Source organism: Halorubrum gandharaense (assembly GCF_054654575.1).
The window spans coordinates 332,070-388,265 of the sequence record NZ_BAAIET010000001.1; the positions used below are offsets into that span (position 1 = coordinate 332,070).

General features: G+C 68.6%; 50 protein-coding genes (2 of these 50 running past the window's edge). 28 read left to right on the forward strand and 22 right to left on the reverse strand.

The features are described 5' to 3' along the window. The 3 genes in view from ACYQ07_RS01670 to ACYQ07_RS01680 are tightly spaced (at most 59 nt apart) and all read right to left on the reverse strand, a layout consistent with a single transcriptional unit that may run on beyond the window. A protein-coding gene (locus ACYQ07_RS01670) for a CbtA family protein (protein WP_459876472.1) crosses the window boundary here: on the reverse strand, positions 1 to 352 show its 5' portion. It extends 377 nt beyond the left edge of the window; the window shows 352 of its 729 coding nt (coding positions 1-352); it begins with the start codon at positions 350 to 352; its stop codon lies beyond the left edge, outside the window. Beyond that, entirely contained in the window at positions 352 to 540 is a 189-nt protein-coding gene (locus ACYQ07_RS01675; RefSeq protein WP_459876475.1) for a CbtB domain-containing protein, read from the reverse strand. The genes ACYQ07_RS01670 and ACYQ07_RS01675 overlap by 1 nt, the downstream gene beginning before the upstream one ends. Before the next feature lie 59 nt (positions 541 to 599). Beyond that, the gene (locus ACYQ07_RS01680; RefSeq protein WP_459876478.1) at positions 600 to 2,792 is read right to left on the reverse strand and encodes a VWA domain-containing protein; all 2,193 of its coding nucleotides are present in this window, start codon (positions 2,790 to 2,792) and stop codon (positions 600 to 602) included. Positions 2,793 to 2,825: 33 nt separating this feature from the next. Between ACYQ07_RS01680 and cobN the strand changes: the two genes are divergently transcribed. Genes cobN through ACYQ07_RS01695 form a run of 3 tightly spaced genes read left to right on the forward strand, consistent with a single transcriptional unit; the run spans position 2,826 to position 8,261 of the window. Then, on the forward strand, positions 2,826 to 6,758 hold the full coding sequence (gene cobN, locus ACYQ07_RS01685) for a cobaltochelatase subunit CobN (RefSeq protein ID WP_459876481.1): 3,933 nt from the start codon (positions 2,826 to 2,828) through the stop codon (positions 6,756 to 6,758). Next, on the forward strand, positions 6,748 to 7,461 hold the full coding sequence (locus ACYQ07_RS01690) for a precorrin-8X methylmutase (protein WP_459876484.1): 714 nt from the start codon (positions 6,748 to 6,750) through the stop codon (positions 7,459 to 7,461). Before cobN ends, ACYQ07_RS01690 begins: the two co-directional genes overlap by 11 nt. Then, positions 7,458 to 8,261 carry a cobalt-precorrin-7 (C(5))-methyltransferase gene (locus ACYQ07_RS01695; protein WP_459876486.1) on the forward strand — a complete coding sequence of 268 codons (804 nt, stop codon included), beginning with the start codon at positions 7,458 to 7,460 and terminating at the stop codon, positions 8,259 to 8,261. The genes ACYQ07_RS01690 and ACYQ07_RS01695 overlap by 4 nt, the downstream gene beginning before the upstream one ends. Positions 8,262 to 8,307: 46 nt before the next feature. Here ACYQ07_RS01695 and ACYQ07_RS01700 read toward each other — a convergent pair whose 3' ends face one another. After that, positions 8,308 to 9,060 carry a CbiX/SirB N-terminal domain-containing protein gene (locus tag ACYQ07_RS01700; RefSeq protein WP_459876489.1) on the reverse strand — a complete coding sequence of 251 codons (753 nt, stop codon included), beginning with the start codon at positions 9,058 to 9,060 and terminating at the stop codon, positions 8,308 to 8,310. A gap of 238 nt (positions 9,061 to 9,298) precedes the next feature. On the opposite strand from ACYQ07_RS01700, the gene ACYQ07_RS01705 reads away from it, so the two are divergent. Beyond that, positions 9,299 to 10,180 (forward strand): DUF8173 domain-containing protein, encoded by an 882-nt coding sequence (locus ACYQ07_RS01705; RefSeq protein WP_487247233.1) that lies wholly within the window; start codon positions 9,299 to 9,301, stop codon positions 10,178 to 10,180. Positions 10,181 to 10,231: 51 nt separating this feature from the next. Here ACYQ07_RS01705 and ACYQ07_RS01710 read toward each other — a convergent pair whose 3' ends face one another. After that, positions 10,232 to 10,657, reverse strand: coding sequence for a universal stress protein (locus tag ACYQ07_RS01710; RefSeq protein ID WP_459876495.1), 426 nt, complete (start codon positions 10,655 to 10,657; stop codon positions 10,232 to 10,234). 43 nt (positions 10,658 to 10,700) lie between these two features. Then, on the reverse strand, positions 10,701 to 11,186 hold the full coding sequence (locus ACYQ07_RS01715; protein WP_459876497.1) for a TIGR00725 family protein: 486 nt from the start codon (positions 11,184 to 11,186) through the stop codon (positions 10,701 to 10,703). 162 nt (positions 11,187 to 11,348) lie between these two features. Here ACYQ07_RS01715 and ACYQ07_RS01720 point away from each other — a divergent pair, with 162 nt between their 5' ends. Continuing rightward, entirely contained in the window at positions 11,349 to 12,593 is a 1,245-nt protein-coding gene (locus tag ACYQ07_RS01720) for a PQQ-dependent sugar dehydrogenase (RefSeq protein WP_459876500.1), read from the forward strand. Here the strand turns inward: ACYQ07_RS01720 and ACYQ07_RS01725 are convergent. Beyond that, positions 12,590 to 13,753 (reverse strand): transcription initiation factor IIB, encoded by a 1,164-nt coding sequence (locus ACYQ07_RS01725; RefSeq protein WP_459876502.1) that lies wholly within the window; start codon positions 13,751 to 13,753, stop codon positions 12,590 to 12,592. The two genes, ACYQ07_RS01720 and ACYQ07_RS01725, sit on opposite strands and share 4 nt — an antisense overlap. A gap of 257 nt (positions 13,754 to 14,010) precedes the next feature. On the opposite strand from ACYQ07_RS01725, the gene ACYQ07_RS01730 reads away from it, so the two are divergent. The 4 genes from ACYQ07_RS01730 (at position 14,011) to ACYQ07_RS01745 (ending at position 19,366) form a co-directional block, all read left to right on the forward strand. After that, positions 14,011 to 14,670, forward strand: a complete 660-nt coding sequence (locus tag ACYQ07_RS01730; protein WP_459876505.1) for an HAD family hydrolase — start codon at positions 14,011 to 14,013, stop codon at positions 14,668 to 14,670. A gap of 830 nt (positions 14,671 to 15,500) precedes the next feature. Further along, entirely contained in the window at positions 15,501 to 16,688 is a 1,188-nt protein-coding gene (locus ACYQ07_RS01735) for an MFS transporter (RefSeq protein ID WP_459876508.1), read from the forward strand. Positions 16,689 to 16,750: 62 nt separating this feature from the next. Next, positions 16,751 to 19,120, forward strand: coding sequence for an ATP-dependent DNA helicase (locus tag ACYQ07_RS01740; RefSeq protein WP_459876511.1), 2,370 nt, complete (start codon positions 16,751 to 16,753; stop codon positions 19,118 to 19,120). A gap of 75 nt (positions 19,121 to 19,195) precedes the next feature. Next, positions 19,196 to 19,366 (forward strand): hypothetical protein, encoded by a 171-nt coding sequence (locus ACYQ07_RS01745; RefSeq protein ID WP_459876514.1) that lies wholly within the window; start codon positions 19,196 to 19,198, stop codon positions 19,364 to 19,366. A 25-nt stretch (positions 19,367 to 19,391) separates the two neighbouring features. On the opposite strand, the gene ACYQ07_RS01750 is transcribed toward ACYQ07_RS01745, so the two are convergent. Beyond that, a complete protein-coding gene (locus tag ACYQ07_RS01750) occupies positions 19,392 to 20,063 on the reverse strand; it encodes a 2,5-diamino-6-(ribosylamino)-4(3H)-pyrimidinone 5'-phosphate reductase (RefSeq protein ID WP_459876517.1) in 672 nt (223 codons plus the stop codon). 180 nt (positions 20,064 to 20,243) lie between these two features. On the opposite strand from ACYQ07_RS01750, the gene ACYQ07_RS01755 reads away from it, so the two are divergent. Beyond that, positions 20,244 to 21,272, forward strand: coding sequence for a glycosyltransferase family 4 protein (locus tag ACYQ07_RS01755; protein ID WP_459880186.1), 1,029 nt, complete (start codon positions 20,244 to 20,246; stop codon positions 21,270 to 21,272). Between the two features lie 160 nt (positions 21,273 to 21,432). Here ACYQ07_RS01755 and ACYQ07_RS01760 read toward each other — a convergent pair whose 3' ends face one another. Next, positions 21,433 to 21,738, reverse strand: a complete 306-nt coding sequence (locus ACYQ07_RS01760) for a DUF7510 family protein (RefSeq protein ID WP_459876520.1) — start codon at positions 21,736 to 21,738, stop codon at positions 21,433 to 21,435. Positions 21,739 to 21,863: 125 nt separating this feature from the next. Between ACYQ07_RS01760 and ACYQ07_RS01765 the strand changes: the two genes are divergently transcribed. From ACYQ07_RS01765 to ACYQ07_RS01775, 3 genes are read left to right on the forward strand one after another with little or no spacing between them, the layout of a single operon-like run. After that, complete coding sequence (locus ACYQ07_RS01765; RefSeq protein WP_459876523.1) at positions 21,864 to 23,183, forward strand: Single-stranded DNA binding protein; 1,320 nt, start codon at positions 21,864 to 21,866, stop codon at positions 23,181 to 23,183. Then, positions 23,180 to 24,871: a hypothetical protein gene (locus tag ACYQ07_RS01770; RefSeq protein ID WP_459876526.1), complete on the forward strand. Its 1,692-nt coding sequence runs from the start codon at positions 23,180 to 23,182 to the stop codon at positions 24,869 to 24,871. The genes ACYQ07_RS01765 and ACYQ07_RS01770 overlap by 4 nt, the downstream gene beginning before the upstream one ends. Beyond that, entirely contained in the window at positions 24,871 to 25,641 is a 771-nt protein-coding gene (locus tag ACYQ07_RS01775; protein WP_459876528.1) for a metallophosphoesterase, read from the forward strand. The genes ACYQ07_RS01770 and ACYQ07_RS01775 overlap by 1 nt, the downstream gene beginning before the upstream one ends. Positions 25,642 to 25,668: 27 nt before the next feature. Here ACYQ07_RS01775 and ACYQ07_RS01780 read toward each other — a convergent pair whose 3' ends face one another. Beyond that, complete coding sequence (locus ACYQ07_RS01780) at positions 25,669 to 26,418, reverse strand: sugar phosphate isomerase/epimerase family protein (RefSeq protein ID WP_459876531.1); 750 nt, start codon at positions 26,416 to 26,418, stop codon at positions 25,669 to 25,671. A 345-nt stretch (positions 26,419 to 26,763) separates the two neighbouring features. Between ACYQ07_RS01780 and ACYQ07_RS01785 the strand changes: the two genes are divergently transcribed. The 8 genes from ACYQ07_RS01785 (at position 26,764) to ACYQ07_RS01820 (ending at position 35,255) form a co-directional block, all read left to right on the forward strand. Beyond that, positions 26,764 to 27,966 (forward strand): LeuA family protein, encoded by a 1,203-nt coding sequence (locus ACYQ07_RS01785; protein WP_459880189.1) that lies wholly within the window; start codon positions 26,764 to 26,766, stop codon positions 27,964 to 27,966. A 367-nt stretch (positions 27,967 to 28,333) separates the two neighbouring features. Next, on the forward strand, positions 28,334 to 30,142 hold the full coding sequence (gene ilvB / locus ACYQ07_RS01790; RefSeq protein ID WP_459876534.1) for a biosynthetic-type acetolactate synthase large subunit: 1,809 nt from the start codon (positions 28,334 to 28,336) through the stop codon (positions 30,140 to 30,142). Next, positions 30,139 to 30,861 carry an acetolactate synthase small subunit gene (gene ilvN / locus ACYQ07_RS01795; protein ID WP_459876537.1) on the forward strand — a complete coding sequence of 241 codons (723 nt, stop codon included), beginning with the start codon at positions 30,139 to 30,141 and terminating at the stop codon, positions 30,859 to 30,861. Before ilvB ends, ilvN begins: the two co-directional genes overlap by 4 nt. A 5-nt stretch (positions 30,862 to 30,866) precedes the next feature. Then, a complete protein-coding gene (gene ilvC / locus ACYQ07_RS01800) occupies positions 30,867 to 31,928 on the forward strand; it encodes a ketol-acid reductoisomerase (protein WP_459876540.1) in 1,062 nt (353 codons plus the stop codon). Then, positions 31,928 to 32,110 (forward strand): DUF7989 family protein, encoded by a 183-nt coding sequence (locus ACYQ07_RS01805; RefSeq protein WP_459876542.1) that lies wholly within the window; start codon positions 31,928 to 31,930, stop codon positions 32,108 to 32,110. The genes ilvC and ACYQ07_RS01805 overlap by 1 nt, the downstream gene beginning before the upstream one ends. Further along, entirely contained in the window at positions 32,107 to 33,528 is a 1,422-nt protein-coding gene (gene leuC, locus ACYQ07_RS01810) for a 3-isopropylmalate dehydratase large subunit (protein WP_459876545.1), read from the forward strand. The genes ACYQ07_RS01805 and leuC overlap by 4 nt, the downstream gene beginning before the upstream one ends. Beyond that, the gene (gene leuD, locus ACYQ07_RS01815) at positions 33,525 to 34,238 is read left to right on the forward strand and encodes a 3-isopropylmalate dehydratase small subunit (RefSeq protein ID WP_459876548.1); all 714 of its coding nucleotides are present in this window, start codon (positions 33,525 to 33,527) and stop codon (positions 34,236 to 34,238) included. Before leuC ends, leuD begins: the two co-directional genes overlap by 4 nt. Next, entirely contained in the window at positions 34,239 to 35,255 is a 1,017-nt protein-coding gene (locus ACYQ07_RS01820; protein WP_459876551.1) for an isocitrate/isopropylmalate dehydrogenase family protein, read from the forward strand. Between the two features lie 74 nt (positions 35,256 to 35,329). Here the strand turns inward: ACYQ07_RS01820 and ACYQ07_RS01825 are convergent, their stop codons facing one another. Further along, positions 35,330 to 35,530 (reverse strand): heavy-metal-associated domain-containing protein, encoded by a 201-nt coding sequence (locus tag ACYQ07_RS01825; RefSeq protein ID WP_459876553.1) that lies wholly within the window; start codon positions 35,528 to 35,530, stop codon positions 35,330 to 35,332. Positions 35,531 to 35,659: 129 nt separating this feature from the next. Here ACYQ07_RS01825 and ACYQ07_RS01830 point away from each other — a divergent pair, with 129 nt between their 5' ends. Beyond that, complete coding sequence (locus ACYQ07_RS01830; protein ID WP_459876556.1) at positions 35,660 to 36,250, forward strand: AsnC family transcriptional regulator; 591 nt, start codon at positions 35,660 to 35,662, stop codon at positions 36,248 to 36,250. 76 nt (positions 36,251 to 36,326) lie between these two features. Here ACYQ07_RS01830 and ACYQ07_RS01835 read toward each other — a convergent pair whose 3' ends face one another. Then, a complete protein-coding gene (locus ACYQ07_RS01835; RefSeq protein WP_459876558.1) occupies positions 36,327 to 37,571 on the reverse strand; it encodes an RNA-guided endonuclease InsQ/TnpB family protein in 1,245 nt (414 codons plus the stop codon). 254 nt (positions 37,572 to 37,825) lie between these two features. On the opposite strand from ACYQ07_RS01835, the gene ACYQ07_RS01840 reads away from it, so the two are divergent. After that, complete coding sequence (locus ACYQ07_RS01840; RefSeq protein ID WP_459876561.1) at positions 37,826 to 39,292, forward strand: PAS domain S-box protein; 1,467 nt, start codon at positions 37,826 to 37,828, stop codon at positions 39,290 to 39,292. Between the two features lie 26 nt (positions 39,293 to 39,318). On the opposite strand, the gene ACYQ07_RS01845 is transcribed toward ACYQ07_RS01840, so the two are convergent. Beyond that, positions 39,319 to 42,000, reverse strand: a complete 2,682-nt coding sequence (locus tag ACYQ07_RS01845; protein ID WP_459876564.1) for a heavy metal translocating P-type ATPase — start codon at positions 41,998 to 42,000, stop codon at positions 39,319 to 39,321. An 890-nt stretch (positions 42,001 to 42,890) separates the two neighbouring features. On the opposite strand from ACYQ07_RS01845, the gene ACYQ07_RS01850 reads away from it, so the two are divergent. Further along, positions 42,891 to 43,085 carry a cold-shock protein gene (locus ACYQ07_RS01850; RefSeq protein WP_459876567.1) on the forward strand — a complete coding sequence of 65 codons (195 nt, stop codon included), beginning with the start codon at positions 42,891 to 42,893 and terminating at the stop codon, positions 43,083 to 43,085. 162 nt (positions 43,086 to 43,247) lie between these two features. Here ACYQ07_RS01850 and ACYQ07_RS01855 read toward each other — a convergent pair whose 3' ends face one another. Beyond that, the gene (locus ACYQ07_RS01855) at positions 43,248 to 44,954 is read right to left on the reverse strand and encodes a cryptochrome/photolyase family protein (RefSeq protein ID WP_459876570.1); all 1,707 of its coding nucleotides are present in this window, start codon (positions 44,952 to 44,954) and stop codon (positions 43,248 to 43,250) included. An 88-nt stretch (positions 44,955 to 45,042) separates the two neighbouring features. Between ACYQ07_RS01855 and ACYQ07_RS01860 the strand changes: the two genes are divergently transcribed. Next, entirely contained in the window at positions 45,043 to 45,240 is a 198-nt protein-coding gene (locus ACYQ07_RS01860; RefSeq protein WP_459876572.1) for a hypothetical protein, read from the forward strand. A gap of 76 nt (positions 45,241 to 45,316) precedes the next feature. Here ACYQ07_RS01860 and ACYQ07_RS01865 read toward each other — a convergent pair whose 3' ends face one another. From ACYQ07_RS01865 to aroA, 5 genes are all read right to left on the reverse strand, one after another. Then, the gene (locus ACYQ07_RS01865) at positions 45,317 to 45,736 is read right to left on the reverse strand and encodes a hypothetical protein (protein ID WP_459876575.1); all 420 of its coding nucleotides are present in this window, start codon (positions 45,734 to 45,736) and stop codon (positions 45,317 to 45,319) included. Beyond that, positions 45,733 to 46,227 (reverse strand): phosphopantetheine adenylyltransferase, encoded by a 495-nt coding sequence (locus ACYQ07_RS01870; RefSeq protein ID WP_459876578.1) that lies wholly within the window; start codon positions 46,225 to 46,227, stop codon positions 45,733 to 45,735. The genes ACYQ07_RS01865 and ACYQ07_RS01870 overlap by 4 nt, the downstream gene beginning before the upstream one ends. A 49-nt stretch (positions 46,228 to 46,276) precedes the next feature. Further along, positions 46,277 to 46,885 (reverse strand): helix-turn-helix domain-containing protein, encoded by a 609-nt coding sequence (locus tag ACYQ07_RS01875; RefSeq protein ID WP_459876581.1) that lies wholly within the window; start codon positions 46,883 to 46,885, stop codon positions 46,277 to 46,279. 105 nt (positions 46,886 to 46,990) lie between these two features. After that, positions 46,991 to 48,073 carry a glutamate--cysteine ligase gene (locus ACYQ07_RS01880; protein ID WP_459876584.1) on the reverse strand — a complete coding sequence of 361 codons (1,083 nt, stop codon included), beginning with the start codon at positions 48,071 to 48,073 and terminating at the stop codon, positions 46,991 to 46,993. 121 nt (positions 48,074 to 48,194) lie between these two features. After that, positions 48,195 to 49,517 (reverse strand): 3-phosphoshikimate 1-carboxyvinyltransferase, encoded by a 1,323-nt coding sequence (gene aroA / locus ACYQ07_RS01885; protein ID WP_459876587.1) that lies wholly within the window; start codon positions 49,515 to 49,517, stop codon positions 48,195 to 48,197. 149 nt (positions 49,518 to 49,666) lie between these two features. Between aroA and ACYQ07_RS01890 the strand changes: the two genes are divergently transcribed. After that, the gene (locus ACYQ07_RS01890; RefSeq protein ID WP_459876590.1) at positions 49,667 to 50,197 is read left to right on the forward strand and encodes a multiprotein bridging factor aMBF1; all 531 of its coding nucleotides are present in this window, start codon (positions 49,667 to 49,669) and stop codon (positions 50,195 to 50,197) included. A gap of 674 nt (positions 50,198 to 50,871) precedes the next feature. Here ACYQ07_RS01890 and ACYQ07_RS01895 read toward each other — a convergent pair. Beyond that, on the reverse strand, positions 50,872 to 51,609 hold the full coding sequence (locus ACYQ07_RS01895) for a DICT sensory domain-containing protein (RefSeq protein WP_459876593.1): 738 nt from the start codon (positions 51,607 to 51,609) through the stop codon (positions 50,872 to 50,874). Between the two features lie 146 nt (positions 51,610 to 51,755). Here ACYQ07_RS01895 and tpiA point away from each other — a divergent pair, with 146 nt between their 5' ends. After that, positions 51,756 to 52,400, forward strand: a complete 645-nt coding sequence (gene tpiA / locus ACYQ07_RS01900) for a triose-phosphate isomerase (RefSeq protein ID WP_459876596.1) — start codon at positions 51,756 to 51,758, stop codon at positions 52,398 to 52,400. 54 nt (positions 52,401 to 52,454) lie between these two features. After that, entirely contained in the window at positions 52,455 to 52,907 is a 453-nt protein-coding gene (gene cynS / locus ACYQ07_RS01905) for a cyanase (protein ID WP_459876599.1), read from the forward strand. A gap of 66 nt (positions 52,908 to 52,973) precedes the next feature. On the opposite strand, the gene ACYQ07_RS01910 is transcribed toward cynS, so the two are convergent. Next, positions 52,974 to 55,193 carry a helicase HerA domain-containing protein gene (locus ACYQ07_RS01910; RefSeq protein ID WP_459876602.1) on the reverse strand — a complete coding sequence of 740 codons (2,220 nt, stop codon included), beginning with the start codon at positions 55,191 to 55,193 and terminating at the stop codon, positions 52,974 to 52,976. Positions 55,194 to 55,262: 69 nt separating this feature from the next. Next, on the reverse strand, positions 55,263 to 56,196 hold the final stretch of the coding sequence (locus tag ACYQ07_RS01915) for a type II secretion system F family protein (RefSeq protein WP_459876605.1). It continues 1,148 nt past the right edge of the window; only the last 934 of its 2,082 coding nucleotides appear in the window; its start codon lies off the right edge, out of view; it ends in the stop codon at positions 55,263 to 55,265.

Below are 56,196 nucleotides of genomic sequence, written 5' to 3' on the forward strand. Positions count from 1 at the left end.
CCGGCGGGAGTACCGTCCACGGGGCGACGGAGACGGCGAGGAAGCCGGCTCCCGCGAGCACGTAGTGCCGGAGGTCGCCGCCGGGGAGCGCGGGCTCGAAGAGGTAGTGCGCGACGCCGAATGCCGCACCGAGGAGGATCCCCCAGAGCACGCCACCGCCGGCGCTCACGACGGCCGTCGTCGCCTCGCTCACGACGTGGGCGTGGTCGTGGCCGTGCCCGTGCCCGTGGTCGTGATGCGCCAGATGTTCCATATACCCCACGAGCGGGGAGACCACCAGCCAGGTGAACAGCCCGTAGGCGGCGCCGGCGAGCGCACCGGCCGCGACGCCGCGTTTCAGTCGGTCGATCATCAGTGGCAGGTGATCCCGGCGCCGTGCCGGAAGTCGTGGAGCGCGTCGTGCGCGAGCGGTTCCTGCATGAACGCGAGCGTGAAGCCGAGGGCCGCGACCAGCGCGATGGCGGCGAGCGCGGTCGTCGGGTCGACCTGCGCGCGCGCCGTGGCGAGCCGGTCCGCGACGGTGTCGGAGTTCGTCGACATGTGAAAGTCGAGTTGAAGAAGGACAATCTAGTTTGTAAAACTGCCGGTCGAGCACAACCTTACTGGTGGTCCGCGACGGCATCGGACGAGAGCGCGGAGAGGGGGATCCCTCGCGCGTCGGTCGCCTCGCGGACGACGCCGAGGAGCCCCGCCCGGGAGTCTCCGGCCTCGACGACGAGGACCGAGGCGTCGGTCGCTCCCAGTCTGCGCGCGGCCTCCCGCGTCGCGGCCGTCGGGCTCCCGTCCGCCACGTTCGCGCGCCCGTCCGACACGACGACGACGAGCGCGCTGCCGGGGTCCTCGCGCTCGACGATCGCCGTCGCGGCGTCGAGGCCGGCCGGGAGGGGGGTCCGGTCCGCCGAGGGGAGCTCCTTCAGGTGGCGGGCCGCCAGCGAGACGCTGTCCGTCGGCGGCAGCAGCGTCTCGGCGTCGTCGCCGCCGACCGCGACCAGCGCCACCTCGTCGCGCTCGGCGTACGCGTCCTTCAACAGCTCCATGGCGACTCCCTTCGCGGCGCGCATCGCCGGCGCCATCGACGCGCTGGCATCCGCGACGAACACGGTCAGGGTGCGCGCGTCGCCGGTCCGGACCGCCTGCTGGAGGTCGTCCTCCGTCGGCCGCGACCGGCCCTCCCTTGCCGCCGTGCGCACGGTCGCCGCCGGGTCGACCGCGCCCGTTCCGTCCGCGGGCTCCGTTCGGACCGTGGCGCCGCGTCCCTCCGGCGACGGTGCCGCGTCGCCGCGCCCACCCGCCTCGGCCGCGGCGCTCCCCAACGGGGCCGGTGTCTCCACGTCGGGCGCGGTCGCCTCGCCGACTCCCGCCCGCGCCGCGCCCGGGACGAGGGGAGTTGCCGACTCGTCGCCGTCGTCGGCGTGGTCGTCGTCGTCCCCGTGGTCGCCGTCCCGGTCGTCGCCGTCACTCCCGCCCTCCAGTGGCTCGTCGGGCGCGTTCGCCGCTCTCGGGTCCGCATCGGCGGGGTCGGCGCCGTCGGCTTCCCCGTCCGTTTCCTCACCCGATCCCTCGTCGGAGTCGGCGTCGGAGCCGGCCCGGGAGTCGTCCTCACCGGGCCGGTCGCCGTTTCCCGACTCGTCCGCCGACTCGTCGCCCTCTCTGCCGGCGTCGCCGTCCTCCTTCTCGTCGGCTTCTCCGTCGGCGTCGTCCCCCGCCTCGCCGGTCCCCTCGTCGTCGAAGTGGTCGTCGACGACCTCGTCCGGGTCGGGAGCGTCCTCGAACGGGCGGCTCCGTAGCCGGTGGGCGAGCGCGTACTCCGCGGCCTCGACCACGTCCGACCGGATCACCTTCGGTCGGCCGTCGAGCGCGGCGAACGCGCGGGCGGCGCGGGCGACGGCGAAGTCCGCGCGGTGGCCGTCGACGCCCGCGTCGCGGCACAGCGCCGCGATGTCACGTTTGAACCCGTCGGGGATCGTCGGGCGTCGCTCGCGGGCGTCGCGAACGCGGTCCCGAAGGGTGGCGGTCTCGTCGGCGAACGCTTCCCGGAGGTCGCGGTCCGCGTCTGCGTCACCGTCACCGTTCCCGCCCCCGTCGACGACGCGGTCCAGGATCTCGACGCGGTCGTCGAGGTCGTCGCTGCCGGTCACCTCGACACAGAGGTCGAACCGGTCGCGGAGCTGCGGCCGGAGCTCGTCCTCCTCGGGGTTCATCGTCCCGATCAGCGTGAACTCGGCGGGGTGACTGACGCTGACGCCGTCGCGCTCGACCCGGTTGGTCCCCATTGCGGCCGCGTCCAGCAGCACGTCGACGAGGTGGTCGTCGAGCAGGTTCACCTCGTCCACATAGAGGACGCCGCGGTTCGCGCGGGCCAGCAGACCGGGGTCGAACTCCGCCTCGCCGGCGAGCGCGTCCGCGACCGAGAGCGTTCCGACTACCTGGTCACGGGTCGCCCCGAGTGGAAGCGTCACCAGCGGCGTGGGGCGCGTCTCGACCGGCGGATCGTCGCGCTCGCGACACGCCTCGCAGCTGTCGACGGCCGCCTCGTCGGCCGCGTCGTCCGCGTCGTCCGCGCCGGGCGGTGGACACCCGTACGGACAGTCCGCGACCGCGCGCTGTGCCGGCAGGAGGTCGGCCATCGCCCGGACCGCCGTCGACTTGGCGGTGCCTTTCTCCCCGCGGACGAGAGTCCCGCCGAGCCCGTCCTCGACCGCGAGCGCCAGCAGCCCGCGCTTGAGCGGCTCCTGGCCCACGATGGCCGGAAACGGCGTGGAAACCTTTTTGTCCGCGCCTAAATCAACCATACTTGTGCTAATGCAGAGGAGGTTTAATATCTTGTGACGACGATCGGCCTCTACACGGCGACGGAAAACGAGCTCGGGGCGGTGCAGGCCGCCGCCGAGCGGGTGGACGGGATCGACCTCGTCGTCCGGTCCGAGAGCGACCTCGACGAGCAGGCGGACGTGGCGGCGTTCGTCGACGAGCTCCGCGACGCGACGGCCGCGGCCTTCTGGCTCCACGGTGCCGAGGACAGCATGCCCGGCTACGAGTTCGCGGTCGAGCAGCTCCGCGACGCCGGCGTGCCGCTCGTCGTGAAGGCGACCGGCGACGCCTTCGCGATCGAGGACACCAGCGTCTCGGACGCCGACCGCGAGGCGGTCTCCGAGTACTTGGAGCGCGGCGGCACCGTCAACATCGCGAACGCGACGCGGTTCCTCGCGCGCGAGTACGACGCGGACTGGTCGGGCGACGTCGAGGAGCCGGTCGACCTCCCGACCGAGGGCGTCTACCACCCGGATCATCCCGGCGCGGAGTACGACGACCTCCGCGAGCGGTTCGACGACGACGCGCCCACCGTCGGGATCTGGTTTTACGAGTCCCACTGGACGCACGAGAACACGCGCTACGTCGACGCACAGGTCCGAAAGCTGGAGGATCTGGGCGTCAACGTGCTTCCCGTCTTCTGTAACCCGGTCAGCGACGAGCCGGGTCAGGAGGACGCGGAGTGGACCGTCGACCGCTACTTCACCGAGGATGGCGCCGGCGAGGGCAAAAGCGAGCCCGTCGTCGACGCCGTGCTCTCGTCGTTCATGTTCTCGCTGTCGATGAGCGAACGCGGCCGGGATGCGGACGACGAGGGGTCGGACGCGGAGGACGTGTTCCTCGACGAGCTCGGCGTCCCCGTGATCCAGACGGTGACGACGATGCGGTCGCGCTCCCGCTACGCGGCGAGTGAGACGGGCGTGATGGGGTTCGAGCTGGCGCTGTCGGTCGCGCTCCCGGAGTTCGACGGCAACGTCATCACCCATCCGATCTCGGGGAAGGAGCGCATGGACGACGCCGCCGGCGTCGGCTCCGCGCCCAAACAGCACTTCCCCATCGAGGACCGTGTCGACCACGCCTGCCGGCTCGCGGTCAACTGGGCGACGCTCCGGCACACGCCCAACGAGGAGAAGAACGTCGCCGTCGTGCTCCACAACTACCCGCCGAGTAACGACGGTATCGGGACCGCGTTCGGGCTCGACTCGCCCGAGTCGACCGTGAACCTGCTGGACGAACTCGCCGCGCGCGGCTACGACCTCGGGAACCAGCAACGCGACGGTGACGGTGCCGCGACGGCACCCGTCTCTGACGGCCAGCAGCTCATCGACGTGCTCACCTCGCAGCTCACCCTCGACGACCGGTGGGTCGCGCCCGAGGACGTCCGCGACCGGAGCGTCGACACGGTCTCCCCCGACCGGTACGCCGAGTGGTTCGACGGGCAGGCCGACGGATTCCGGCAGGGCGTCCTCGACGAGTGGGGCGAGCCGCCGGACCGACCGTTCGCCATTCCCGGCGTCGAGTTCGGCAACGTCCTCGTCACGGTGCAGCCACCTCGCGGGTTCGGCATGGACCCGTCGAAGGTGTACCACGACTCCGACCTCTGGCCGCCCCACGACTACGTCGCCTTCTACGGCTGGCTCCGCAACGAGTTCGACGCCGACGCCGTCGTCCACCTCGGCACTCACGGCTCGCTGGAGTGGCTGCCGGGCAAGACGGTCGGGCTCGACTCCGGCTCCGCGCCGGACGGCCTGGTCGCGGACCTCCCGAACGTCTACCCGTACATCGTCAACAACCCCGGGGAGGGGACGCAAGCGAAGCGCCGCTCCTACGCCGCGATCGTCGACTACCTCACGCCCGTAATGCGACGGGCCGGCAGCTACGACGAGCTTGCCGAGCTGGAGGATCTGTGTCGCCAGTACCGCGAGGCGGGCGGCACCGAGGTTCGCAACGACGACGGGGAGCGGCTCGGCCGCCTCATCCGCGAGCGTGTCGACGAGCTCGACCTCGCCGTCGAACTCGGCATCGCCGGCGAAGTCGACGAGACGGTCGACGTGCGCGGTCCCGAGGAAGCCGGGACCACGCTCGCGGAGGGCGAGGTTAATGGTGAGGATATCGCAATGGACGAGCTCGTCGAGCGGATCCACGCGTACCTCACCGACGTGAAGAACACCCAGATCCGGCTGGGGCTGCACACGATGGGCGAACCGCCCGTCGACGACCGGCTCGTCGAGTACCTCGTCGCGCTCACGCGGCTGGAGAATCCCGGCGCGCCGAGTCTCCGCGAGTCGGTCGCGGGGGTGCTCGGCGTCGACTACGACCGCATGCTCAACGCGCCGGGCGAGTACGATGAGACGCTGGGGATGACGTACGGGGAGGCCGCCGACGAGGTGTACGAGACGAGTCGAGAGCTCGTCCGCACGCTGGCGGCACACGACTTCGACGTGCCCGAGGCGGAACCGGATGCGGCCCCGGGTGATGAGACGACGGTGAACCTGATGGTCGTCGACGTTGACCCCCTCGGGAACGCTCGGGTCCGGGGCGGCGCACACGACGCGCTCCGCGAGGCGCTGGCGTTCATCTGCGAGGAGGCAGCGCCGCGTGTCCGTGGCGCGGAAGCGGAGATCCCCCAAACGGTCGACGCGCTCGCGGGCGAGTACGTCCCGCCGGGCGGCTCCGGCGCGCCGACCCGCGGCGGCGTCGACCTGCTCCCGACCGGCCGGAACTTCTACACGCTCGACCCGCGGAAGGTCCCGGCCAAGCCCGCGTGGGAGGTCGGCCGCGAGGTCGCCGCCGACACGCTCGACCGCCATCACGAGGAGGAGGGCGAGTACCCCGAGGAGGTCGGCGTCGTCGCGTGGGGAACCCCGACGGTTCGCACGCGCGGGGAGACGGTCGCTCAGGTCCTCGCGATGATGGGCGTCGAGCCCGTCTGGACCGACGCGGGCCGCGTCGACGACGTGGAGCCGATCCCGCTCGACGAGCTGGGTCGCCCGCGCGTCGACGTGACCACCCGCGTCTCCGGGCTGTTCCGTGACGCGTTCCCGCAGGCCGCGAGCGTGGTCCACGACGCGGTCGACGCCGTCGTCGACCTCGACGAGCCGCACGACCGGAATTACGTCAAAAAACACGTCGAGGAGGACGCCGCCGAGCTGGAGGCCGATGGTCACGACTCGCCCGAGACGGCGGCCAAACACCGCGTGTTCACGACCCGGCCCGGGGGCTACGGGGCGGGGACGAACAAGGCGGTCGACGAGGGGAACTGGGACGACCGGGCCGACCTCGCTGAGGTGTACGTCCAGTGGGGCGGCTACGCGCTCGGCTCCCGCGGCAAGGCGAGCGCGGCGCACGACGCCTTCGAGCGCCGGCTCGGCACCGTCGAGGCCACCGTCAAGATCGAGGACACGATGGAGCAGGACGAGTTCGACTCCTCGGACTGGTACGCGTTCCACGGCGGCTTCATCACCGCCGTGACGGAGGTGTCCGGCTCCGAGCCGGCCTCCTACGTCGGGGACTCCTCGAATCCCGACAACGTGACCGTCTACTCCAACGAGGAGAAGGTCCGTAAGGCGATGCGCTCGCGGGTCCTCAATCCCGACTGGCTCGACTCGATGGAGGAACACGGCTACAAGGGCGCCGGCGACCTCTCGAAGACGGTCGACGTGACGCTCGGGTGGGACGCGACGACCGGCGTCGTCTCCGACCGTCTGTGGCGCGAGGTGGCCGAGAAGTACGCGCTCGACGACGACCGCGCCGAGTGGCTGCGCGACGTGAACCCCTGGGCGCTGGAGTCGATCACCGACACCCTCCTGGAGGCCGTCGACCGCGGCCTCTGGGACGCGGACGACGAGGTGGTCGACGACCTCCGCGACCGCAACCTGGACGTCGACGGCGACCTCGAATCCCGCTCGGCCCGCGACCCCGCGGAGGTGATGACCGATGACGACTGAGGAGAGCAGCGAATCTGCCGTCGAGGCGTACGCGGATCTCGGTGCGACCACGTCCGACGCGATGGAGATCGCGGAGACGAGCATGGACCGCGTCCACGAGATCGTCCCGCAGGAGACCCCGAACGACCGCCTTCGCGCGAAGGCGGTCCACGCGACCGGGGACCCGGAGTTCCACCACCTGATGCGGTTCGCGAACGACCCGGTGCCGGCGGGGGCCGAGGCCGTTCTCGACGAGCGCCAGATCGTCACCGACATCACGATGGTGAAGTCGGGGATCACGGGCCGCGGACACGACTGCGAGGTCCGGAAGGCCATCGGCAACGGGGCCGAGCTCGCGGCGGAGACCGGGATGACTCGGACCGCAGCGAGCGTCCTCGAACTCGACCGGCAGGGCGTCTACGACGGCGCCATCGCCGTGGTGGGCAACGCGCCGACGGCCGCGCTCGCGCTGGCCGACTGCATCGAGCAGGGGACCCGGCCCGCGGTCGTCGTCGCCACGCCGGTCGGCTTCGTGAAGGCGGTCGAGAGCCGCGAGCGGCTCCGCGAAGTCGCCGCCGAACACGACGTGCCGGCCGTGACCAACGTCGGTCGCCGCGGCGGATCCGGGCTGGCTGCGGGGCTGACGAACGAACTCGTCCACGTGGCCAGCGACGTGCGCTCCGGTGAGACGACCCTCGAACGCCTCCGCGAGGGTGAGCTGTGAGCGACGAAGACGGCTGCGAGACGGGAGACCCGTACGACCTCGACGCGGGACCCGACCCCGCGACGTATGCGGCGGCGGCTCCGGAATCCGCGCGCGTCGACGGCGAGCCGGCGGTCCACGCCGTCGGAATCGGCCCCGGGAATCCGGAGTACCTCGTTCCGCGCGCCGAGCGGGCCATCCGAGAGGCGGACGTGGTCGTCGGCTTCGAGACGGTCGTCGGCTTCGTCCGCGAGGTGACGGACGCCGACCTCCTCACCTGCGGCTACCGCGACGAAGCCGAGGCACTCGAATCGTTCGCCGAACGAGTCGCGGACGGCGAGCGCGGGACGGCGGTGCTGATGGGCGACCCGAACCACTCCGGCTACCAGTTCGTCGGCAAGGTCGAACGCGCCGTCGACGCGGCGACCGACGGCGAGCGACCGGTACGAGTCGTGCCCGGCATCTCCTCGCTGCAGGTCGCCGCGAGCCGCGCGCGGACGCCGATGGAGGACGCGACGTTCGTCACGCTCCACAAGAGCGGCGATCTGACGGACGACCTCGCGCGGCTGCGCCGGGACGCCGGCGAGCGCCACCTCCTCGTCCTCCCCCGGCCGTTCGACTGGATGCCCGGCGACGTCGCGGCCGACCTCCTTGACCACGGGGCATCGGACGACGATGCCGCGCTCGTCTGTGAGCGACTCACGCACGACGACGAGGCGATCACGCGAACCACGCTTGCGGAGCTCGCGTCGCACGCCGGCGGAGACGGGCAGGAGGACACGCCGTTTTCGGACCTGTCCGTTCTCATCGTCCGGCAGTAAGCGGTGAGAAAGCGTCGATCTCCGGCGGATGCGGATTGGGGGACTGTTACTCGGCGTTCCCGCGTCCGTCGGTCGCGACGGGGCGGGCGTTCGTCACCAGATCGGTGCCGGGGGTAGCGGCGCCCGACTCCGCGAGCACTCGTTCGCGCTCGACCTCGGCCGCGATCGCGTCGGTGATGGCGGTGGCGTCGCCGAGCGGGTCCGTGTACGTGAACCCGCCACGGTCCAGTTCGAGCTTCGCGGGGATATCCGTGGTCGTCGCCTCACAGTCGGACAGGAACAGCGGGACGACGACCGCGTGGTCGCCGTCGAGGGTGTACCGCGCACACTCGACGGCGGGACTCTGCAGGAGGAACGCCGTCCGCACCTCCTCGAACGCTCCCCGAAGGCGGTCGGCGTGGAACGCCGCGGCGTCGCGGGCGTGGTCGTCGCGACTGTTCCCGAGCGCGACGAGCAGGACCGCGCTCGCGTCATCGTCGACACGGGCGCGGATCGCCTCGGTGGTTGCCGGGCTCTCGCCAAGGGGGTCACAGTAGCGGACCTCACAGTCGAGCCGGCCGAGGGCGCGTGGCACGTCCTTCAGCGTCTCGTGAGCGTGCGCGAACCGCATCGGCACCGCGTACAGCCGGTCGGCGTCCGTCCCGGCGAGCTGCGCTCCGAGGTCCGGCGTGGGCTCGGCGCCGTAGGTCGCGACGGTGACGCGGTCGACGATCCCTCGCTCGCGGAGCGCGTCCGCGTGCCGCCGCGCGACTCCCGAAACGGACTCCCGCCCGACGAGAACCAGTGTCTCTCGTGTCATGAGTGAAATTTTGCTTGTCCTACTGAAATCGGACTTGTATAGTTGATGCGGAGCCGTGGATAAATAGCTTGCCCACCGGGTTCGATCGATCGGAAAACCCGCCGGCCAGGCCGTACCGAGCGAGCGGCTCATTTCGGCGGTCACGGTCGAAAAACGGGTCGTGAGGCCGTCTCGTACGCTGGCGATTTCGATGTGTGGGAGCGAAAAACCCTTACTAGCATGCCGAGAAGCGGGCGGCATGGAGCCCTCCACTCTCCTCAGTTTCACAGCCCGTGTCTCGTCTCTCGCACAGTTCGATGCTCCCGGCTCACCGATGCCGGACTCGTTCCTCACCGCGTACGTGCTTGAGGTGCTCGGCACCCTCCTCATCGCCGGGATTCTCGGCGCCATCGTGGTCGCCGTCGCTTCCGACTTCGTCGAGGAAGGGGCCGCGTACGTCCGCGGAGACCCCGTCATGGCGTTCGTCTACGGACTGATCGGCTACGTCGTGTCGATCGTGTTGATCTTCCTTTCGGTCATCACGATCGTCGGCATCCTGCTCGCGATCCCCGCCATCATTCTGCTGGCGATCATCGGGTTCGTGGGCAACGTCGTCGCGGTCGTCGCGCTCGGCGGCGTCCTGATCTCCGGACCCGGCGAGGCGGCGGACCGCTGGACGGCGTTTCTCGCCGGCCTCGTGATGTGGGCGCTCGTCGGCTCGATCCCGGCGGTCGGCGACCTGTTCACGTTCGTGGTCGGCGCCATGGGGTTCGGCTACGTGATCGCCTACGCGCTCGACTCGCGGTCGGAGACGGACCGGCGACTGGGAGACGTTCGCCGGCGCCGCGGGCGCTCCGGGCCGGAAACGGGGACGATGGGCGGGTCGGGAACGGGGACGCCGGGTGACTCGTCGTTCGGCGATTCGGGGCGCGGGGGGACCGAGGACGGCGAGAACGACAAGGACGGCGAGAACGACAAAGACGACGAGAACGACGAGGACCGCTTCCGGAATCTCGCCGCGCTCGACGCCGAGAAACGGGAGCAGCGTGAGCAGGAGCGGCGCGAACGGAAGCGCGGAGGACAGGGGGGTTCGGACGCCGGCGAGGACGCCGACGAGGACGAGGACGATCCGAAGCGGTAGCCGACGCCGTCCCCACGGAGACGCTGCTACTCGGCGCCCTACTCGATGCCGCTATTTGACGATCGTGACGGGCACCGGCGAGCGCCGCGCGACGGTCTCGGCGACGCTGCCGAGCAGGACGCGGCTGGCGCCGGTGCGGCCGTGGGTCCCGATGACGATCTCGTCGAACCCGCCCTCCTCGGCGTAGTCGACGATCGTGTTCGCCGGCGTTCCCGTCTCGAAGGCGGTGTCGAGCGTCGCGTCGTGCTCGTCGGCGAGCTCCTCGGCGGTCTCGAAGACGGGTTCGGCCTGGTCGCGCGCGGCCGCCTCGAGGTCGCTAATGGCCGCGCCCGGGACCCCCTCCAGCGAGGAGGCGTTCATGCCGAGGTCGGCGACGAACAGCGCCGTCACGTCGGCGTCGTACGTGTCGAGTGCGTAGGTGAGCGCGTCCTCGGCCTTCGACGAGCCATCCATCGGAACGAGTACGGAGTCCGGCATACGTGGCGATGTGGGTCGGACGGTGCAAAAAGCTACTTGCCGGTCATCGTTCGTCGACCGGTCGGTCGCCGTCGACGGCGCCCGCCACGTCGGCGGCGACCTCCACGTAGTCGACCGCGTCCGCCGGCGTTGCAACCACCTCGACGCCGTCCACGTCGTGGGTGTCGAGGCCGGCGACCGGGAGGCCGTACACGCAGCCGATGGCGATCTCCGAGAGGGTGCCGTAGCCGCCGTCGACGGCGACCATCGCGTCGCCGTTCATCGCGACGAGCGCGTTGCGGCCGTGGCCCATGCCGGTCGCGATGGTGGTGTCGACGTACTCGTTGGCGTCCGCCGGGTCGTCCGTCGGGAGGATGCCGACGGTGTGGCCGCCGGCCCCTTTGGCACCGCGGCAGACCGCGGTCATCACGCCGCCGAGTCCGCCACAGATGACGGTGTGGCCGCGCTCCGCGAGGCGCTCGCCGAGCGCCTCCGCGACGGCCGCCGTCTCCGCGTCCACGCGACTGCCGCCGACGACGCTGACTCGCATACCGGGTCTGTGTGCCTCGGTCACCTATACGTGCCGGCGTGGGGGCCGGCTGCCGGTCAGTGATGGAGCAACGCGGGGCAACGCGAGCCAACGCGGGGCAATGCGAGTCAAGACGGCGGAACGCCCATGGCCGACCGGCCCGAATAGCCGGTGTCTGCCACCATGGCTCACGACACGCGTCCCATCGACCGCCGTACCGCCCTCCGTGCCGGCGCCGCGCCGCTTGCAGCGCTCGCCGGCGTCTCCAGCATCGCCGGCTGTCTGGATGATTCCGGTCCGACACCCGGGGATGAGGACGATGCTCAGCCGTCGGACGACGGCGACGTGGTCGTCGAGGAAGTCGTCTCCGGGCTGTCGGCTCCGTGGGGAATCGCCTTCCTTCCGGAGAGCATGGAGGCGGTCGTCACCGAGCGGGACGGCGACCTGTTGCTCGTCGACGTTGCGGAGGGGGAGACCCGCGTGATTGCGAACGCGCCGACGGCGCTCTCCGCGGGACAGGGCGGGCTTCTCGATGTCGCGCTCCATCCGGAGTACGCGTCCGATCCGTGGGTGTACCTCACCTACGCGGTGGCGAACGAGGATGGCGAGTCGACGACCGCCGTCGGGCGGGGTCGGCTTGAGAGGGACGGTGGCGAGCCGGCGTTCGCCTCGTTCGAGCAGCTCCACGCCGCGGAGCCGTACGTGGACTCGACCGGGCACTACGGTTCCCGTGCGACGTTCGGGCCCGACGATGCGCTGTACGTGACGGTTGGCGACCGCCAGTTCAAGGACTTCGGCCCGGACCACGTCTCACAGGACACGGCGACCGAGCTCGGGACGACCCTCCGACTCAACCCCGACGGGACGGTCCCCGACGATAACCCGTTCGTCGACGACGAGGACGTGCTGGACACGATCTACAGCTACGGCCATCGCAACGCGCAGGGGATGACGGTCCACCCCGAAACCGAGGAGATCTGGCAGAGCGAACACGGCGAGGAGGACGGCGACGAGATCAACGTGATCGAGGCCGGCGGGAACTACGGATGGCCGGTGGCACACACCGGATGCGCGTACGGGACCGACGATCCGGTCGGTGACCATCCCGAGGACCGCGAGGATGTCGTCGATCCCGTCTACTACTGGGAGTGCGGCTCGGGTGGGTTTCCGCCAGCCGGAGCGACGTTCTACGACGGCGACGCCGTCCCCGACTGGGAGGGCGACCTGTTCGTGGGCAACCTCGCGGGGCAGTACCTCGGGCGGTTCGCGGTCGACGGCCACGAGGTGACGGAGCTGGACCCGCTGCTTGCGGACCGCGGCTGGCGGGTCAGGGACGTTACCGTCGGGCCGGACGACGCGCTGTACGTGCTCGTTGACAGTGCGAGCGCACCCGTCGTGCGGATCGGCCCCGAAGACGAGTCGAGTTAAGCGCTTGCGGCGCCGGCGTCGCCGTCGTCGCCGGTGGCCTCACCTGCGTGGTCGCCGGTCCGCTCGGTCGTGCTCTCGCCGCCGAAGCCGGGGAAGGTGGACTCCTGCGCTTCGAGCAGCTCCTGATAGCGGTTTCGGATGGTGACCTCGCTCATGTCGGAGACGGCGCTCACCTCGCTCTGGGTGAGGTCGATGTTGGTGAGCTTGCCGGCGGCGTAGATGGCGGCGGCCGCGAGGCCGACCGGCGACTTGCCGCTGTGGACATTCTGCCGTTTGGCCTCCGCGAGGAGGTCGCGGGCGACGCGCTCCGTCTCGTCGGGCACCTCGAGGTCGGAGGCGAACCGCGGGACGTAGCTCTCGGGGTCGGCCGGCTGGATCTCCAGTTTGAGCTCCTTGTTGATGTAGCGGTAGGCGCGTTTGAACTCCTCGGCGTCGACCCGGGAGACGCGCGCGACCTCGTCGATGGAGCGCGGGACGCCCTCCATGCGGGCGGCGGCGTGGAGCGCGGCGGTCGCGATCCCCTCGATGGAGCGGCCGGGGAGCATGTCGCGGTCGAGCGCCTGCCGGTAGATGACGGAGGCGGTCTCGCGGACGTTCTCCGGGAGGCCGAGGGCGCTCGACATGCGCTCGATCTCGCCGAGCGCCTGCTTCAGGTTGCGCTCCTTGGAGTCGCGGGTGCGGAACCGCTCGTTCCAGGTGCGGAGCCGCTCCATCTTCTGGCGCTGGCTGTTCGAGAGGGCGTTACCGTAGCCGTCCTTGTCCTGCCAGCCGATGTTCGTCGAGAGCCCCTTGTCGTGCATCATGTTGGTCGTGGGGGCGCCCACGCGGGACTTCTTGTCGCGCTCGGCGCTGTCGAACGCGCGCCACTCCGGCCCGCGGTCGATCTCGCCCTCGTCGACGACGAGTCCACAGTCGGCACAGACCGTCTCGGAGCCCTCGCTCCGGAGCGTGCCCGAACACTCCGGGCAGGCGAACTCCTCGTCGCCGTGGCGCTCGCCGTCGCGCTCGTCGGCGTCAGCGGTCGTTCGCTCGCCGGCGGTGCCGCGTTCGCCGTGGCGCTCGTCGGTGTCGGTGTGGTCGGTCGTGTCAGCGTGGTCAGTCGTGTCGGTGCGGTCGTTCGAGTCAGCGTGCTTGTGAGCACGGAATCGGGATGCAGTCATGATGGTGGGTGGAGGGCGACCGCGACGGCAAGAGAAAATTGGGCCGTCGCGCTCAAGTCTTCCTTCACTCATAGTTAGGGGACTGTAGTATATAAATGTTTGTGACATCGCGTCCCACGTTACGGTCTGCCGAAAGGACCTGATCGGGAGTGTAGGCGCTGGAACCCCCGGTTATCGGGCTATTCCGATCGAACGAGACGGACCTTCGAAAGATTCGCGGGTGAAAGCCTTTTAAATATGAGCCCCGAACGGAGGGTATGACGTACGATACCGTCGTATTCGACAACGACGGTGTCCTTGTCGGCCGCACGCGCTTCGACGTGCTCCGGGACGCGACCCGAGAGACGTTCGAATCGTTTGGCGTAACCGACCCGGACCCGGACCACGTAGAGCAGATGACGATCGGCGCAACCCCCGGCAGCGTGGGGACGGTCTGTCAGACGTACGACCTCGACCCCGGCACCTTCTGGCGCGAGCGCGACAGCACGGTGTCGAAGGCCCAGCAGGTGGAGGCCCGCGAGGGGCGCAAGACCCCCTACGACGACCTCCACGAGCTGGAGGATCTCGACGCCGAGATGGGGATCGTCTCCTCGAACCAGCAGGAGACGGTCGACTTCCTCGTCGAGCACTTCGACGGCTTCGAGCGGATCGGCGCGGCGTACGGTCGCGAGCCCACCATCCACTCGCTCCAGCTGCGCAAGCCGAACCCGCACTACATCGAGCAGGCCCTCTCGGATCTCGACGCCGACAACGCCCTGTTCGTCGGCGACAACGAGTCCGACGTGCGCGCGGCGGAGAACGCCGGCATCGACTCCGCGTTCATCCGCCGGCCCCACCGCACCGACTGGGACCTGAACGTCTGGCCCACCTGGGAGATCGACTCGCTGTCGGACCTCCACGACATCTGCACGCCGTAAGAGGCTGGTGGGGGCGGGGGTTGAGGTGGTGAAGGCGCCGGCGAAACTCCTGGCGTTTCGTTATAAGCAACCTGTCAGGTGAGTGTCATTGCTCGCTCCGAGACGGGTCCAACGTCGCCGCCGTCCCCTTTTAGACGGGTGTTCCGGTGAGCGCGCCGGCGAGCGCCTTAACGGACGCTCGCCGGGCGCGCCATCTGCGTTGGTGTCGCTGCGGCGGACGCCATAGAACAGTTCTCCGCTCACAGTGCAGGTACACGCCGAGATGGAACACTCCCAGCGGGCCTACAAGAGAGCTGATCCGACCAACTGACTACGCTAGCGCGCCAAGAAGGGCACTTTGCCGGCAGAGGGACCAGCACCGGAGGATTTATAATCATTAAAGATGTACGATCACTTGAGTGTGATATGTATGAGCACACCAAGGAACTCGCAGGCGGAACGGTCGTCCCGCACTCCTCGTGCTAACTCGGGGACCAGTACGCTGTGGGAGTGCCTAGAGTGTCTGGCGGGCGGCGTCGCCTCTGTGCTCGTACTCCTCGTTTGGTTTCCAACGTGGTTCGATCTGACGCAGTCGCTTGGCCTGTTATCAACGACGATGTTGGCATCCCTGTTTCTCCTCGCATGGGGCGTTCTCTGGACCGCGTTCGGAAGCTCTCGCAGATACTTGAGCGAAATCTAATTCCCCGTCTGGGGGATGGCATCGCGGAGTTCACCTGAGACTCACAGAGCATGCGTACTCTGCGGTGACTTTCTCGTCGCCGTGGGCATCGACCGCTTCGAGTGACGGGCGCTTCGCAACGCTTGAGGTTCCGGCGGGGTTCCGTCTCGTCGTGACACGTCGCGTTTTCGCCGGTCTCTGCGGGCTGGTGTTCCTCGTCAATCTCGGCCGCGTGGGGTTCGCGCCGCTGGTGCCGACCATCGGCACGGAGTTCGGTGCCAGCCCCGCGGTCGTCGGCACGGTGACGACCCTCGTGTGGGTCGGCTCCGCGCTTCCGCGCATCCCGGTCGGCTACCTGCTCACGCGAGTGCCGCGCCACTACGTCGTGCTCGGCTCGGGGATCGCGCTCGCCGCGGCGGCCGCGTTCACGGGCTCGGCGGAGACCGTGCGGCACCTGCAGCTCGGCGCGCTGTGTATCGGACTCGCCTCGGGCGCCTACTTCGTCGCCGCGCTCCCGCTCATCGCCGAGCTGTTCCCGAGTGCTCGCGGGCGGGTCATCGGCATCCACGGCGCCGCGAGCCAGCTGGCCGCGGTGGTCGCGCCCGGCGTCGTCGTCGCGGTGCTGCTCGTCGCGGGCTGGGGCGCCGTCTTCCACCTGCTCGCGGTTGCCGCGCTCGCGGTTACCGCGGCGCTGCTCCTGCTGATCCGCCGCGACCCGCTGCCCGCGGGTGCGGGCGCCGACCGGAACTTCCGTTCCGCACTCGCTCACTGGCCCGTCATCCTCGTGGGCGTCGTCGTCGTGGCAACGCCCGGCTTCGTCTGGCAGGGCGTGTTCAACTTCTACGTCACCTACCTCGTCGGCACAAAGGGGCTCTCCGAGGGGATGGCGAACGCGCTGCTGACAGGCGTGTTTGCCGCCGGGCTCCCGGCCTTCTGGTTCGGCGGCCGACTGGCCGACCGGCTCCCGCACGTCCCGTACCTCCTCGCGATCATGGGCGGGTTCGCGCTCGCACTCGCCGCGCTCGTCCTCGCGGAGGGCACCGTCGCGCTCGTCGCCGTCACCCTCCTGCTGGGCGTCGTGGTCCACGCGCTGTTTCCCGCCATCGACACGTTCATGCTGGAGTCGCTTCCCGTGGACAACCGCGCGAGCGCCTACGCCGTCTTCAGCGGCATCGCGATGGGGCTCGAAGCGACCGGAAGCGGCGCGGTCGGGTTCGCCGCGGAGACCGTGGGCTTCGACGTCGCCTTCCTCGCGGGCGCGGTCGGTGTCGTCCTCGTCGCCGCCGCGCTCGGCGCGGTCCACGCAGCCGGGCGGTTGCCCGGCGGCAAGTCGAAGTCGGCATCCACGACCGACGCCTAACGCGCCCCGCCCCTGCCCTCCCTCTGAAGGGTTTAAACCCGATGGCGCACAACTCCGCCACAGTGACCGATTCGCCGCCGTGGGCCGACTTCTTCGGCCATCCGGAACCGTACCCCGAGCAGGCCGACGGCATCGACGCCGCGATCGACGCCGCCGACGACGGCGGCTTCCTCGCGCTGGAGGGCGCCTGCGGGACGGGCAAGACGATGCTCGCGCTGACGGCCGGGCTCGACCGCGTGCGCGACCCCGGCTCCCCGTTCGAGCGCGTGTTCGTGCTCACCAGCGTCAAACAGCAGCTCCGCCAGTTCGAGACCGACCTCGAGACCGTCAACGAGAACCTCCCCGAGGGATACGATCCCGTCTCCGGGCTCACCCTCGTCGGCAAGGCCGACGTGTGCCCGTACGCCCGCGAGAACCGCGCCGGAATCGACCGCGAGAACGTGTACGAGCGGTGTGAAGGGCTCCGCGAGCGCACCCGCAACCTCGTCGGTGATGGCGGGGCGACGACCACCGGGAACCTCGTGAGCGAGGCCCGGAGCCAGCAGGTGGGGCTGATGGACTCCGGTGGCTCCCGCTCCGGCGGCGATCCGGGCGGCACAGACGCGGCCGACGCCGGCGCCGACTTCCTCTCGGTCGACGGCGAGCCGACCCCGTACGCACCCGACACGGAGGAGTACGACGGCACGGAGTACTGCCCCTTTTACGCCGGCTACCTCGACGACCTCCCGGAGGACGGCGAGCCCGCCGAGGCCGTCCCCTTCGACGTGACCGAACTCGGGCACGTCGACGCCACGGAGCTCGTGAAACTCGCCGCCGGCCACGGCTCCTGTCCCCACTCCGTGATGGGCGCGCTCGTTCCCGAGGTGGAGGTCGTCATCGGCAACTACTACCACGCGTTCGACCCCGTCACGACCGGCTCCTTTACGGGCGCACTGCTCGACGAGTCCACGTTCGTCGTCTGTGACGAGGCGCACATGCTCGAACCGCGCGTCCGCGACCTCGTCAGCGACGCCGTCGCGGACGCCAGCCTGCGCGACGCCGAAAACGAGCTCACGCGCGTCGTCCAACCCCTGCAGTTCGAGGAGGGCGGCGCCACGAGCGAGGACGCGGAGCTCGTCCGCGGTGAGCTCGAGGACAGCGACGTGACCGTCCAGGAGATCGACGCCGTCCGCGAGTTCTACCGCGACCTTCGTGAGGAGCTGGGTCGGCGCGTCGTCGAGCACCTCGACCGCGAGCGCCCCGACTGGCGCGCGTCGATGCAGTCGCTCGACGACGACGAGATCCCGCTTCGTGACCCCGAGACGCCGGCGACCGACGAGATCACGAAGTGGGCCAAACAGGAGGGGTACGACGACCGAGTGTGGGCGCGCGCCCCGCAGGTCGGCGCGGTCGTCAAGCGCGTGCTCGACACGCTCGCCGACGAGGACAAGAAGCGTGCGGCGCCCGGCGTCGGGAGAACCCTCAACGCCTGGTACCGCGAAGGACATACCGACTTCTTCCGGGCGATCGACCTCCAGCGCACGTTCGACGAGACGGCGCCGCCGGACTCCTGGCGGCGGGCGTACACCGGGAGCCTCGCGCTGTACAACTGCCTCCCGAGCGAGCCGATCGGCGAGCGCCTCGGGGAGTTCGGCGGCGGCGTCCTGATGAGCGCGACGCTGGAGCCGATGGACGTGTTCCGGGAGGTAACCGGACTCGACCACCTCGAGAAACAGGGCCGGCCGGTCGTCGAGCGGACCTACGGGCTCACGTTCCCCGAGGAGAACCGTGCGAGCTACGCGGTCGACGCGCCGAAGTTTACGCACGATAACCGTGGTGCGCCCGGCGAGACGAACGACACACGCACCGCGCACCTCGACGCGACCGCGGAGGTCGCCGGCCGCGAGGGGAACGTCCTCGTTGGAATGCCGAACTACGGCGAGGCGGAGTGGATGGCCGGGGCGCTCGACGAGCGACTCGACAAGCCCGTGCTGCTCGACGAGTCCTCCGGCGACCGCGCCACCGAGTCGCTGAAAGACGACTTCTTCGCCGGCGAGGGGAAGGTGCTCGTCACCAGCCTCCGGGGGACGCTCACGGAGGGCGTCGACTACCGTGGGGACCGGCTTGCTGCCGCCGTCGTGTGTGGAGTCCCGATCATCAACACCGCCCGTCCCCGGACCCGCGCCGTGATCACGGCCTACGACCGGCGGTTCGACTCCGGCTTCGAGACCGCCCTGACGGTTCCTGCGGTCCGCAAGGCCAGACAGGCGGTCGGCCGCGTCATCCGGGGGCCCGAAGAGCGCGGCGTCCGCGTGCTCCTCGACGCGCGCTACGCCAGAGAGTCGTGGAACGGCGTCCGCGGGTACCTCCCGGAACACGAGCGCGAGGAGTTCCAGCCGGTAACCCCGGACATGCTCGGGTTCGCACTCGACCGGTTCGCTCGAAAGGAGTGATCGCTGTCGGTCAGGGAGTGGTTACCGCATATCAAGCGGTGCATAACCAAGAGGGAAGATCGCCAACAGTTGTCTATGAGCCAACTGGACTCTTCCCGTTACTCGACGCTCGATAAACGCTTCCACGTCGTCTGCCGCGACTGCCCGACCGAGAAAATTCTCCACGACGCGATTGAGGCGGCGTCGTTCGTCGACGAGCACGTCGAAAGCGAGGACCACACGGTCATCTACGAGCGGATAGAGTAGTCCGCAAGAAGACTTCGCCTTTCCGCTACTCGCGATCGCCAACCTCGTACGACAGAACGATGCCGTCATCGAGCCGTTCGGTTTTCGTCAGTTCCAGCCGCGGGAACGCGTCCACGAATCCCTCGCCGTCGGCAAGCGTCGGCGCCTCCCGGCCGCCGACGACCAACGACCCCACGTACACCTGAAGCTCGTCGACGAGTTCTGCCTCGAAAAGCGAGAAGATGAGCTCGCCGCCACCCTCCACCATCAGTCGGTCGACGCCGCGCTCCCCGAGCTCGGTGAGTCCCGCGGCGAGGTCAACGCGCTCCTCGCCGGCGACGACCACCTCGGCGCCGGCGGCGGTGAGCTCCTCACGCCGGGATGGCGGGGTATCCTCGGACACCAGCAGATAGGTGGTTGCCTCGTTGTCGAGGATGCGGGCGTCCGTGGGGGTTCGTCCCCTGGAGTCGGCGACGACGCGCGCGGGATGACCGGAACGGCCGTTCCGCAGTCGTTGGACGCGACGGTCCTCCTCGTCGAGCGTGAGGTGGGGGTCGTCAGCGAGAACGGTGCCGACGCCGACCATCACGGCGTCGGCGGCCGCACGGATCCGGTCGACCCGGTCAAAGTCCTCGTCCCCGGAGATGCGAAGCTGTTCTCGCCGACGGGTCGAGAGCTTCCCGTCGACGCTCTGTGCGGCGTTGACGACCACGTGCATACTCGCGGGTGGACCGGCGACGGGATGGTCGTTTCGGTGGGGTGGTGTCGCCACTCCCCGACTCGCGCCCGCCGAGCGCGGTCGTCGCGCACGCCGATCGTGCGCGCTCGAACGACTGTGTCAGTGAGCACACCTAAGTGGCGAGTGATGTAACTGAATGGCATGCCGCCGAGCGTACTCATGCTGGGATGGGGATATCCGCCGAACATCACTGGCGGATTGGACGTACACGTTGGAGAGCTCTTTTCGGGACTCCGCGACGAGTACGGCGTCGACGCGAAGCTCGTGCTCCCCGCGGAGCTCGCCCCCGAGGACGAGCCCGGCGTCGAGGGTGTCGAGACCGGCGAGGGCGACATCGCGACGCGCGTGAGCCGACTCTCCGACCGGTTCGTCGAGCTCGCACCCGACTACGACATCCTCCACACCCACGACTGGTTCGGCTACGGGCCGGGCCGGAGCGCGTCGCGGGCCTCCGACGCGACGTGGGTCTCCTCGTTCCACTCGCTGGCGAGCGACCGCAACATCGACCCGCCGAAACGGGAGGTCGAGACGGAGCGGCGGCTGGCGAACGCCGCCGACTGCAACATCGCCGTCAGTGAGATCGTCCGAGAGGACATTCAGGAGCTGTACGGCGCGGACTCCCGCGTGGTGTACAACGGCTTCTCGATGCCCGAGTTTACCGGACGGGACGTGAAAGCCGACCTCGACATCGACGGCGAGATGCTGTTTTTCGTCGGGAGACACACCGACCAAAAGGGGATTTCACACCTGTTGTATGCGATGCGAAAGCTCCGTCGCGAGAACGTGACACTCGTCGTCGGCGGATCGGGCCATCAGACCGAACAGCTCAAGCGGTTCGTCGAGCTGACCGGCATCGAGGACCGCGTGGAGTTCGTCGGCTACGTGCCGGAGGCGGAGCTCGGCGACTACTACGCGTCCGCGGACGCGTTCGTCTCGCCGTCGCTCGCCGAGCCGTTCGGGATCACGATCACCGAGGCGTTAGAGGCGGGTACGCACGTGGTTGCGACCCGCAGCGGTGTCATCGAGATTCTCCCGGACGGCTGCGTGGTCGAGGTCGTCCCTGACTCGGAGTCGATCGTCGGCGGGCTTGAGCAAGTGCTCGACCGCGACTCGCCGCCGGAGTACGAGCGACGCGACTGGTCGAAGGTTGCCGAGGACACGCTCGCGGTGTACGAGGACGTGGCGTAGCTGCGGGGCTATTGGGTGGAGAGGAGGGGTAGAATGGGGCGAACAGGCGGTACTCGCTATCGGGTTCCGAACCCGTGTACCGCGCTCCCGCCGTGTTGGGTCCGGGGGCGTCTCTCGCGCACGGCACGGGTTGCTTCGGCTTCCCTTTTAAACGGTTGGCTCAGTCGTCCCGGTAGAGGTCGATCTCCGTCGCCGGCTCGTCGTGGCGGATCCGGAAGCCGCCGGCGGTCGTGACGACGCCGCGGGTGCTATCGGGCGCCTCGCGGTACGGGCTTTCCTCGGAGTCGCCGCGGGCGTACGAGCCCTGGTACGGCGACGGCTCCGGCTCCTCGTCGAACCCCTCGGGCGGCAGGTAGATCCGCTCGCCGCTCTCGGATCGCACGACGACCGCGAGATCGCGCGTCCCGGTTACGTCGATAACGGTCCGGTTGTCCGCGATCCGGGTGTCGATGTCCACGTCAGTCATGGCGTGGACTGTGTGCGCCGGGGGCTTTACTGTGGCGCCGACGGCGGTGTCTGCAAAGCGGGTTCCGTGGCTGCAGCGGACGCACGGGTGAACCCTTTTGTGCGGTGACGCCGAATCCGCAACCGATGGACGTTAACAGCCACGCTGAGGAACTCGCCTCCGACCTCGGTGTTGACAAAGAGGAGGTCACAGCCGACCTGCAGAACCTACTGGAGTACAGCGTTCCGATCGACGAGGCCAAACAGAGCGTTCGCCGGAAACACGGCGGCGGTGGCGGCGGCTCATCGCCAACCCCCGATTCCGTCGACCTCGACGAGATCACCACGGACCACGGCAACGTGACGGTGACCGTGAAGGTGCTTACCGCCGGTACACGGACGATCCGCTATCAGGGAGATGACCTGACGATCCGCGAGGGGGAGCTGGCCGACGAAACGGGTACCATCTCCTACACGGCCTGGCAGGATTTCGGGTTCGAGCCCGGCGACACCCTCACGATCGGTAATGCCGGCGTCCGCGAGTGGGACGGCGAACCGGAGCTCAACCTCAACGACTCCACCACGGTTGCCATGGCCGACGAGGGGCTCGACGTCGACGCGACCGTCGGCGGCGACCGCGACCTCGTCGACATCCGACCGGGCGATCGCGGGCGCAACGTCGAGGTGCGCGTGCTGGAGGTCGACGAGAAGACGATCTCCGGACGCGACGGCGAAACCGAGATTCTGGAGGGCGTGCTCGGCGACGAGACCGCCAAGCTCCCCTTCACGGACTGGAATCCGCGTGCGGAGGTCGAGGAGGGCGCCGACCTGCGGATCGAGGACGTGTACGTCCGCGAGTTCCGCGGCGTCCCCTCGATCAACCTCACGGAGTTCACACAGGTGACGCCGCTGCCGGACGCCGTCGAGGTCGCCGACGAGGCGCCCCGGCTCTCGGTCGCCGAAGCCGTCGCCTCCGGCGGGATGTTCGACGTGGAGGTCGTCGGCAACGTGCTGGAAGTGCGCGACGGGTCCGGCCTTATCGAACGCTGTCCCGAATGTAGCCGCGTCGTGCAGGGCGGACAGTGCCGAAGCCACGGCGAAGTGGAGGGTGAAGACGACCTGCGAGTGAAGGCCATCCTCGACGACGGGACGGACACCGTCACGGTCGTCCTCGACGACGAGCTCACCGCGGAGGTGTACGGCGGCGGCTTGGAGAAGGCGCTGTCGGCGGCCAAAGACGCCATGGACAAGGAGGTCGTCGCCGACGAGATCGCCGACACGCTCGTCGGAAACGCCTACCGCGTGCGGGGGAACCTCTCGGTCGACGACTACGGGGCGAACCTCGACGCCGACGAGTTCGAGCTCGCGGACGAGGATCCCGCCGAGTCCGCCCGTGAGGTGCTCGCGACGCTGGAGGGAGACGGGACAACCGGTGAAGCCGCCGACGCCACGGAGGTGGCCGAATGAGCGACGACGGCCCCGGCGCTCGGGAGGTTGCCCACCGGGTGTTCGCCGCGGAGTTCGACGACGCCTCGCTCTCGTACTCCGAGAGCGACGAGGAGCGTGCGCCCAACTACGTCGTGATGCCGACCGGCGCCCGGGTGAACCGGCTGTTCGTCGCCGGCGTGCTCACCGAAGTCGAGCGGATCAACGACGATACTCGCCGCGGGCGCGTCGTCGACCCCACGGGTCCGTTCGTCACCTACGCGGGCCAGTACCAGCCGGACGAGCAGGCGTTCCTCGAGCGCGCTGACCCGCCCGCGTTCGTCGCGCTCACCGGGAAAGCGCGGACGTTCGAGCCCGACGACTCCGACCGCGTGTTCACCTCCGTGCGCCCGGAGAGCATCAACGAGGTCGACGCCGACACGCGCGACCGGTGGGCCGTCTCGGCCGCGGAGAACACGCTCGACCGGCTCGCCGTGTTCCGGAAGGCGCAGGAGTCGGACCTGCGCGGCGACGACCTGCGAACCGCGCTGGAGGCCGGCGGTGCGCCCGCCTCCCTCGCTGCCGGAATCCCGCTCGCGCTCGACCACTACCGCACCTCGCCCGCGTACGTCGAGGCGGTTCGGCAGATGGCGGTCGATGCGCTGGAGCTCGTCGCCGGCGAGCGCGACGAGGTCCGGACGCCGGAGGTCGCGCCCGACGAGGGCGGCCACGTCTCGGTCGGCCCGCTTCCGGAGACGGACGTGACCGTCGCGGCCGATGCCGTGGCACCTCCGAGCGAGGTGGAGGAGAAGACGACGGAGCCCGCAGCCGAACCGGAGACGACGGCGGAAGAAGCGGGCGCAGAGACGGAATCCGCCGAATCCGAGCCTGCAAAATCGGCGGCTGAAGAGCCGGAGACCGACGAGACGGAGGCCGACGAGCCGGAAACCGGCGGAGAGACCGAACCTGAACCGGAGCCTGAATCAGAATCTGAACCGGAGCCTGAATCAGAATCTGAACCGGAGCCTGAATCAGAATCTGAACCGGAGCCCGAACCCGCCTCGACGACGACCGAAGATGAAGGACTCGGCGACTTCGACGCGGAGGATGGTGCCAGCGAGGCCGCCGGCCTCGGCGACTTCGACGACGGTGCTGGAAGTGACGCGGACGACTCGGCGGAAACGGCCGAGGATGAGGCGCCGGCCGACGTGTCCACCGCGGCTGACACCGAGGCGGCCGCGACGGACGAGATGTACGAGATGGACGACGAGGAGCGCGAGCAGATCGAGTCGGAGTTCGGGACGGACTTCTCGACCGGCTCCGAGGTCGAGGAGCCGGGCGAGGCCGACATCGACGTTCCCGACGCCGACGACCTCGCGGAGCGTGAGAAGTCGGAGCCGGGGAGCGCTGGTGAACCAGCGGACGACGAGGCGGAGCCGGACGACGTCGAAGCCGAGGCGGCTGCCGCGGCCGACGCCGAAGACGCGGCGGACGCCGCGGAGTCCGCGGAGGATGCCGCGGACGGCGTCGACCTCGACGACCTCGACGCGCTGGTCGTGGAGACGATGGAGTCGCTCGACGAGGGCGACGGCGCCGACCGCGAAACGGTCGTCGACGCGGTCGTCTCGGAGTACGGCGTCGACGCGAGCGACGTCGAGGACGCGATCCAGGACGCGCTGATGAGCGGGAAGTGTTACGAACCCGGCGAGGGGACGCTCAAGGCGATCTGATGGCGCGCGTCGAGCCCGTCCCCGGGGCGCCGGCGGCGGTCGCCGACCTCGGTGAGGAGCGCGCACTCTGCGTGGCCGACATCCATGCCGGGATCGAGGTCGGACTCCGATACGAGCGCGGGGTCGAACTCGACAGCGCCGCCGACGAGCGTCGCGATCGACTGTTGGGGGTGCTCGCGGAGACCGACGCCGATCGACTGGTCGTGCTCGGTGATCTTGCTCACCGGATCGCGGCGCCCGAAGGCGACGAGCGCGCGGAGCTGGAGCGGCTGATCGACGCCGTCACCGACCGGGTTCCGCTCACGCTGGTCGAGGGGAATCACGACGCGGGCGTCGCCGACGCGTTCGCCGACGACCTGGACGTGGTCGGCACCGGTGGTGCGCGGCTCGGCGACGGCGCCGTCGGCGTCGTCCACGGGCACACCTGGCCGGAGCCGGACGTGTTCGCGGCCGAAACGGTGTGTATGGGCCACGAGCACCCGCAGGTCCGGTTGGAGGATTCGGTCGGCGGATCGCGGACGGAGCGTGCGTGGCTGCGCGGCCCGTTGGACCGGGATCGGGTGGCCGACGGGCTCGGCGTCGAGCCGGCGGCCCTGCCGTGGAACGACCCCGAGCTCGTCGTCTTCCCGGCGTTCAACGATCGGTCGGGCGGGACGTGGGTGAACGTCGCCGGGCAGTCGTTTCTCGCACCGTTCCTCCCCGAGGGCCTCGCGGCGGGCGAGGCGTACCTCCTCGACGGCACGCGACTCGGGGACTTCCGGCGGATCTGACTTCGGCGGAGCGACCGGGAAGCGCGTTTATCGCTCGCCGCCGAGGTGGTCGGCGACCCGGTCCGCGGAGTCGCGGAGGAGGCCGGCGTCCTCCGTGAACACCTCGAGCGCGGCGGTACCGTCGAAGCCGGCGAGCTCCTGGCTCACGAGGTCGTAGTCCACCTCGCCGGCGCCGACCGGGATGTGGGTGTCGCCGCGGCGGCGCACGTCGTGGAGGTGGAGGTGTGAGACGCGGTCGGCGTGGCTCCGGAGGAACCGCTTGATCGCGTCGTTGCCCCCCTCCATGTAGGCGTGGCCCACGTCGAAACAGACCGGCGTGTCCGTCTCTCGGGCGATGTCGCCCAGCACGGAGAGCTGGAGCCCCTTGTGCTGGTGGCCGACGTTCTCGACGACGACCTCAACGCCCACATCGCGTCCGGCGTCGGCGACTCGCCGGAGCTGTTCGGCGGCGGTGTCTCTGAACTCCACGTCGTCACGATCGGCGGAGGTGGCGTGGAGGACGGCCTTTTTGGCGCCGAGGCCGGCCACCTCCTCAAGCAGTCGGCACTGGTACGTGACGATCGCGTCGTTGATCTCCGGCGCGTAGCTCGTCAGCAGCTGGTCGTACGGGAGGTGGACGAGCAGGTCGCGGTCGCCGAGCGCGGCGTCCAGCCGGTCGGAGTCGATCGACGACGGCGGCAGGCTTCCCGCGCCGATTCCGAGTTCCACGAACGCGAACTCCGACGGGGACCGCTCGACGGCACCGACTTCCGCACCGACAGTGAGTCCGATCTCCATGTCGAACGCTGCGGTCGCCGTGGGCTTATAAGTGGAGGGCGGCGACCGCCGGCGCGCCGGCGACGGCGTCGGCGCGGGGTCCCGCGGTCGGCGGCGCGCGCGAGTCGCGCGACTCCGGTGAAAGAACGTCCAGCCGGCATATGAATGGCGTTCCGAAACAAAATCAGGGGGACCCGACCAAACCACATATTAAGCATATAAGGAATACTCAACGCGTCGATGTCTGTCGATTCTGCGTGTTTCCCACGTAGCGGTGTGGGCGTCGATCTGGCATCTTCTGCCGGTCGGCGGAAGGTTTAAGTTCATATCCCCATTGGTGTGAGTCGATGACAGACATCACGGAGGATTCGTCGGACACCCCGGCGGGTCGAGTTCTTCCAGGGCACGATAGCTTCTAACATCGATATCGGTCCTGTCCGGATCTTCGACACGACGTTACGAGACGGCGAACAGTCACCACGGACGTCGTTCAGCTACGACGAGAAGCGCCGCATAGCGGCGCGACTGGACGACATGGGCACCCACGTCATCGAGGCCGGGTTCCCGGTGAACTCCGACGCGGAGTTCGAGGCCGTGAGCGATATCGCCGCCGCGACGGACACGACCGTCTGCGGACTCGCCCGCGTCGTCGAGGGCGACATCGAGGCAGCCATCGATGCGGGCGTGGAGATGGTCCACGTGTTCGTCTCCACCAGCGACGTGCAGCTGGAGGACTCGATGCACGCGACCCGCGCCGAGGCGAAGGAGCGTGCGGTCGACGCCGTCGAGCAGGTAAAAGACGCCGGCGTCGAGTGCATGTTCTCGCCGATGGACGCAACCCGGACGGATCCGGAGTACCTGATCGACATCGTCGAGGCCGTCAGCGACGCCGGCACCGACTGGATCAACATTCCCGACACCTGTGGCGTCGGGATGCCGACCAGCTTCGGACAGACGGTGAAGGCGGTCGTGGAGGCGACCGACGCGCGCGTCGACGTCCACACCCACGACGACTTCGGCATGGCCGCCGCCAACGCGGTCATGGGCTTCGAGAACGGCGCCCACCAGGCGCAGGTCTCGGTGAACGGCATCGGCGAGCGCGCCGGCAACGCCGCCTACGAGGAGGTCGTGATGGCGGTGGAGTCGGTGTACGGCGTCGACACCGGCATCGACACCACCCAGATCACGGAGCTGGCCCGGATCGTCGAGGACGCCTCGGACATCCCGGTGCCGGCGAACAAACCGGTGACGGGCCGGAACGCGTTCGCCCACGAGTCGGGCATCCACGCGGCCGGCGTCATCGAGAACGCCGAGACGTTCGAGCCCGGCGTGATGACCCCGGAGATGGTCGGCGCCGAGCGCGAGTTCGTGTTGGGCAAACACACCGGCACCCACGCGGTACGCAAACACCTCGTGGAAGCCGGGTACGACCCGACCGAGAGCCAGGTACGGGAGGTGACCCGTCGCGTCAAGGAGTACGGCTCCGGCAAGCGGCAGGTGACCGCCGGCGACGTCGAGCGCTTCGCCCGCGAAGCCGACGTTCGCCGTGAAGGGGAGGTCACGACGTAATGGCCCACCCCGTGGCCGCTTCCGACAGCCAGCGACGGCGTTCGCAACCGAAACGGTCCGGATCTCACGGATCGTCGGCGACCACCCGGGTCGCGTCGACGGATCGTTGCAATGGTTGCGGCCCTCGACAGGGATTTATAGGTCGAACCCGATCGGTCGAACGAGATGCGACGGCACACCGCACGCCGCGATCCGCACGCCGCGTCGGGAGCCGTCGCCACGATCATTGTAGGGGTATAATCCCCTACACTATCCCTTCCTCTCCGACCCGACGTATCGACGAACGCCAGCAAAGCGGCCGTGTTGCCGCCGAGCGCTCGGCGTTCAGACCGAGACGACCTCGACCAACACCGATCCCACACATCACATGAGCGACACCGCGACACAGCAACGAGACGACGAGCAAGACGCCGCCGAGGGCCGATCCCACGACGGCGGTGACGGCCCATCCGACGGCGGATCGTCCCGCCCCGGCGGCGTCACCACCGGTTCGGAGTCGGTCGTCGCCGCGCTGGAGGCCGCCGGCGCGGAGACCGCCTTCGGCGTGCAGGGCGGGGCGATCATGCCCGTCTACGACGCACTGTACGACTCCTCGATCCGGCACGTGACGATGGCCCACGAGCAGGGTGCCGCCCACGCGGCCGACGCCTATGGCGTCGTCGCCGGCGAGCCCGGGCTCTGTCTGGCCACGTCCGGCCCCGGCGCGACCAACCTCGTCACCGGCATCGCCGACGCCGACATGGACAGCGACGCGATGTTGGCGTTAACCGGACAGGTGCCCACGGAGTTCGTGGGCAACGACGCCTTCCAGGAGACGGACACGGTTGGCGTCACCCGTCCGGTCACGAAACACAACTACTTCGCGAGCGACGCCGACACCGTGGGTGACATGGTGGGCGAGGCGTTCGCGCTCGCTGGCGTCGGACGCCCCGGCCCCACGCTCGTGGACCTGCCGAAGGACGTGACGCTCGACGACACTGAGGAGACGCCCGGTCCCGCGGAACCGCCCGCCGGCACCGATCCGTCGCCGAGCGCCGACGCCGAGGCGGTCGAGGAGGCGGCACGTGCCATCGAGGAGGCCGAGCGTCCCCTCTGTCTGTTCGGCGGCGGCGTAATCAAAGCCGAGGCGAGTGCGGAGGCGCGGACCTTCGCACGCACCTACGGGATTCCCGTGGTGACGACGATGCCCGGCATCGGGTCGTTCCCCGAGGACGACGACCTCTGTCTCTCGTGGGCGGGGATGCACGGCACCGGCTACGCCAACATGGCGATCACCCACACCGACTGCCTCATCGCGGTCGGCACCCGGTTCGACGACCGGCTGACCGGCGGCATCGACACGTTCGCGCCGGAGGCGGAGGTCGTTCACGTCGACATCGACCCCGCGGAGATCTCCAAGAACGTCTACGCGGATTATCCGCTGATCGGTGACGCGGGCACCGTGCTGGACCAGCTGACGGCGGCCGTCACCGAGGCGCCCGACGCGGCGGAGTGGCGCGAGCAGTGTGACGAGTGGACGGAGACGTACCCGCTCACGTACGCGACGCCCGAGGACGAGCCGCTGAAGCCGCAGTTCGTCGTCGAGGCGTTCGACGAGGCGACCGCCGACGACACCGTCGTGACGACGGGCGTCGGCCAACACCAGATGTGGGCCGCCCAGTTCTGGACGTACCGGGAGCCCCGCACGTGGGTCTCCTCGCACGGCCTGGGGACGATGGGGTACGGTCTCCCCGCCGCGGTCGGCGCCCGGATGGCGCTGGACGCCCGCGGCGACGAGGAGACGGACGTGGTGTGCTTCGACGGCGACGGCTCCTTCTTGATGACGCTCCAGGAGCTGTCGGTCGCCGTCCGCGAGAACCTCGACATCACCGTCGCCGTGCTCAACAACGAGTACATCGGCATGGTTCGGCAGTGGCAGGACGCCTTCTTCGAGGGGCGACACATGGCGTCGGAGTACAACTGGATGCCCGAGTTCGACAAGCTCGCGGAGGCGTTCGGCGCGGCCGGCTTCCGCGTCGACGCCTACGACGAGGTGGCGCCCGCCGTCGAGGAGGCGCTCGCCTACGAGGGACCGGCGGTGATCGACTTCCACGTCGACCCGCAGGAGAACGTGCTGCCGATGGTGCCGAGCGGTGGCGCCAACGGCCGATTCGCCACCGCGGAGGACCAGCTATGAGCGGCGAGACGCCCAACGACCGGTTCCGTGACCCCGTCGGCGAGCGCCCCGCAGGCCGCCAGCGGACGGACGGCTCCGGCGCGGAGACGGCACCCGGCCCGGCACCCGAGGAGCGCCCCCATCCCGAGGGACGGCGCAACCTGGAGGGCAACCGCATCGACCCCGTCGTGGAGGCGGAACACGAGCCGCGTCGCGCGGTTCTCTCCGCGCTCGTCGAGAACGAGCCGGGGGTGTTGGCGCGCGTTTCGGGACTCGTCTCCCGACGGCAGTTCAACATCGAGAGCCTCACGGTCGGGCCGACGACCGTCGAGAGCCACTCGCGGATCACGATGGTCGTCGAGGAGACGGACCCCGGCATCGACCAGATCGAAAAGCAGATGGCGAAGCTGAAGCCGGTCATCTCGGTCGGCGAGGTGTCCGGTAACGCGGTCACCCGCGAGCTCGTCCTGCTCAAGGTGCACGGCGAGGAGCCGGACAAAGTGCACGCAGTCACCGAGATGTACGGCGGACAGACGCTCGACGCCGGCCCCAGGACGATCACCGTCCAGCTCACCGGCGACGAGTCGACGATCGACGACGCGCTCGACGCCTTCGACCAGTTCGGCATCATCGAGATCGCTCGGACCGGACAGACCGCGCTGGCGCGCGGCGACACCCCCACTGCACCCGGAGAGAAACCCGGCACCGCCGGCGAACCGACCACCCCCGAATCCAACTGATCACAATGACAGACGACGACACTCAGACGTTCGAATCGACCGTATACTACGACGACGACGCCGACCCGAGCTACCTCGCGAACGAAACCGTGGCCGTACTGGGCTACGGCTCACAGGGCCACGCGCACGCACAGAACCTCAACGACTCCGGCGTGGACGTGGTCGTCGGGCTCCGAGAGGACTCCTCCTCGTGGGACGCCGCCGAGAGTGACGGGCTCCGCGTGGCGACGCCCGGCGAGGCGGTCGCGCAGGCCGACGTGGTGAGCGTGCTCGTGCCCGACACCGTCCAGCCCGACGTGTACGAGAACGCCATCGAGCCCAACCTGGAGGCCGGCGACACGCTCCAGTTCGCACACGGCTTCAACATCCACTACAACCAGATCCGACCGCCAGAGGACGTGGACGTGACGATGGTTGCCCCCAAGTCGCCGGGCCACCTCGTCCGCCGCAATTACGAGAACGACGAGGGGACACCCGGGCTGCTCGCCGTCTACCAGGACACGACTGGCAACGCGACCGAGCGCGGACTGGCGTACGCCGCCGCGATCGGCTGTGCGCGCGCCGGCGTCGTGGAGACCTCGTTCCGCGAGGAGACCGAGACCGACCTGTTCGGTGAGCAGGCCGTCCTCTGTGGCGGCGTCACCTCGCTGGTGAAGCAGGGGTACGAGACGCTGGTCGACGCCGGGTACTCGCCGGAGATGGCGTACTTCGAGTGTCTGAACGAGCTGAAGCTCATCGTCGACCTGATGTACGAGGACGGGCTCGGCGGCATGTGGGACTCCGTCTCGGACACGGCGGAGTACGGCGGGCTCACGCAGGGCGACGTGGTCGTCGACGAGCACGCCCGCGAGAACATGGAGGAAGTGCTGGAGAAAGTCCAGGACGGAACCTTCGCCCGCGAGTGGATCGTCGAGAACCAGGCCGGCCGCCCCAACTACGAACAGCTCCGCGATGCCGAGAAGAACCACGAGATCGAGGAAGTCGGCGAGGAGCTCCGCGGACTGTTCTCCTGGCAGGAGGACGACGAGACGGAGGACGACGAGGAGACGGCCGAGGTGAAGGCCTGATGCGACCGGCGGAGGACGACCGAACCGACGACGACGGGTCCACGATGGGCGACGTGGACCACACGCCTCCGAACGAGGACGTGAACGACGTGTGGGCGCGCGGCGTCGACTCCCCCGGCGACGGGGAGTCCGGGGGCACCGACGACGAGCCGGCGTCCGCCGAGAGAGGTGACGACGTATGAGCCAGGGCACCCTCTACGACAAGGTGTGGGACCGACACAAGGTGACGGAGCTGCCGACCGGACAGGACCAGCTGTTCGTCGGCCTCCATCTCGTCCACGAGGTGACGAGCCCGCAGGCGTTCGGGATGCTGGAGGAGCGCGACCAGCCGGTGGCGTTCCCGAAGCGGACGCACGCGACCGTCGACCACATCATCCCGACGGACGACCGCGACCGCCCCTACGCGGACGAGGCGGCCGAGAACATGATGGCGGAGCTGGAGGAGAACGTCCGCGATGCAGGCATCGAATTTTCGGATCCCGACTCCGGCGACCAGGGGATCGTCCACGTCATCGGCCCGGAGCAGGGGCTCACCCAGCCCGGGATGACGATCGTCTGTGGAGACTCTCACACCTCGACGCACGGCGCGTTCGGCGCGCTGGCGTTCGGGATCGGGACCTCACAGATCCGCGACGTGCTCGCGACCGGCTGCGTCGCGATGGAGAAACAGAAGGTGCGCAAGATCGAGGTCACCGGCGAGCTCGGCGAGGGTGTCACCGCGAAGGACGTCATCCTCACCATCATCCGGAAGCTCGGCACCGACGGCGGCGTCGGCCACGTGTACGAGTACGCCGGCGAGGCGATCGAGAGCCTCGGGATGGAGGGGCGGATGTCGATCTGCAACATGTCGATCGAGGGCGGCGCCCGCGCGGGCTACGTCAACCCCGACGAGACCACCTACGAGTGGCTGCGGGAGACGGACGCTTTCGAGGACGACCCCGAGAAGTTCGAGCGACTGAAGCCGTACTGGGAGTTGATCGCGTCGGACGACGACGCCGAGTACGACGACGTGGTCACCATCGACGGGTCGGCGATCGAGCCGACCGTCACGTGGGGGACGACGCCCGGCCAGGGGATCGGCATCACGGAGCCGATTCCGGAGCCGGAGTCGCTTCCGGCTGACAAGCAGGACACCGCCCGACGTGCACAGAAGCACATGCGCGTCGAGCCTGGCGAGACGATGGAGGGATACGACATTGACGTGGCGTTCCTCGGCTCCTGTACGAACGCCCGGCTGAAGGACCTGCGTGAGGCCGCCGAGGTCGTGAAGGGCCGCGAGGTTGCGGACGACGTGCGCGCGATGGTCGTTCCCGGCAGCCAGCGCGTCCAGCGCGCGGCGATCGAGGAGGGCCTCGACGAGGTGTTCCGCGAAGCCGGCTTCGACTGGCGCGAGCCAGGCTGTTCGATGTGTCTCGGCATGAACGACGACCAGCTGGTGGGTGACGAGGCGAGCGCCTCCTCCTCCAACCGGAACTTCGTCGGCCGACAGGGCTCGAAGGACGGTCGAACCGTGCTGATGAGCCCGATCATGGTCGCGGCGGCGGCGGTGACCGGCGAGGTCACTGACGTTCGCGAACTGACGGAGGTGACCGTCGCATGACCGACGTGGACCACTCGCAGTTCGCCGGCGGCGAAGCCCCCGCAGAGAAGGTGACGGACGTGTCGGGAACCGGGATTCCGATCCGGGGCAACGACATCGACACTGACCAGATCATCCCGGCCCGCTTTATGAAGGTCGTCACCTTCGACGGGCTTGGCCAGTTCGCCTTCTTCGACCAGCGGTTCGACGACGAGGACAACGAGAAGGAGCACCCGTTCAACGAGGAGCAGTATCAGGGCGCGAATCTGCTGGTCGTCAACGCCAACTTCGGCTGCGGCTCCTCGCGTGAACACGCCCCGCAGGCGCTGATGCGCTGGGGGATCGACGCCGTCGTCGGCGAGTCGTTCGCGGAGATCTTCGCGGGGAACTGCCTCGCGCTGGGTATCCCGACCGTCACGGCCGACGAGGACGAGATCGTCGCGCTTCAGGACTTCGTCGAGGAGAATCCGGACGCCGACATCGACATCGACGTCGAGAACGAGACGATCACCTACGGCGAGACGACGATCGACGCCGACGTGAGCGAGGCCCAGCGGAAGGCGCTCGTGGAGGGCGTCTGGGACACCACGGCGCTGATGAACGCGAACCAGGGGGCCGTCAAGGCGACTGCGCGGTCGCTCCCGTACGTCCCCGACGACCACATCCCCGCAGCGAGCGATGGCAGCGACAACGGCGACGCCGGCGACGCGACCGGGGCGGGTGACGACTGAATGGCGGACGAAATCGTCGTCATCGAGGGTGACGGCATCGGACAGGAGGTCGTCCCGGCCGCGGTCGACGTGCTCGACGCGGTCGCGGCCGAAAGCGACGCCGTCGACGGCTTCGACTACGTCGAGGCGGACGCGGGCGACGCGGTCGAGGAAGCGACCGGCACCGCGCTCCCCGAGGAGACGTACGCGGCGGTCGCCGGCGCCGACGCCACCCTGTTCGGCGCGGCAGGCGAGACGGCGGCCGACGTGATCCTCCCATTGCGGGAGGCCGTCGGCTCGTTCGTCAACATCCGTCCGGCAAAGGCGTACCCCGGCGTCGACGCCGTCCGCCCGGAGACGGACGTGGTTTTCCTCCGAGAGAACACCGAGGGCGTCTACTCCGGTCACGAGGACCGGCTGAGCGAGGACCTCTCGACTCTGACGCGCGTGGTCACCTCCTCCGCCTCCCGCGAGCTCGCGGAGTTCGCCTGCGACTTCGTCGAGGACGGGCGCGGCCCCTCCGGCGATCCCGACGAGGGGTTCACCGTCGCCCACAAGGCAAACGTGATGCGCGAGACGGACGGGCGCTTCCGGAAGGAGGTGCTCGACGTGGCTGCCGAGCGCGGCGTCGACGCCGACGAGGAGCTGATCGACGCGTTCGCCACGAAGCTCCCGCTCGACCCGAGCCAGTACAGCGTCGTGGTCTGTGGGAACCTCGCGGGCGATCTCCTCTCGGACCTCGCAGCCGGGCTCGTCGGCGGGCTCGGCCTGCTCCCGTCCGCGAACGTCGGCCACGACAACGCGCTGTTCGAGCCGGTGCACGGCACTGCACCCGACATCGCCGGCGAGGGCGTCGCCAACCCGACGGCGGCGATCCTGTCCGCGGCGATGCTGCTGGAGTATCTCGGCTACGTCGAGGAGGGCCAGCAGGTTCGCGACGCCGTCGAGGGCGTGCTCTCCGACGGGCCGCGGACTGGGGATCTTGGTGGGAGCGCGACGACCGAGGAAGTTACGGACGCGGTTGTGGAACGACTCTAAGCACTCACAGCACCTGGCACTGAGAAGTGCCCGAACGACCGGCCGCTGTCGGGTTTCGCACGGTCCCCGCCGTGTCAGGCGCTCGCGTCGTAGCCGGCGGCCTCGATCGCGTCGAGCACGGCGTCAACGTCGATGTCGACATCACCCTCCACCGTGGCGGTGCCGTTCTCGTGGTCGGCGCTTGCCAACTCGACGCCCGCGAGGTCGCCGAGCGCGTCGGTCACGTGCTTCTCACAGCCGCCACGCGCCATTCCCTCGACTTGGGCGGTTACCATAACCGAACAAATCGGGTGCTCGGTCATGTGGGTTGTGGACGGAGTCGGTCGAGCGTCACGGACGGGGTCGCCGGTGCGCACTGATTCTTCCACCCCGGGCCTTATGCCGGATCGGGCGGAAGAGTGGATATGCGCACCCTCGACGAGACGGACCGTGAGATACTCCGGCTACTGCTCGCGGACGCCCGCCGGCCGTTCAGCGAGATCGCTGAGCACGTCGACCTCTCGGGGCCGGCGGTGTCGGACCGCGTCGAGCGGCTCCTGGAGGTTGGCGTCATCGAGGGGTTCACGCTCCGGGTCGACGACAGGAAGCTCGCCGCCGGGCTGGACGCGCTGGTGACGCTCGGCGTGCCGCCCGCGGAGGCGACCGGCGTCCACGAGGAACTCGCCGGTCACGAGGGCGTCGAGCACGCCTTCCTGACGGCCGACGGCGAGGTCGTCTGCACGCTCCGCGCGCCGGCCGACGGCGTGCGGACGCTGCTCGACGACGCCGTGGGGCTGGAGCGACTCACGAACGTGGACGTGCAGGTGGTGGAGCGCCACGACTGGACGCCCGCGCTCGGCGACGCCGACCTCGCCGTCGACTGCGTGGTCTGCGGGAACGCGGTGACCGCGGAAGGCGAGTCAGCGCGGATCGACGGCACGCTGTACCACTTCTGTTGTGACTCCTGTCAGGGTCAGTTCGAACGGCGCTATGAGCGGTTGGAGGAGGGCGCGTAAACTACCCCACCCTACTCCTTCGGCGCATACGCGCCTCAGTCCTTGAGGGTGGGGCTTTGATGTGGACTCCCGGCAATCAGTCACCAGCAATAGGCTGGTAACTCTCGCCGTTCAACATCCCACCATTCACACGCACGTCTACTGGTGCGTCTCCGCTCCCCGACGTGGGCGAGGAACGGAGTCTGTGTTTCCGCTTCCGGGCGTAGCGTACCCCGATATTCTTCGCTGCATTGTAGTCTGCGTTCACCTCGTAGCCGCACTTCTGGCACTCGAAGTGTTCTCCGTGGCGGTTGTCCTCATGCGTGAACCCACAGTCCGTCCGAGAACAGCGTTGGGACGTGTGGTTCGGCGCGACTTGCTCCACGGAGACGCCCTGTTCGGGAGCTTTGTACCCGACGTACTCGGCAAGGCGTCGAAACGCCCAGATGTGGTGCCACTTCGCCTGCGGAAGCCGCTTGCGGATGTCCGTTAGGTCCTCGAACACGATCACGTCGCATCTGTTCTCGACGGCTTCCGAAACGATCTCGTTGGCGATCGTGTGGATGTACTGTTTCCGCCATGCTTCTTCGCGCTTGCCAAGGCGAAGCAGGGCGTTGTGCGCGGCTTGCGTGCCGCGCTGTTGCATCTCACCACGCCGCTTCTCGAACTCGCGGCACCAATGATCGTAATCGTTCCCCTGCCAGAACGTACCGGTTGAAGCTACTGCGAGGCTGTTGACGCCGAGGTCGATACCGAGGACTGTTTGGTGCTCAGTATCTTCCGAAACCTCGTCATCGTCCGAATCGTACTTCCGCGTCGTGATGTGGAAGTAGAACTCGTCGGTCGCCTTGTCGTATTGGAGTGTGCTTGCTCGGAACTCGTAGTCCTCCGAGAGAACGTACTGCTCGTATGGCGTCGGGCTGTCCGCGGGGAGTTCAAACTCGCACTCAATGCGCCCGTTGACGGTCGAGAGGGATACGCGGTCGCGGTAGAACGTTGCGCTTCGCTTGTCGTAGACCATGCTCCACGAAGTGAACTCCGGTTGGCTCACGCGCTTGCCCTGTTTCCACCGTTCGACGCATCCTTTCGTCGCTTGGACGGCACGTCGGATGGCCTCTTGAACGAGGTTCGCGGTAAGGTCAGTTTCCTCCCGCAGCTCCGCGTAGAGTGCGTCCCGTGCGGTCGTGTTCGCCGTAACGCAGTTCGCGTAGGAGCGGTCGTCCCAACAGAACTCGGCAGCACGGTTCGTGCAGTGAAGGAACTGTCGCGCGGATTCGTGGAGGTCGTCGCGCCGCTCATCGGGAACGACGAGTTTGACCGGCGCAGTTCGACGCACCTCCATGTTTCAGATTACTACTTGACGGTTCTTATAATCTCGGGAGTCGGATAGCTACCGTCGTGCGGTTGCGTCGTCCTTAGTCGGTTCCCTCTCCGACCTACTCGCTCGCTACACTCGCTCCTTGAGGTCGGAGGCTCCACCTCGAATTATGCTGAAAACGTCGGACGGCCGCTGATTTCGTCTTCCTTGTCCGTTCGCCCGCGATCCGGTGGTCGGGTCGGCACATACTTGCCTCCGTGCGTGCTACGGTGACCCACATGGTGCCTGCATCCTCGGGAAGCGGGGTCGACGGCCACGACGGGTCGGACGACGACGAGCCGCCGGGGATCCTGCTCGATTACACTCGCGACAAGGTCGTCGTGCTCGACCGGACGGGAGCGTTTCGCTATCTCAATGCCGCAACGGAGGAGATCCTCGGCTACACGCCCGAGGAACTCGTCGGCGAGAACGCCTTCAACTACATCCATCCGGACGATGTCGAACACGTCCGTGAGGTGTTCGTGGAGACGGTCGCCAGCGACGAGGAGTATGCCGCAGCGACCGTCGAGTACCGGCACCGGTGCGCCGACGGGTCGTACGTCCACATGGAGAGCCGGTTCTCGAACGTCGCCGTTCCGTCGTTCGACGGTTACGTGATCAGCTCGCGGGACGTGACCGACCGCGTCGAGGCCGAACGTGAGCGCGACGAGACGGCTCGCCAGCTGTCGGCGATCGCCGGGGCGACCGACGACGTGCTCTGGATGTTCAACGGCGACTGGTCGGAGCTGCTGTTCGCCAATCCCGCTTATGAGACGGTGTACGGCCAGCCCGTCGAGCAGATCGAGGGAGATCCGACCGCGTTCCTGGAGGCAGTTCATCCGGAGGACCGTCCGCGGGTCGCGGAGGCGATGGACCGACTGTCGGCCGGCGAGCCGGTCGACATCGAATATCGAGTGAACGCTCGACAGAACTACAATCGGTGGGTTTGGGTGCAGGGACAGCCGATCGTCGACGACGGCGAGGTAACGCGAATCGCCGGCTTCACGCGTGACGTGAGCGACCGCCGCCGGCGGGAACGGCAGCTCGCCGTCATCGACACCGTGCTCCGGCACAACCTCCGGAACGACCTCAACAAGATCGTCGGATACGCCGACGAAACCGGGGATCTGGAGGGACCGGTTTCCGCCGACGACCTCGACGAGTGTGCACGCGTCATCCGCAACGTGGGAGAAGGACTCCTGGAAAAAGCGGAGAAACAGCGGACGATCAACCGCATTCTCACCGACAACTCCGGGTCCCGACGGCTTGATCTCGCGTCCGTGATCGAGCACGCGGTCGAACGGTTCGAGGAGGACGAACCGGGAACGACGGCGACGATCGAGGTCGACGTTCCCGAGGGTCTGGCTGCTCGAACCCGCCCGGATCTTGAGGTCGCGGTCGGCGAACTCGTCGAGAACGCCGTCGAACACGCGACGGAGGACTCGCCGTGGATCAGGATCTCCGGCCACCGAGACGGTAACGAGGTCGTGTTGACGTTCGAGGACCACAACCCACCCATCCCGGACTACGACTATCGGATCCTCACCGGAGACGACGAGATGAGCGAGGTGTACCACAGCAGCGGGCTCGGCCTCTGGTTAGTGTACTGGGTCATCGACCTCTCCGACGGAAGTATCGAGTTCGACAGAACGGACGACGGCAACCTGGTTCGCGTGCGGCTCCCGGTGGCGGACGACGGGACGTAGCCCGTATCCCACCCGGCCCACCCGACTCAGCCGACGAGCCAGTAATACGGGCGGGCCAACAGGAAGTGGTAGTCCGTCTCCGGGTCCCAGCGGCGGAATGCGAGACTGTTCGTCATCACCGACACGGACGAGCCGGCCATCGCGAGGCCGGCAAGCGCCGGGTTGAGCAGCCCGAGCGAGGCGATCGGGATGAGCGTCGTGTTGTAGACGAACGCCCAGAAGAGGTTTTGGTGGACCTTCGAGATGGTCGCCTCGGAGATCCGCAGCGCCTTCAGGGTGTCCCGCGGGTCGTCCCGCATCAGCGTCACGTCGGCGGACTCGATCGCCACATCCGTCCCGGACCCGATGGCGATCCCGACGTGCGCGGTCGTCAGCGCCGGCGCGTCGTTGACGCCGTCGCCGACCATCACGGCACGGCTGCCGTCCGACTGGATCGCGTCGATGGCGTCGGCTTTGTCCTCGGGGAGGACCTCGGCACGGACGCGATCGGGGTCGATCCCGACCTGCTCGGCGACCGCACGTGCGGTCCGCTCGTTGTCGCCGGTGAGCATCGACACTTGGATGCCGCGGTCCTGAAGCGCGGCGACCGTTTCGCGCGCGCTCTCGCGGACGGTGTCGGCGGTCGCGACGACGCCGAGCAGCGTTCCGTCACACGCCACCAGCATCGCCGTCTTCCCCTCGCGCTCCAGTCGCTCCATCGTCTCCTCCGCGGGCGACGGGTCGACGCCGTTATCGCGCAGCAGCTTCCGGTTGCCGACGAGCGTCTCGCCGACCGCGGTCGTCGCTTTCACCCCGTGACCGGGAACGTTCTCGAAGCTCGCCGGCTCCGCGGGGTCGATGCCGCGTTCGGCAGCACCCGCGACGATCGCCCGGCCGAGCGGGTGTTCGCTGCCGGATTCGGCGCCGGCGGCTGCCAGCAACAGCCGCGTGGTGGGGTCGGCGGCGTCTGCTGTGTCGGGTGTGACTGCGACGCCGCCGTCGGGCGCGGGCGTCTCGCTCCCGTCCGGCTCGGGCGTGCCGCCTCCGTCGGCCGACTTCGCTGACTCCACCGGCTCGCCGTTCTCGAAGGGGACCGCGTCGGTCAGCTCCATCTCGCCGTGGGTGAGCGTCCCCGTTTTGTCGAAAACGACCACGTCCACGTCGCGAACGCGTTCGAGGATGTCGGCGCCCTTGAAGAGGACGCCGTTGGTGGCGGCGATGGTGGAGCCCACCATCGTCGCCGCGGGCGTCGCCAGCCCGAGCGCGCAGGGACAGGCGATGAGGACGGCGGACGCGAACACGACCATCGAGAACTCGAGGACGCTCACGCCGCCGGCGGCCGGCCCGCCGCCGACCGGCTCCCACAGCGGGAGCGCGGAGACGAACGTCGAGAGCGGGCCGGGGAACAGCGCCCACACCGTCGCCCAGAACAGCGCGTTGATGATGACGACCGGCACGAACACGCCGGACACCTTGTCGACGACGCGCTGAATGTCCGGCTGACGCGACTGCGCCTCCCGGACCCGCTCGACGATCTGCTGAATGGCGGTGTCCTTCCCGACCTTCGTGGCCTCGACGAGCAGCACGCCGTTCTCGTTGACGGTGGCGCCGACGACCTCGTCACCGGGCGCCTTCTCGACCGGGACGGACTCGCCCGTGAGCATCGACTCGTCGACGGCGGACTCCCCTTCGAGGACGACGCCGTCGGTCGGGATCTTCTCTCCCGGGCGCACCTTCATCACGTCGCCGACGGCGATCTCCTCGACCGGGACCGTTCGCTCGGTGCCGTCCTCGTCGACGAGCGTCGCCTCCTCGGCGCTCATCCGGAGGAGCTCGCGGAGCGCGTCGCTGGCGCGGGCCTTCGAGCGCACCTCCAGCCAGTTGCCGACGGTGATGAACCAGAGGATGAACGCGACCGCCTCGAAGTAGAGGTCGCCGACGAGCGGTGCGCCCACCAGCGGTCCCACCATCACGGCCGTGCTGAACAGGTAGCCGGCCGACGTGCCGATCGCGACGAGCGTGTCCATGTTCACGTCCCGACTCTTCGACCACGCGCGCCAGGCCCCGAACAGGAACTCCTTGCCGAGCGTCCCCATGAGGATCGTCGCGAGGGCGAACTCGACCCACCCGAAGTCGACGCCGGCAACGTCGCCGGGCATCGCGTAGAGGCCGAACATCGCTCCCATCAGGTACCAGAACGGGAGCGTGAGGATCCCCCCACCGATCACGAGCCGGCGCTGACGGGCGAGCTCCCGTTCGGCGGCGCTCTTGCGGGTCTCCTCGCGCTCGGCGGTCGACGCGCCCTCCGTCTCGCGAACCGGCTCGAAGCCGGCGTCCTCGACGGCCGCGTACACGTCCTCGATGCTCGCGTCGACTGGATTGTACTCGACGTGTGCCTCGTCGGTGGCGGCGTTGACATCGACGGCGATCACCCCGGGGAGCTCGCCGATCGCCTCCTCGTTCGTCTCCGCGCAGGTCGAACAGCTCATTCCGCGGATCCCGACGCTCGTCGTCTCGGAGACCGGGTCGTATCCCGCCTCGCGCACGGCGTCGTAGATCGCCGCGAGACTCACCCGTTCGGGGTCGTACGTCACCGTCCCCTCGTCGGTGGCGAAGTTGACGGCGGCCTCCTCGACGCCGTCGAGCGCCTCCACCGCCTCGGCGACCGCCCCCGAACAGGTCGAACAGGACATGCCGCCGATCTCCAGATGTGCGCGGCGTGTGCTCATGATAGCTGTATGTACGGGTTCCCTATTCATGCCGGTTGTGATTGTCTAACCCCATCTCTATCCGCCATCAAGCTTCGAAACAAATGTTCTGAAGAGGTTAGATTTTGGTTTTCAAATCTAACGGCATTGTTGAAATCTCATTCTTCAGACATATCCTTTCTTGAAACAGACGCTGAAGAGTGCTTGTTGATCGATGTCGGGAGTAGGTGTTGTACGTGGGTGGAGATGGCATTTATATGTAGGTCGTAGATGGTGTCGTAGTTCGTTTATAAGGTGTGAATGATCGGTGAGTCGCCGGGAGTTCGCCGGTGAGGGCCGCCTGCAAAGCCCCAGCCGGCTCCGGTCGAGGGGCTCGCTGCGCTCCTCGCTCTCGGCACCGCCCGCTGCGGTGCTTACGTCGCCCGTCATCCCGGAGCCGGCTGCCCCTTTGAGTCCCACCCCGCACGGCACCGCAACCGCACCTCACGCCTCCCCAGCCTCGCCGCTCGCTCCGCTCGCGGCGTCCCTCGCGTGCCGCCGAGCGCCCGCTGGGCGCTCGCCGGGCGCGCCACCGCACCGCGCGTCCGTTTATAAGGGCGGCGTCACTGTAACTCTCGTCCATTTATATACCACCTCACCGGCGAAGAATTGCAATACCCACTCCCGCAGTCACTCATCGAGGATCCTGTATAGACCGGAGCCGGGCCAGAATTTGTCACCTCCTGAGGATTTCAACAGAGCCAAGCCAACTGGAAGAGGGGCAGGGTCGTATCGGGCGGACGCCGGCGAGGAACCTGCGAGCACGCCGGCGAGGACCCACGGAACGCCGACGAACGCCTCGCGGAACGCCGCTGATCCGCTCCGAAATCGCCACAACGTTTATTTCCCGGATGCGTGTTTGTGTGGATGCGATGGCGAAAGGCAAGGTCGACTTCTTCAACGACACTGGCGGCTACGGTTTCATCGAGACTGACGAATCGGACGAGGACGTGTTCTTCCACATGGAAGACATCGGCGGTCCGGATCTCGAGGAGGGACAGGAAGTGGAGTTCGACATCGAGCAGGCGGACAAGGGTCCGCGTGCCACGAATCTCACGCGCCTGTAACTCGGCCGGTACGGAGTAGTTCGCGAACCACGCGTCGTGTTATTCACACTCGCGAGCGACAGCGCCGCCGTTCGACTGCGGCGCCACCGGGGCGGCGCCGTCGGTCAGTTGGGCGACACGAGGCCGGCACCGCCGGTCGGCCACACCGCATGCTTCCCCCCGCTACACCTCACCGTCCCGCAATCCCTCCCGGAGCGCGGCGGCGCGCTCGCGGATCGCCGACAGGTCGCCGGCCTCGCGCTTGTCGTCGAGATGCGAGTACATCAGCCCCATTCGGCCGGTCTCCCGTAGCTCCGACTCTTTCTCCGCGAGAAAGTCCCAGTAGAGCGCGTTGAGTGGACACGCGCCCTCGCCCGTCGTGCGCGAAACCGCGTACGAGCAGTCCGCGCAGTGGTCGCTCATCCGGTTGACGTAGTTCCCCGAGGACGCGTACGGCTTCGTCGACAGGGCGTCGGTGCCGAACGACCCCATGCCGACGACGTTCGGCGTGGTCACCCAGTGAAAGGCGTCGACGAAGCCGAGGTGGAACCACTCGGTGAGCTCGGCGGGCTCCGTCCCGTACAGCAGCGCGACGTTCGACAGCACCATCAGCCGCTCGATGTGGTGAGCGTAGCCGAACTCGCGAACGTGGCTGACGGCTTCGGAGAGACACTGCATCTCCGTCTCGCCGTCCCAGAACGCCGGCGGCAGGTCCCGCGTCTGGTCAAGCTGGTTGGCCGCGGCCATCTCCGGCATCCGCTCGCGATAGACGTGGCGCACGAACTCCCGCCAGCCGACCACCTGACGGAGAAACCCCTCCGCTGCGTTCAGGGGGATGGGCAGGTGGCCGTCGTCGCGCTCGTCGGATCCGCCACCGAACTCGTCGAGCGTTGCGGTCGTCCCCGCCGCCGGCGTTCCGTCCCGGACGGGGTCGTACGCCCCCGGCTCGACGCCGCGCTCGGCGTACCCCGTCTCCACGGCGTCGACGACCTGACGTGGGTCGAGCAGCCCGAGGTTGAGCGCGGGCGACAACAGCGAGTGTGAAACGAACGGCTCCCCGCCAACCATCGCGTCCTGATACCGGCCGAACGAGGGGAGCCGCCGCTTGATGAAGTCGTCGAGCGCCTCCCTCGCCTCCGCGGGCGTGACGGGCCAGCCGAAGCCGTCGAGCGACGACTCGCCCCACGTCTCGAACGTCTCCACCACCCACCGGTGGGTCTCGCGAGTCAGTTCGTCCGGCTCGAACCGCTTCGGGGCCGGCGGTTCCCAGTCGTCGGGCGGCGTCTCCCGGTTCAGGTCGTCGTAGTTCCACTCGCCGCCGAGCGGTTCCGGGTCACTATCTTCGGAGTCGTCCCCCCTCTCCCCGCCCGTCATCAGGATGTCGTGTTCCCGTCGAACGTGACGGTACCAGTCCTCCTGGCGATACGTGCGGTCCGGATCCCGGTCGTCGCCGGCGAACTCCCCCCAGTCCGCGCGGTCGGTGAAAAAGCGGTCGTCGGGGCGAAATTCGAGCGTGCCCCCACACTCGCGGACCAGCCCGTGGAGGCGGTCGGCGGCCCGCTCCGCGGTCGGACGTGTCGTCTCCAGTGTGGGCGTGTCGGCGGGATGGTCGCCGAGATACTCGTCGAGCGCCTCGCCGAAGGAGTCCGCACGCAGGTACGTCACGTCGTGGCCGCGATCGCGCAGGCGGTCCCGGCAGTGGCGCATCGCCGAGAACACCAGCGTAAGCTTGTGGGCGTGATACCGCCGCCGGGCGGCGAACTCGTGTGACTCGACCAACAGCACCTCGTCGGCTCGCGCCAGCGCGTCCGCCGGCGGGTCGAGGCGGTCGCCGAGCAGCCACAGGGTCGTCTCGTCCGTCTCGCTGCTCTCGTCGCTCTCGTCGCTCACAGGGGCCGTTCGGAGTGAGCGAACAAAGCTCCGGGGGCCGACGGCGAATCCCCATCGGGTTTTTGAGGGATGGGAGAGATGACCCTCCATGGAACGCGTCCTTACGAACTGGCTGCTCGGTCTGATCGCGGCGCTGCTCGCGGTACTGGTCCTCGACACGACGGGTCAGGAGTTTCTCAACCCGCTCGACCCGTTCGCGAACGTGCTCGCGCTGGTGACGTTCCTCTCGTTTATCCTTCTCACCGGCGCGTTCTTAGTGTACACCGCATCGTTCAAAAACGAGTAGCGCTCCCAACGCCCGTCTCAGACGGCGTCGTTCGCGTCCGCCGTCGATGCAGTCTTGCTTCTCCTTCACTCGCTGACTACGCTTCCTGCGATCCGTTCGCGCCATCCGGGCCACCCAGTGACGTCACCAGTCGTCCGACGAGGTAGCCCGCGAGCCCGACGGCGACCGCGCCGGCGAGCGCGACGAGCGCCGGCTCGACGGCCGCGAGGGGCGTCCCGGCGAACACGATCGGGTCGAGCGTTCGGAGGAGCACGCCGGCGAACGGCCCGTACGCCAACAGGGTACAGGGGAGCGCTCCGCCGCCGACGCGCCCGAACGCCACCGTTCCGAGCGCGGCAAGCAGGGCGGCGCCGAGCGCCATCCACTCGGTCGGCGGCGTCCCGAGGACTGCGGCGGCGTCGAACGCGACGTACGAGAGCCCGAAGCCGACGACGCTCCACACGGCTGCGCGTTCGACGCCGGCGTCGCCGAGAAGAACCGCACGAGGAACGCTCATTCCGGGCGCGTCGCCCCCCGCCCCTCACGGTCGGGTGTGAGCTCGCCGTGCTGGTTGATTTCGCCTTTGACGATACGCGTTGAGGAGATCCGCTTGCCGTCCTCGGCGGACACGTGGTCGACGACGACGATCTCCAGCGGATCGTGGCCACGGTCGGTGCGGATCTCGTTGATGCGCTCGCCGCCCTCGCGGGTCTCCGGGGAGACGATCAGCGCGTCGAACTCCGGCTCGGTGGCGATGCCGGTGGGCTCGTCGAGCTCGCGGATCTCGAACTCTCGGTCGTATCTCTCCGCGATGGGGGCCAACTCCGATTCGAGGTCGCGTTTCCGCTCCTCGAACGGACGGACGTAGCGCTCGACGTGTCGCGTTTTCGGCGCCAGCTCGTCGGAGGTGAGTCCGACGGTCACGTCGCCGATCTCGAAGGCCCGTTCGAAGAGCTTCCGGTGGCCGTCGTGGATGGGGTCGAAGGTGCCACCCAGCGCGACGTTCATGCGGGAACGTGGCGGGGGCGGGCCTTAAAAGGTCCCGAAGCGGGGTCGATTAGTCGTCGCGTTTGGAGTCGTCGTTGTCGTCCGCGTCATCGGCCGCGGTGTCGTCCTCCGCATCCTCCGCAGCGTCCTCCACATCTTCCGCATCGCCGCCCTCGTCCTCATCGTCCGTGTCGTCGACGGAGATCTGCACGGGCTCCGCGTCGCCGGCCTCGTCCTCGCCGCCGAGACGGCGGTCGAGGTTGAAGACGGTGTTGAGCTCGCGCTGTACGTCGCCGACGACGCCGCGGACCAGCTCGCTGGGGGCGATCGCCTCGTACTCGTAGGGGTTGTTGCCCGCCCCGCTGGACTCGCGTTTGCCACGCTCGACTTTCCCCTCGTCGTGGAGCTCGGCGAGCGCCTCCCGCACGGTGCTCGGGTAGAGGCCGGTGCCGTCCGCGACCTCCTCGCTGGTGCTGTCGGGGTGCTCACGGAGGAAGACGTAGATCCGTGCGCGCGTCTCCGTGTCCAGCACCCACGAAAGCAGGTCGACGACGTTGTCGTCGAACCCCTTCACCGCCTTGTCGGCCCCCTCGCCGAGTTTCTCCTTCGTCTTGCGGAGCTCCTCGCGCGTTCGTTCCGTGGGAGACTCCTCGTCAGCGTGCTCCTCGTCCTTGCTCATACCCCGAGTCGGCTCTCCGCGCTGAAAAGGGTTTCTCGTCGTCTCACATCCGACGGAAGGTGGCCGCGACAACGGAAGATAGTCGCGACGGCGGAATCGCTCGCGCTACTCGTCGGCCAGCAGGAGGTCGGCGGCGAGCGCCTCGACGCCGGACCCCTCGCGGATCCGGCGCTGGCGCTGGCTCCCGCTTTCGCCGTCGTACACCTCGCGGATGCCGGAGATGCCGAGCCGGTCGCACTCTCGGTCGACGACCTCGCCGAGCGACACCTCTCCCTCGCCATCGTGCGCGATGAACGACGCGTCGTGGCCGTGACGAGTGGCACGCCACTTGTTCTCGTCGAGGATCTCCCGGCGGAGGTCCGCCCCCGACTCGCCGTCCTCGTAGCGTTCGGCGAGGTCGACGACGAGCGCGTGCGCGTACTCCGCGAACGCCAACGACACCTCGGGGTCGCGCTGGCCGTCGGGCGCGCGAATCTCGACGGTGCCGTGGCCGGTGTGGGGGCGTACGTCGAACCAGAGCTCGCCGCGGTCCTCGATGGAGCCGTGTTCGACCATCCGGCGCTCGTACTGCTGGAAGGCGTCGAAGTCCGCGAACGCCGACGGAATTCCCGTGTTCGGGAGATTCTCGAAGATCTTCGCGCGGGCCGAGGCAAGCCCCGTGTCGAAGCCGTTCCAGAACGGCGAGTTCGCCGACAGCGCCAGCATGACGGGCATGTACCACCGGAGCTCGTTGGCGACCCACACCGCCTTGTCGGCGTCATCGACGCCGACGTGGACGTGCAGCCCCGCGGTGGTGTTGCGGTGCTGGGGGTACTGGATCCGCTCCAGCTGGGAGCGGTACCGGGGCTTTTCGGCGTGGTCGAGCTCGCGCCACTTCGCCAGCGGGTGGAGGCCGGCGGCCGCGACCTGGTAGCCGTGCTCGGCGGCGTGGTCGACGAGCGCCTCCCGAACGGTCCGCAGGTGGTCGCCGGCCGAATCGGGGTCCACTATCAGCGGCGTCTGCGTTTCGATGGTACACTTAAACAGCTCGTGGTCGAACCCGTCGGGGATGGCGGCCGGCGGGTCGCTCCCGTAGACGAGGTCGTCGATTCCGGAGGTGGGGCGGCCGTCGGCATCGACGATGAAGAACTCCTCCTCGATGCCGAGCGTCCCCATCCGGGTGAAGGCGTCCCGCGAACCGAGTTCCATTGCCGGCACGTTCGCCGCCGGGCGCCTTATAAGGTGTGAAGCCGGCCGCGAGTGACGGTATCTCCCGTGGCGTTCGATGCCGACGAACGCGGAGGATCCGCCCGAGAGAAACCGAATCCGCTCAGTCCTCTCGCTCGATATCCGCGCCGAGGTCGTACATCGTTCCGAAGAAGTCGGGGAACGAGACGTCGACGTGCTCGCCGCCCGCGATGGTCGTCGTCCCCTCCGCGGCGAGCGCGGCGACCGCCAGCGACATCACGATCCGATGGTCACCGCGGCCGTCGACGGTCGCACCCACGAGTTCGCTGTCGGAGCCGTGGACGGTGAGCGTGTCGGTCGTCTCCGTGGTCTCAACGCCGAGCGTCGCCAGCTCCTCGGCCATCGCGGCCACGCGGTCGGTCTCCTTGTACCGGACGTGCTCCGCGTTGACGATCCGGGTGTCGCCGTCAGCGACCGCCCCGAGCGTCGCGATGGTGGGAAGCAGGTCGGGCGTGTCGCCCACGTCGACCTCGACACCCGAGAGCTCGGACCGCTGGACCGTGATGACGCCGGCGTCCTCGTCCCAGTCGATGTCCGCGCCCATCCGCTCCAAGATCTCCACGATGGCGGAGTCGCCCTGCGCGCTCGGGCGAGCGCCCTCGATCCGGACCTCACCGTCGGGGTCGGCGGCGACCGCGCCGGCGGCCGCGAGGTACGAGATGGACGAGAAGTCGCCGGGAACCGCGTACTCGCCGCCCGCGGGCTCGTACGTCTGGCCGCCGGGGACGGAGAACCCCTCCGCGCCCTCGGCCGTCTCGCTGCCGACGGGCGTCGCCTCGATGCCGAAGTCATCGAGCAGTTCCAGGGTGATGTCGACGTACGGCGCCGACTTCAGCTCCGTCGTGAGCTCGATCTCGATCCCCTCGCCGGTCACGGCGCCGGCCATCAGCAACGCGGTGACGTACTGCGAGGACACGTCGCCGGGGATGGCGACCTCGCCGCCGGCCAGCGGGCCGAACACCACGAGCGGCGCCTGCCCGTTGCCCCGCGTCGATTCGGCGCGCACGCCGAGGTCGTCGAGCGCTTCCAGAAGCGGACCCTGTGGTCGCGAGCGGAGCGAGGAGTCCCCCGTGAGCACGGTGCCGCCGTCCGCGAGCGCGGCGGCGCCCGTGACGAGCCGCATCGTCGTCCCGGAGTTCGCACAGTCGATGACGTTGTCGGGCACTTCGGGCCGGCCATCGAAGCCGTCGATCCTGAAGGCGCCGGCCTCGCGGTCGCGCTCCACGTCGCCGCCGAACCGCGCGACTGCGCGGGCGGTCGCCTTCGTGTCCGCGGAGACCAGCGGCGAGGTGACGGTGGCGCCGTCGCTGTAGCCGGCGGCGAGCAGGGCGCGGTGCGTGTAGCTCTTCGAGGGTGGCGCGCGGGTGGTCCCCCGCACGTCCGAGTGGGTGACGTGAACGTCCATATCGGCCTGTTCATCCCCGACGGTAAGTCGGTACCGGAGACGGCACCACCCGCCAGTTGCCGTTTCTCAGCGACGCCTGGGAGTTCGCACGCGGCCGCCGGCACCGCGCCGGCGCACCCTTTATACGAACGGACGCGTTACCCACGGCTATGCCTCAGTGTGAAATGTGTGGCGCCGACCAGGCCTCGCTGACGACGACGAAGGTCGAGGGCGCCGAACTGGAGCTGTGTAGCTCCTGTACGGACTTCGGCACGGAGGTCCGTGACGAGTCGACCTCCTCGGCCGGGAGCAAGTACTCGACGAGCTCCAGCTCCGGGAAGTCCTCGTCGGGCTCCTCCGGCGGCTCGTCGGGCTCCTCGGGCTCCTCGGGCAGCTCCCCCCGCCCCCGCGACATGTTCGACGACATGGAGGAGATCGCGACGGACTACGACGACCGCATCCGAAAGGCCCGCGAGGCCGCCGGCTTGAGCCAGGAGGAGCTCGCCGACGGGCTCAACGAGAAGGCGAGTCTGATCCGCAAACTGGAGCGCGGCGACACGCTCCCCACCGACGATATCCAGCAAAAACTGGAGAAGGCGCTGGAGATCTCCCTCGTCGAGGGCGGCGACGTCGACGAGGAGTGGGACTCCGGCGACTCCGGCACGATGACGCTCGGCGACGTGGTCAAGCGGAAGGACTGACGCCGAACCACCACACGGAGCCGCTTTTTCGGACCGGTCGATCCTGTAAACCGTTGGAAGACCACTCATGGGGGACAACGATGTCCGAAACCCCCGGCCTACCGAGGCTCCTTCGTGATCGATGACGGGAGTGGGTGTGTCAGGTGTGTGGGTGCGGCATTTATAAGTAGAGTGTGAACCGTGTTACTTGCCATTTATAAGTCCCGTTTGTTCGGTGAGTTGCTGGTTCTACGAACGTGAGGACCACCTGCAAAAGCCCCAGCCGGCTCCGGTCGAGGGGCTCGCTGCGCGCTTTTCAGGGCGTCTCTCCGCACAGCCCGACGCCCTGAAAAGTGCTTACGTCGCCCGTCGTCCCGGAGCCGGCTGCCCCTTTGAGCCCCACCCCGCAACCGCACCTCACGCCTCCCCAGCCTCGGTTGACGGCGGCCGCGGGACCGCACCGCACCGCCGCGGCCGCCGCCAACCTCCCTCGCGCGCCGACGAGCGCCCCGCGGGCGCTCGCCGGGCGCGCCACCGCACCGCGCCTCCATTTATAAGAGAGGCGTCACTGCCACTCTCGACAGTTTATATACTCTATCGCCGGCGGCGATTTGCAATACCCACTCCCGCAGTCACTCAACTGGGTGTCTGGTCGACAGGTGTCAGCTGCTGAGAACGCTACAGAGTCCCACGTTTCAAACCGTCGCGCCGCCCTCGTCGGGCGTCTCCGCCGGTCCGTACGTCTCCGTGAGATGTCGGATCATGTAGTCGACCGTGCTCGGGTCGTAGCTCCAGAAGCCGTAAAAGCGCCCGGGCTCGCGCTCCTCGGCGAGGAGGGCGCATTTGGCTTCGTCGACGCCGTCGCCATCGTACGCCACGAACCACGTCTCGCGGATCTCGGGGGCGCGCTCGACGTGGACCGTGACCGACTCCGCATCGGGGAGCTCGCCCTCCGGCGCAGCGTAGGCGTGAACGTCGAGCGCGGGCGCTTCGCCGAGGCGGTTGTACGTCTCGGCTTCGCCTCCGAGCACCGAGAGCGTCTGGAAGCCGGCGTGGAGCTCGCCGTGTCCCATCCGCCAAGCGCGGTCCTCGATCTCGCGGGACGCGGCCACCATGTCGCGGGTGGTGTAGGAGGTGAACAGCGTCTCGTCGAGGTGGTCGAGAACGGGGCGGTACGGCTCCGTGGCGAACGCCGGCGTCGTCCTCTCGCGGGGGGCGAGCAGCTCCGCCACGTCGACCGCCGTGACGAACTCGCCGTCGCGCGACAGTACCGCGAACCGCTCGGGGTCGGCGTCCGTCGTCGTCGCCTCCACGCTCACGTTTCGGTCGGCAAAGTGGTCGGACAGGGAGGCCGCATCCCCCGACCGGGGGTTAAACACCGTGAGCGTGGCCTCGTGGGCCTCTACCCCGGCGATCAGCTCTATCAGAGACATTCCAGTACACCACCCCACTCAGTGGAGTTACAAGATGATTCGTGTGTCTGCGATAAAAGCCATGCGCTTCGTTACCAAAGGACTGGCAGGGAGTGAACGCTGGCCGGAGTGTGAAGCTATTTGCCATTGGGTACTCGCATACGAGTATGTTCATCCTGGTCAATCTGAAGGCGTATCCGTGTGATCCGATCGAGGTCGCGACCGCCGCGCGCGACGTGAGCGAGGCGTCCGGCGTCCGCATCGCAGTGTCGCCGCAGGCCGCGGACATCTCGCGCGTCGCGGACACCGGCGTCGAGACGTGGGCCCAGCACGTCTCGCCGAACTCCTACGGCTCTCACACCGGCTCCACGCTGGCGGCGGCGGTCGCCGACAACGGCGCCACGGGGACGCTCATCAACCACTCCGAAAAGCGACTGAAGCTCGCTGACATCGACAACGCCCTCCGAGCGGCCGAACACGCGGATCTGGAAACGTGCGTCTGTGCGAACAACCCCACGCAGGTCGGCGCCGCCGCCGCGCTCGACCCCGACGCGGTAGCCGTCGAACCGCCGGAGCTGATCGGCGGCGACGTGAGCGTCGCCACTGCGGACCCCGAAATCGTCGAGGGAGCCGTGGGCGCCGCCGACGCCATCGACCCGCAGGTCGACGTGTACTGTGGTGCGGGCGTTTCCACGGGCTCGGACGTGGCCGCCGCACAGGAGCTCGGCGCGAGCGGCGTCCTGCTCGCGTCCGGCGTTGCGAAGGCCGAGGACCCGGCCGCCGCGCTCGAGGACCTCGTCTCGGAGCTGTAGCGCCCCCTGCCATCGGCCGTCCCTTTTAGGACCGTTCGCTCCGCGCACATCGACATGGTCACTCGCGAGGATGCCACGGAGCGACTGCTCGCCGCCAAACACGACGCCGACGCCACCTTCGCCGAGGTGGCCGACGCCGTCGGCCGCGACGAGGTGTGGACCGCCGCGCTCGTGATGGGCGAGACCAGCGCCGACGCTGCCGAGGCGGACGCCCTAGTCAAGTTCCTCGACCCCGAGGACGCCGACGAGGTGCAGGAAGCAGTCCAGCGCCCGCCCCGAAAAGGCGACGACGACCCGACGGTCCCCTCCGACCCCATGCTCTACCGCCTCCACGAGGTGCCGTACGTCTACGGCGACGCGATCAAAGCGGTGGTTCACGAGGAGTTCGGCGACGGGATCATGTCCGCCATCGACTTCGAGTGCCACGTCGACCGCGTGACGGACCCGGATGGGGACCGCGTCCGAATCACCTACGAGGGGAAGTTTCTGCCGTACAAGAAGTGGTAGTCGCGAACGCCACGGCGTCGTGACGCGGCGCGCCCGCCGGCGGGATGGACGCGCTCGAAGCCGATCTTAAAAGCCCACGTCGTCGATGATCTCGGCGTCGTCGTCCGGGTCGAGCACGGTCGGGTCGTCGACCTCGTCGCCGGGTTCGGAGCCGTCGTCGTCCGACGGTTCCGATTCGACGGATGGTTCGTCCACAACGCCAGTTCCGTCGGACGGCTCGTCGCCGGCGAAGCCCTTCGCCGCATCGCTGAGGCCGCCGCCCGTACTCGACGAGTCGTCCGCATCGTCGTCCTCGCCCGCATCGAGGATGAGGGCGTCGTCGTTCTGGGTGTCGGTGTCGGCCGACGAGTCCTCGTCGTGGTCGTTCGAGTCCTCGTCGGCGACCGATTCGGAGGCCACGTCGGACGAGTCGCCCGAAGCGTTTGCCTCGTCACTTGACGAACCGTCCACGACTACGTCCTCGGCGACCGCGTCCCGGGCCACGTCCGGTGCGACCGACTCGGGGTCGGCGTCGGCGGGATACACCCGTTCGGCCGGCGGCACGAACGTCTCCTCGATCTCGGCGACCATCTCGCGGACGGCCTCGTCGTCGAGCCGGTCGGCATACGCCTCCCGGACGAGTTCGGGGATCGCGTACGCGTAGTGGCCGCGGCCCGCGTGGCGGATCAGCCCCGCTTTGCGGATGGGCCGGTGGCGGCTGTAGGCGTGGCCCGAGTCGCCGTCGCCGCCGGCGTCGATGTGGGCCGCGATCGGCTCGCTCACGCCCTCCCGCCGGTAGTGGCGGAGCATCGCCTGTGAGAGGTCGGGCAGCGCCTCGACGCGCCCCGCCAACTCGTCGATGACCGCCGCGCGCGTGCCGAGCTCCATCGCGTCGTCGAAGCGGAGTGCACCTTCCGCCACGTCGGCGCGCGTGACGGGCTCAACGTCGGCAGCCGGGTCGTCGGCAGACGGGTCGTCGGCGGACGGGTCGTCGACAGACAGGTCGTCGGCAGACAGGTCGTCGGCAGTAGTGGTCTCGTCAGCGTCCTCGGCTCCCGGCTCGTCGTCCGTCTCTTCACCTCGCGCTGTGCTGGTCGCTTCGTTCGACTCGCCGGCGTGCTCGTTCGTGACGTTGCCCTCGGGTTCCTCGTACGCGCCGAGGTCCGACTGGCCGCCGTCAGCGGCGTCAGCGCCGCCGGCGCCCGCCTGCGTCGGCCCCTGAACGTTGCGGCCGCCACCGCCACGGTACGGCGCTTCGGCTTTGCCGAGCAGCGCCTGTGCGAACTGGTCGGCCATGTTCGAGAGGTCCTTCGCCTCCTCCAGTTCGGCCTCCAGCTGGTTGATGCGTGCGCGCTTTTTGTCGAGCTCCTGGCGGAGGTCGGCCATCTCGGATTCGTGGCGCGCCTGCTCGTCGGAGATCGACTGGAGCTCACTCACGAGGTCGCCGGAGACCGACTTCAGCTCGGGGCGCTCGAAGTCCTCCAGCCCGGGCGTCGCGCCGGCGTCGAACGTCTGCTTGCGGTGGAACTGGATCCGGCGGATCGACTCGTCCCAGTCGGTCATCAAAAAGGCCTCCCCGTCGGCCAGCTCCTCGATGGCGTCGGCGTATTTCGAGCCGAGGATCCGCCCGACGACCTTGGTGTCGTTGTCCCAGGTGAGCCGGTGCCAGCAGAGCCAGTCACACTGGGTGATGAAGTCCTTCTTCACGTCGGCGGGGCGCTGGCTGATCCCGACGATCCCCAGTCCGTGTTTCCGGCCGCGTTTCCCCACCTTGATCAGTATCTTGCCCGTCTCGTCCATCCCGCCGCCCTCCGGGATGTACTCGTGACACTCCTCTAAGACGAGCAGGAACGGCTTCTTGAGCTTCTTCTCCTTGGCGAACAGCTGTTTGGTCACCTCCAGGAGGAGCTTCGACGCCTCCGACTCCTCCAGATAGCCGGAGACGTCGAGGATGATCGGCACGTTCTGTTCGAGAGCGAGCGACGCGATCTTCTCGGCGTGCTCGGGCGAGACGACGATGTCGCACTCCTCGTCGGCGCCGGCGTGGAGGATCTCGTACTCCTCCTTGAGGCCGTAGTACTCCCCGTCCGTGTCGACGATGAGGACGGGGAAGTTGTTGTCAAGCAGATTCTCGATGAGAACGGAGGCGGTGTTCGACTTCCCGGACCCGGATTTCCCCGTGACGAACCCCCGCCCCGTGAGGAGCTCGACGACGGGGAGGTCGACCGACGACCCCGGCTCCGACGTGGCGTCGCCGCCGACCCCCTTGCTCACGTCCGCGACGTGGATCGTCTCAGTGTCGCTCATTGGTGTACGCACGGACGCCGGTCGTCAAAGAACTTCGCCCTTCGGAGGACTGCCAGCGGCGCGAGTGCGTCACACCAGGTCCATCACGACGAACGCGACCGACGCCAGCACCAGCAGGATGACGGCGTGTTTCACGCCGTCGCGCACCGACCCCGCCCCGAGCTGTCCGGCGACCAGCCCGGAGCAGACCGCCTGAATGGCGGCGGCGTGGTAGAACAGCTGCTCGTAGGCGAACACGTCGATGTCGCCGAGCCCCTCGGTGATCCCGCCGCCGACACCCCCGCCTATGTCGCCGACGCCGTTGGCGATCTCGGCATCCTCGATGGCCGGGATGAACGAGACCGTAAGCGCGGCGATGATGCCGAGAAACACGAGAAACGAGATGTAGATGACGATGAGGTACGTCATCATCACCTGCCTGCGCTCCCGGCGGAGCTTCCGCGTCGCCCGCGCCTCGTCCGCGGAGATCCGCAACACGGGGCCGATGTCGCCGCTGGCGCGCATCGCGTTGGTGATGAGCGCCACCGAGCGCGACACCAGCGGGGACTCCACCCGGCGCTCCAGCCGACCGAGCGCCGAGGAGACGTCCGCGCCCCACTGGATGTCCCGCCAGGTGCGAACCAGCTCCGGCGTGAGGTCGGCCAGGTCGGAGTCGGTGACGCGCCTGAAACTCTCCACGACGGAGGTGCCCGCCTCGTTGATGCTCGCCAGCCGGTCGAGGAAGTCGGGGACGGTCGCCTCGATGCCGCGCGTGCGACGCTTCTCGATCTCGTAGACGATGGCGTAGGAGGCGAGCACGAACGTGGCCGCCTGCACCGCTGCGCCCTCGACGGCGGCAACCATCCGGGTCGGCTCCGTCACCGGCACGGGGAGCGCCGTGGCGGCGACCCACGCCGCTCCGAGCGGGACGCTGATCACGAACACCGTGCTCGGGCGGCCGAGAATGGTCTCCACCGGGGTGGTCACCCAGCCGAGCACGTCGTCGAACCAGTCGTGTGCCGCC

What these genes read in the sequence shown, in the direction of transcription:
- ilvC (WP_459876540.1), top strand. Translation starts at nt 30,867, where the DNA reads ATGACAGACGACGACACTCAGACGTTCGAATCGACCGTATACTACGAC.
- ACYQ07_RS01680 (WP_459876478.1), bottom strand. Translation starts at nt 2,792, where the DNA reads ATGGTTGATTTAGGCGCGGACAAAAAGGTTTCCACGCCGTTTCCGGCC.
- ACYQ07_RS01805 (WP_459876542.1), top strand. Translation starts at nt 31,928, where the DNA reads ATGCGACCGGCGGAGGACGACCGAACCGACGACGACGGGTCCACGATG.
- ACYQ07_RS01850 (WP_459876567.1), top strand. Translation starts at nt 42,891, where the DNA reads ATGGCGAAAGGCAAGGTCGACTTCTTCAACGACACTGGCGGCTACGGT.
- ACYQ07_RS01875 (WP_459876581.1), bottom strand. Translation starts at nt 46,885, where the DNA reads ATGAGCAAGGACGAGGAGCACGCTGACGAGGAGTCTCCCACGGAACGA.
- ACYQ07_RS01725 (WP_459876502.1), bottom strand. Translation starts at nt 13,753, where the DNA reads ATGACTGCATCCCGATTCCGTGCTCACAAGCACGCTGACTCGAACGAC.
- aroA (WP_459876587.1), bottom strand. Translation starts at nt 49,517, where the DNA reads ATGGACGTTCACGTCACCCACTCGGACGTGCGGGGGACCACCCGCGCG.
- ilvB (WP_459876534.1), top strand. Translation starts at nt 28,334, where the DNA reads ATGAGCGACACCGCGACACAGCAACGAGACGACGAGCAAGACGCCGCC.
- ACYQ07_RS01750 (WP_459876517.1), bottom strand. Translation starts at nt 20,063, where the DNA reads ATGCACGTGGTCGTCAACGCCGCACAGAGCGTCGACGGGAAGCTCTCG.
- leuD (WP_459876548.1), top strand. Translation starts at nt 33,525, where the DNA reads ATGACCGACGTGGACCACTCGCAGTTCGCCGGCGGCGAAGCCCCCGCA.
- cynS (WP_459876599.1), top strand. Translation starts at nt 52,455, where the DNA reads ATGGTCACTCGCGAGGATGCCACGGAGCGACTGCTCGCCGCCAAACAC.
- ACYQ07_RS01710 (WP_459876495.1), bottom strand. Translation starts at nt 10,657, where the DNA reads ATGCCGGACTCCGTACTCGTTCCGATGGATGGCTCGTCGAAGGCCGAG.
- ACYQ07_RS01910 (WP_459876602.1), bottom strand. Translation starts at nt 55,193, where the DNA reads ATGAGCGACACTGAGACGATCCACGTCGCGGACGTGAGCAAGGGGGTC.
- ACYQ07_RS01745 (WP_459876514.1), top strand. Translation starts at nt 19,196, where the DNA reads ATGAGCCAACTGGACTCTTCCCGTTACTCGACGCTCGATAAACGCTTC.
- ACYQ07_RS01675 (WP_459876475.1), bottom strand. Translation starts at nt 540, where the DNA reads ATGTCGACGAACTCCGACACCGTCGCGGACCGGCTCGCCACGGCGCGC.
- ACYQ07_RS01690 (WP_459876484.1), top strand. Translation starts at nt 6,748, where the DNA reads ATGACGACTGAGGAGAGCAGCGAATCTGCCGTCGAGGCGTACGCGGAT.
- ACYQ07_RS01720 (WP_459876500.1), top strand. Translation starts at nt 11,349, where the DNA reads ATGGCTCACGACACGCGTCCCATCGACCGCCGTACCGCCCTCCGTGCC.
- ACYQ07_RS01895 (WP_459876593.1), bottom strand. Translation starts at nt 51,609, where the DNA reads ATGTCTCTGATAGAGCTGATCGCCGGGGTAGAGGCCCACGAGGCCACG.
- ACYQ07_RS01775 (WP_459876528.1), top strand. Translation starts at nt 24,871, where the DNA reads ATGGCGCGCGTCGAGCCCGTCCCCGGGGCGCCGGCGGCGGTCGCCGAC.
- ACYQ07_RS01835 (WP_459876558.1), bottom strand. Translation starts at nt 37,571, where the DNA reads ATGGAGGTGCGTCGAACTGCGCCGGTCAAACTCGTCGTTCCCGATGAG.
- ilvN (WP_459876537.1), top strand. Translation starts at nt 30,139, where the DNA reads ATGAGCGGCGAGACGCCCAACGACCGGTTCCGTGACCCCGTCGGCGAG.
- ACYQ07_RS01700 (WP_459876489.1), bottom strand. Translation starts at nt 9,060, where the DNA reads ATGACACGAGAGACACTGGTTCTCGTCGGGCGGGAGTCCGTTTCGGGA.
- ACYQ07_RS01820 (WP_459876551.1), top strand. Translation starts at nt 34,239, where the DNA reads ATGGCGGACGAAATCGTCGTCATCGAGGGTGACGGCATCGGACAGGAG.
- ACYQ07_RS01765 (WP_459876523.1), top strand. Translation starts at nt 21,864, where the DNA reads ATGGACGTTAACAGCCACGCTGAGGAACTCGCCTCCGACCTCGGTGTT.
- ACYQ07_RS01830 (WP_459876556.1), top strand. Translation starts at nt 35,660, where the DNA reads ATGCGCACCCTCGACGAGACGGACCGTGAGATACTCCGGCTACTGCTC.
- ACYQ07_RS01890 (WP_459876590.1), top strand. Translation starts at nt 49,667, where the DNA reads ATGCCTCAGTGTGAAATGTGTGGCGCCGACCAGGCCTCGCTGACGACG.
- tpiA (WP_459876596.1), top strand. Translation starts at nt 51,756, where the DNA reads ATGTTCATCCTGGTCAATCTGAAGGCGTATCCGTGTGATCCGATCGAG.
- ACYQ07_RS01780 (WP_459876531.1), bottom strand. Translation starts at nt 26,418, where the DNA reads ATGGAGATCGGACTCACTGTCGGTGCGGAAGTCGGTGCCGTCGAGCGG.
- ACYQ07_RS01880 (WP_459876584.1), bottom strand. Translation starts at nt 48,073, where the DNA reads ATGGAACTCGGTTCGCGGGACGCCTTCACCCGGATGGGGACGCTCGGC.
- ACYQ07_RS01860 (WP_459876572.1), top strand. Translation starts at nt 45,043, where the DNA reads ATGGAACGCGTCCTTACGAACTGGCTGCTCGGTCTGATCGCGGCGCTG.
- ACYQ07_RS01755 (WP_459880186.1), top strand. Translation starts at nt 20,244, where the DNA reads ATGCTGGGATGGGGATATCCGCCGAACATCACTGGCGGATTGGACGTA.
- ACYQ07_RS01760 (WP_459876520.1), bottom strand. Translation starts at nt 21,738, where the DNA reads ATGACTGACGTGGACATCGACACCCGGATCGCGGACAACCGGACCGTT.
- ACYQ07_RS01715 (WP_459876497.1), bottom strand. Translation starts at nt 11,186, where the DNA reads ATGCGAGTCAGCGTCGTCGGCGGCAGTCGCGTGGACGCGGAGACGGCG.
- ACYQ07_RS01865 (WP_459876575.1), bottom strand. Translation starts at nt 45,736, where the DNA reads ATGAGCGTTCCTCGTGCGGTTCTTCTCGGCGACGCCGGCGTCGAACGC.
- ACYQ07_RS01770 (WP_459876526.1), top strand. Translation starts at nt 23,180, where the DNA reads ATGAGCGACGACGGCCCCGGCGCTCGGGAGGTTGCCCACCGGGTGTTC.
- ACYQ07_RS01730 (WP_459876505.1), top strand. Translation starts at nt 14,011, where the DNA reads ATGACGTACGATACCGTCGTATTCGACAACGACGGTGTCCTTGTCGGC.
- ACYQ07_RS01705 (WP_487247233.1), top strand. Translation starts at nt 9,299, where the DNA reads ATGGAGCCCTCCACTCTCCTCAGTTTCACAGCCCGTGTCTCGTCTCTC.
- leuC (WP_459876545.1), top strand. Translation starts at nt 32,107, where the DNA reads ATGAGCCAGGGCACCCTCTACGACAAGGTGTGGGACCGACACAAGGTG.
- ACYQ07_RS01840 (WP_459876561.1), top strand. Translation starts at nt 37,826, where the DNA reads ATGGTGCCTGCATCCTCGGGAAGCGGGGTCGACGGCCACGACGGGTCG.
- ACYQ07_RS01845 (WP_459876564.1), bottom strand. Translation starts at nt 42,000, where the DNA reads ATGAGCACACGCCGCGCACATCTGGAGATCGGCGGCATGTCCTGTTCG.
- ACYQ07_RS01870 (WP_459876578.1), bottom strand. Translation starts at nt 46,227, where the DNA reads ATGAACGTCGCGCTGGGTGGCACCTTCGACCCCATCCACGACGGCCAC.
- ACYQ07_RS01825 (WP_459876553.1), bottom strand. Translation starts at nt 35,530, where the DNA reads ATGGTAACCGCCCAAGTCGAGGGAATGGCGCGTGGCGGCTGTGAGAAG.